51 protein-coding genes and 3 pseudogenes are annotated in these 57,671 nt (G+C 34.8%); 31 read left to right on the top strand and 23 right to left on the bottom strand.

The annotated features are described in order from the left end of the window. Positions 1-171: 171 nt before the first annotated feature. The 3 genes from MKX78_RS23970 to MKX78_RS23960 form a co-directional block, all read right to left on the bottom strand. Positions 172-663: a hypothetical protein gene (locus MKX78_RS23970; RefSeq protein ID WP_095373730.1), complete on the bottom strand. Its 492-nt coding sequence runs from the start codon at positions 661-663 to the stop codon at positions 172-174. Positions 664-792: 129 nt separating this feature from the next. Next, positions 793-1,236 (bottom strand): JAB domain-containing protein, encoded by a 444-nt coding sequence (locus tag MKX78_RS23965; protein ID WP_095373818.1) that lies wholly within the window; start codon positions 1,234-1,236, stop codon positions 793-795. 581 nt (positions 1,237-1,817) lie between these two features. Next, positions 1,818-2,084, bottom strand: a complete 267-nt coding sequence (locus MKX78_RS23960) for a hypothetical protein (RefSeq protein ID WP_095373729.1) — start codon at positions 2,082-2,084, stop codon at positions 1,818-1,820. Between the two features lie 120 nt (positions 2,085-2,204). Between MKX78_RS23960 and MKX78_RS23955 the strand changes: the two genes are divergently transcribed. Next, positions 2,205-2,486, top strand: a complete 282-nt coding sequence (locus tag MKX78_RS23955; protein ID WP_095373728.1) for an AbrB/MazE/SpoVT family DNA-binding domain-containing protein — start codon at positions 2,205-2,207, stop codon at positions 2,484-2,486. Between the two features lie 162 nt (positions 2,487-2,648). On the opposite strand, the gene MKX78_RS23950 is transcribed toward MKX78_RS23955, so the two are convergent. The 3 genes from MKX78_RS23950 to MKX78_RS23940 are packed head-to-tail and all read right to left on the bottom strand — an operon-like array spanning position 2,649 to position 4,810. Continuing rightward, positions 2,649-3,302: a competence protein CoiA family protein gene (locus MKX78_RS23950; protein ID WP_095373727.1), complete on the bottom strand. Its 654-nt coding sequence runs from the start codon at positions 3,300-3,302 to the stop codon at positions 2,649-2,651. Beyond that, positions 3,295-4,458 carry an FtsK/SpoIIIE domain-containing protein gene (locus tag MKX78_RS23945; RefSeq protein WP_095373726.1) on the bottom strand — a complete coding sequence of 388 codons (1,164 nt, stop codon included), beginning with the start codon at positions 4,456-4,458 and terminating at the stop codon, positions 3,295-3,297. The genes MKX78_RS23950 and MKX78_RS23945 overlap by 8 nt, the downstream gene beginning before the upstream one ends. A 13-nt stretch (positions 4,459-4,471) precedes the next feature. Next, entirely contained in the window at positions 4,472-4,810 is a 339-nt protein-coding gene (locus MKX78_RS23940; protein ID WP_095373725.1) for a hypothetical protein, read from the bottom strand. A 263-nt stretch (positions 4,811-5,073) separates the two neighbouring features. On the opposite strand from MKX78_RS23940, the gene MKX78_RS23935 reads away from it, so the two are divergent. After that, entirely contained in the window at positions 5,074-5,313 is a 240-nt protein-coding gene (locus tag MKX78_RS23935; RefSeq protein WP_095373724.1) for a helix-turn-helix domain-containing protein, read from the top strand. A gap of 89 nt (positions 5,314-5,402) precedes the next feature. Here MKX78_RS23935 and MKX78_RS23930 read toward each other — a convergent pair whose 3' ends face one another. Continuing rightward, a complete protein-coding gene (locus MKX78_RS23930; protein WP_095373723.1) occupies positions 5,403-6,152 on the bottom strand; it encodes a hypothetical protein in 750 nt (249 codons plus the stop codon). A gap of 343 nt (positions 6,153-6,495) precedes the next feature. On the opposite strand from MKX78_RS23930, the gene MKX78_RS23925 reads away from it, so the two are divergent. The 5 genes from MKX78_RS23925 to MKX78_RS23905 all read left to right on the top strand — a co-directional run bounded on the left by MKX78_RS23925 (position 6,496) and on the right by MKX78_RS23905 (position 10,816). Then, complete coding sequence (locus MKX78_RS23925) at positions 6,496-6,930, top strand: hypothetical protein (protein ID WP_095373722.1); 435 nt, start codon at positions 6,496-6,498, stop codon at positions 6,928-6,930. Positions 6,931-7,004: 74 nt separating this feature from the next. Further along, entirely contained in the window at positions 7,005-7,919 is a 915-nt protein-coding gene (locus MKX78_RS23920) for a hypothetical protein (RefSeq protein WP_095373721.1), read from the top strand. A gap of 594 nt (positions 7,920-8,513) precedes the next feature. Beyond that, positions 8,514-9,146 carry a hypothetical protein gene (locus MKX78_RS23915; protein ID WP_233435402.1) on the top strand — a complete coding sequence of 211 codons (633 nt, stop codon included), beginning with the start codon at positions 8,514-8,516 and terminating at the stop codon, positions 9,144-9,146. 141 nt (positions 9,147-9,287) lie between these two features. Beyond that, on the top strand, positions 9,288-9,803 hold the full coding sequence (locus tag MKX78_RS23910; RefSeq protein ID WP_095373802.1) for a sigma-70 family RNA polymerase sigma factor: 516 nt from the start codon (positions 9,288-9,290) through the stop codon (positions 9,801-9,803). Then, positions 9,803-10,816: a DUF4030 domain-containing protein gene (locus MKX78_RS23905; protein WP_095373803.1), complete on the top strand. Its 1,014-nt coding sequence runs from the start codon at positions 9,803-9,805 to the stop codon at positions 10,814-10,816. The genes MKX78_RS23910 and MKX78_RS23905 overlap by 1 nt, the downstream gene beginning before the upstream one ends. A 74-nt stretch (positions 10,817-10,890) precedes the next feature. Here the strand turns inward: MKX78_RS23905 and MKX78_RS23900 are convergent, their stop codons facing one another. Beyond that, complete coding sequence (locus MKX78_RS23900; RefSeq protein WP_095373804.1) at positions 10,891-11,652, bottom strand: hypothetical protein; 762 nt, start codon at positions 11,650-11,652, stop codon at positions 10,891-10,893. 258 nt (positions 11,653-11,910) lie between these two features. On the opposite strand from MKX78_RS23900, the pseudogene MKX78_RS23895 reads away from it, so the two are divergent. Both MKX78_RS23895 and MKX78_RS24540 read left to right on the top strand, forming a co-directional pair. Beyond that, positions 11,911-14,906 (top strand): annotated as a pseudogene (locus MKX78_RS23895) (Tn3 family transposase). A 56-nt stretch (positions 14,907-14,962) separates the two neighbouring features. Then, positions 14,963-15,079, top strand: a pseudogene (locus MKX78_RS24540) (tyrosine-type recombinase/integrase); the annotation flags it as partial. A 144-nt stretch (positions 15,080-15,223) separates the two neighbouring features. Here MKX78_RS24540 and MKX78_RS23890 read toward each other — a convergent pair. The 7 genes from MKX78_RS23890 to MKX78_RS23860 form a co-directional block, all read right to left on the bottom strand. Continuing rightward, positions 15,224-16,294: a GerAB/ArcD/ProY family transporter gene (locus MKX78_RS23890; protein ID WP_341052907.1), complete on the bottom strand. Its 1,071-nt coding sequence runs from the start codon at positions 16,292-16,294 to the stop codon at positions 15,224-15,226. A gap of 33 nt (positions 16,295-16,327) precedes the next feature. Continuing rightward, positions 16,328-17,518, bottom strand: a complete 1,191-nt coding sequence (locus tag MKX78_RS23885) for a Ger(x)C family spore germination protein (RefSeq protein WP_341052905.1) — start codon at positions 17,516-17,518, stop codon at positions 16,328-16,330. Further along, the gene (locus tag MKX78_RS23880; protein WP_009336473.1) at positions 17,518-19,083 is read right to left on the bottom strand and encodes a spore germination protein; all 1,566 of its coding nucleotides are present in this window, start codon (positions 19,081-19,083) and stop codon (positions 17,518-17,520) included. The genes MKX78_RS23885 and MKX78_RS23880 overlap by 1 nt, the downstream gene beginning before the upstream one ends. 712 nt (positions 19,084-19,795) lie before the next feature. After that, entirely contained in the window at positions 19,796-20,056 is a 261-nt protein-coding gene (locus tag MKX78_RS23875) for a hypothetical protein (RefSeq protein WP_251162689.1), read from the bottom strand. Between the two features lie 39 nt (positions 20,057-20,095). Continuing rightward, positions 20,096-20,440, bottom strand: coding sequence for a zinc ribbon domain-containing protein YjdM (locus MKX78_RS23870; protein ID WP_251162688.1), 345 nt, complete (start codon positions 20,438-20,440; stop codon positions 20,096-20,098). Positions 20,441-20,642: 202 nt separating this feature from the next. After that, a complete protein-coding gene (locus MKX78_RS23865; RefSeq protein ID WP_251162687.1) occupies positions 20,643-20,981 on the bottom strand; it encodes an ArsR/SmtB family transcription factor in 339 nt (112 codons plus the stop codon). 27 nt (positions 20,982-21,008) lie between these two features. After that, a complete protein-coding gene (locus tag MKX78_RS23860; protein WP_251162686.1) occupies positions 21,009-22,769 on the bottom strand; it encodes a SulP family inorganic anion transporter in 1,761 nt (586 codons plus the stop codon). Positions 22,770-23,347: 578 nt separating this feature from the next. Between MKX78_RS23860 and MKX78_RS23855 the strand changes: the two genes are divergently transcribed. The 8 genes from MKX78_RS23855 to MKX78_RS23820 all read left to right on the top strand — a co-directional run bounded on the left by MKX78_RS23855 (position 23,348) and on the right by MKX78_RS23820 (position 30,999). After that, complete coding sequence (locus MKX78_RS23855) at positions 23,348-23,551, top strand: hypothetical protein (RefSeq protein WP_251162685.1); 204 nt, start codon at positions 23,348-23,350, stop codon at positions 23,549-23,551. Positions 23,552-23,699: 148 nt separating this feature from the next. Further along, positions 23,700-24,158, top strand: a complete 459-nt coding sequence (locus MKX78_RS23850) for a DNA mismatch repair protein (RefSeq protein WP_251162684.1) — start codon at positions 23,700-23,702, stop codon at positions 24,156-24,158. A gap of 73 nt (positions 24,159-24,231) precedes the next feature. Next, complete coding sequence (gene ytzI, locus MKX78_RS23845) at positions 24,232-24,399, top strand: YtzI protein (RefSeq protein WP_251162683.1); 168 nt, start codon at positions 24,232-24,234, stop codon at positions 24,397-24,399. Positions 24,400-25,205: 806 nt separating this feature from the next. After that, positions 25,206-25,871 (top strand): recombinase family protein, encoded by a 666-nt coding sequence (locus MKX78_RS23840; RefSeq protein WP_251162682.1) that lies wholly within the window; start codon positions 25,206-25,208, stop codon positions 25,869-25,871. Next, the gene (locus MKX78_RS23835; protein WP_370873369.1) at positions 25,823-28,768 is read left to right on the top strand and encodes a Tn3 family transposase; all 2,946 of its coding nucleotides are present in this window, start codon (positions 25,823-25,825) and stop codon (positions 28,766-28,768) included. The genes MKX78_RS23840 and MKX78_RS23835 overlap by 49 nt, the downstream gene beginning before the upstream one ends. A gap of 773 nt (positions 28,769-29,541) precedes the next feature. Beyond that, the gene (locus MKX78_RS23830) at positions 29,542-30,111 is read left to right on the top strand and encodes a recombinase family protein (protein ID WP_095373808.1); all 570 of its coding nucleotides are present in this window, start codon (positions 29,542-29,544) and stop codon (positions 30,109-30,111) included. A gap of 229 nt (positions 30,112-30,340) precedes the next feature. After that, complete coding sequence (locus tag MKX78_RS23825) at positions 30,341-30,502, top strand: hypothetical protein (protein ID WP_180317085.1); 162 nt, start codon at positions 30,341-30,343, stop codon at positions 30,500-30,502. Positions 30,503-30,789: 287 nt separating this feature from the next. Next, on the top strand, positions 30,790-30,999 hold the full coding sequence (locus MKX78_RS23820; protein WP_095373810.1) for a hypothetical protein: 210 nt from the start codon (positions 30,790-30,792) through the stop codon (positions 30,997-30,999). 699 nt (positions 31,000-31,698) lie between these two features. On the opposite strand, the gene MKX78_RS23815 is transcribed toward MKX78_RS23820, so the two are convergent. From MKX78_RS23815 to fdhF, 4 genes are all read right to left on the bottom strand, one after another. After that, positions 31,699-32,070: a DUF2294 domain-containing protein gene (locus MKX78_RS23815; RefSeq protein ID WP_095373811.1), complete on the bottom strand. Its 372-nt coding sequence runs from the start codon at positions 32,068-32,070 to the stop codon at positions 31,699-31,701. A 22-nt stretch (positions 32,071-32,092) separates the two neighbouring features. Beyond that, complete coding sequence (locus MKX78_RS23810) at positions 32,093-32,497, bottom strand: phosphate-starvation-inducible protein PsiE (protein WP_095373812.1); 405 nt, start codon at positions 32,495-32,497, stop codon at positions 32,093-32,095. A gap of 69 nt (positions 32,498-32,566) precedes the next feature. Beyond that, entirely contained in the window at positions 32,567-33,052 is a 486-nt protein-coding gene (locus MKX78_RS23805) for a DUF1641 domain-containing protein (RefSeq protein ID WP_095373813.1), read from the bottom strand. Continuing rightward, positions 33,052-36,009: a formate dehydrogenase subunit alpha gene (gene fdhF, locus MKX78_RS23800; protein WP_307317452.1), complete on the bottom strand. Its 2,958-nt coding sequence runs from the start codon at positions 36,007-36,009 to the stop codon at positions 33,052-33,054. The genes MKX78_RS23805 and fdhF overlap by 1 nt, the downstream gene beginning before the upstream one ends. A 1,264-nt stretch (positions 36,010-37,273) precedes the next feature. Here fdhF and MKX78_RS23795 point away from each other — a divergent pair. The 3 genes from MKX78_RS23795 (at position 37,274) to hepT (ending at position 38,906) form a co-directional block, all read left to right on the top strand. Further along, the gene (locus MKX78_RS23795) at positions 37,274-37,624 is read left to right on the top strand and encodes a VOC family protein (RefSeq protein WP_095373700.1); all 351 of its coding nucleotides are present in this window, start codon (positions 37,274-37,276) and stop codon (positions 37,622-37,624) included. Positions 37,625-38,101: 477 nt separating this feature from the next. Next, a complete protein-coding gene (gene mntA / locus MKX78_RS23790) occupies positions 38,102-38,512 on the top strand; it encodes a type VII toxin-antitoxin system MntA family adenylyltransferase antitoxin (protein ID WP_095373701.1) in 411 nt (136 codons plus the stop codon). Then, the gene (hepT, locus tag MKX78_RS23785) at positions 38,502-38,906 is read left to right on the top strand and encodes a type VII toxin-antitoxin system HepT family RNase toxin (protein ID WP_095373702.1); all 405 of its coding nucleotides are present in this window, start codon (positions 38,502-38,504) and stop codon (positions 38,904-38,906) included. Before mntA ends, hepT begins: the two co-directional genes overlap by 11 nt. A 32-nt stretch (positions 38,907-38,938) precedes the next feature. Here hepT and MKX78_RS23780 read toward each other — a convergent pair whose 3' ends face one another. From MKX78_RS23780 to MKX78_RS23765, 4 genes are all read right to left on the bottom strand, one after another. After that, entirely contained in the window at positions 38,939-39,619 is a 681-nt protein-coding gene (locus MKX78_RS23780) for a MerR family transcriptional regulator (RefSeq protein WP_095373703.1), read from the bottom strand. 472 nt (positions 39,620-40,091) lie between these two features. Continuing rightward, entirely contained in the window at positions 40,092-40,526 is a 435-nt protein-coding gene (locus MKX78_RS23775; protein WP_233435404.1) for a hypothetical protein, read from the bottom strand. Between the two features lie 8 nt (positions 40,527-40,534). Then, on the bottom strand, positions 40,535-41,674 hold the full coding sequence (locus MKX78_RS23770; protein ID WP_095373704.1) for a ParM/StbA family protein: 1,140 nt from the start codon (positions 41,672-41,674) through the stop codon (positions 40,535-40,537). 174 nt (positions 41,675-41,848) lie between these two features. Further along, positions 41,849-43,624 carry a helix-turn-helix domain-containing protein gene (locus MKX78_RS23765; protein WP_095373705.1) on the bottom strand — a complete coding sequence of 592 codons (1,776 nt, stop codon included), beginning with the start codon at positions 43,622-43,624 and terminating at the stop codon, positions 41,849-41,851. An 840-nt stretch (positions 43,625-44,464) separates the two neighbouring features. Between MKX78_RS23765 and MKX78_RS23760 the strand changes: the two genes are divergently transcribed. The 11 genes and pseudogenes from MKX78_RS23760 to MKX78_RS23710 all read left to right on the top strand — a co-directional run. Continuing rightward, positions 44,465-45,988 (top strand): primase C-terminal domain-containing protein, encoded by a 1,524-nt coding sequence (locus MKX78_RS23760; RefSeq protein ID WP_095373706.1) that lies wholly within the window; start codon positions 44,465-44,467, stop codon positions 45,986-45,988. A 1,152-nt stretch (positions 45,989-47,140) separates the two neighbouring features. Further along, the gene (locus MKX78_RS23755; protein WP_233435405.1) at positions 47,141-47,626 is read left to right on the top strand and encodes a hypothetical protein; all 486 of its coding nucleotides are present in this window, start codon (positions 47,141-47,143) and stop codon (positions 47,624-47,626) included. Continuing rightward, on the top strand, positions 47,613-49,565 hold the full coding sequence (locus MKX78_RS23750) for a type IV secretory system conjugative DNA transfer family protein (protein WP_095373708.1): 1,953 nt from the start codon (positions 47,613-47,615) through the stop codon (positions 49,563-49,565). Before MKX78_RS23755 ends, MKX78_RS23750 begins: the two co-directional genes overlap by 14 nt. Then, positions 49,562-50,602 (top strand): conjugal transfer protein, encoded by a 1,041-nt coding sequence (locus MKX78_RS23745; RefSeq protein WP_095373709.1) that lies wholly within the window; start codon positions 49,562-49,564, stop codon positions 50,600-50,602. Before MKX78_RS23750 ends, MKX78_RS23745 begins: the two co-directional genes overlap by 4 nt. A 17-nt stretch (positions 50,603-50,619) precedes the next feature. Next, positions 50,620-50,841: a hypothetical protein gene (locus MKX78_RS23740; protein WP_095373710.1), complete on the top strand. Its 222-nt coding sequence runs from the start codon at positions 50,620-50,622 to the stop codon at positions 50,839-50,841. A gap of 41 nt (positions 50,842-50,882) precedes the next feature. Further along, positions 50,883-51,296, top strand: coding sequence for a conjugal transfer protein (locus tag MKX78_RS23735; protein WP_341052880.1), 414 nt, complete (start codon positions 50,883-50,885; stop codon positions 51,294-51,296). Beyond that, positions 51,297-53,753, top strand: a complete 2,457-nt coding sequence (locus tag MKX78_RS23730; protein ID WP_307317438.1) for an ATP-binding protein — start codon at positions 51,297-51,299, stop codon at positions 53,751-53,753. It begins immediately after the preceding gene. 15 nt (positions 53,754-53,768) lie between these two features. Beyond that, positions 53,769-54,131: a hypothetical protein gene (locus MKX78_RS23725; RefSeq protein WP_307317436.1), complete on the top strand. Its 363-nt coding sequence runs from the start codon at positions 53,769-53,771 to the stop codon at positions 54,129-54,131. A gap of 25 nt (positions 54,132-54,156) precedes the next feature. Then, entirely contained in the window at positions 54,157-56,247 is a 2,091-nt protein-coding gene (locus tag MKX78_RS23720; protein ID WP_307317434.1) for a CD3337/EF1877 family mobilome membrane protein, read from the top strand. A 16-nt stretch (positions 56,248-56,263) separates the two neighbouring features. Continuing rightward, positions 56,264-57,340, top strand: coding sequence for a lysozyme family protein (locus tag MKX78_RS23715; RefSeq protein ID WP_307317432.1), 1,077 nt, complete (start codon positions 56,264-56,266; stop codon positions 57,338-57,340). A gap of 12 nt (positions 57,341-57,352) precedes the next feature. Beyond that, positions 57,353-57,671 (top strand): annotated as a pseudogene (locus MKX78_RS23710) (MerR type regulator); the annotation flags it as partial.

Below are 57,671 nucleotides of genomic sequence, written 5' to 3'. Positions count from 1 at the left end.
CCGTTGTTATCGGATCATTTAGTGCCACAGTGACACGTACAGAATGTTGATTTATGGCTATCTACACGCTTTTTCGTAGATGGCCGTAAATTTACATTCTGTAGTGCTGCCGCCCATCACCTTGTTTTTAAATTTAGCCCTTAGAACTTTCCTTACAAACGGGTCAACCTATCAACTTAACTTGTTTTTCTCTAAAAACTTTTCTGCGGTCTCTATAGACCAATACTTCACACCCGAAATAACCAAATCAGGTTCAACCATTTTCCCTCTTTTATAAGCCATATTTATTCTTTGCTTGGTATATTTAAGTCCATTTTCAGTCAAGTAATCTGCAAACTGACTCATCCCCAAATATTCATCCTCTTCTTTGACAATAGAAAAAGTAGACTTTGTCTGAATTAAATAAGTTTCTTCACGAAAATAGTCAGTCATTAATTCTAATGCTAATTCAAGCCATTCATCAGTAAGATGCAAATAGAGTTTTCTTATATCAAAAGATTGAGATTTAGGTTCTTCAAAGAACCAAATTAATTTTAAAAAAATCTTTTCGACCTCGTTTAACCCTTTCATGGATTCTTCGATTAGAAGCACATTTTCATATGCTGTAATTTTACTTTCTAACATAGGAAAACTTTCAATGACTTTTTCAGTTGCTTTTTTCATAAAAAAACCCCCCCTTCGTTTACTTAGTAAACAAAGTATATCATTTATTGTTTACTAAGTAAACGATAATGCATTATTTTTGTTTTATAAGAAAACAACCAAAAAAAGGGAGATTACTCTCCCTCCTGATTAGATGTACCCTTTTTCTTTCATACTGAAGAATGATGCTTTTTCATTGACTATGACATGATCTAATACTCTAATACCTAAAATCTTGCCACATTCAACTAATCTCTTTGTTACGTCAATATCCTCACTTGAGGCGGTCGTGTCTTGACTCGGATGTTGGTGTGCAACAATGATTGATGCGCTATTATTCAGGATAGCACTCTTAAACACCTCACGTGGCATGACAATAGATGCGTTCAACCCTCCTACGTGGCAGCGATGCACAGCCACTACACGATTCTTGGTGTTTAAGCACATGACAAAGAACACCTCTCTGTCTTCATCACCAATAAACGCTGCGGCTATTCTTGCGGCATCTTCTGGAGAATGAACTGTCATTGATTCCAGCACCTCCACCTCTGTGATTACCTGTTTAATGCTTACGATTTCTAGAATTTTTTCCATTTTCATTTTCCTCTCTCCTTTCTTTGTTCGGAAAGGACTGAACAATTCGCGCAAACAGATGGAAGGGTCGGCTTACGAAGAAGCCGACTTGCCAGAGAAGGGTAGCTTCCTCCCGTGCTTGACGGGAGGGAGCGTTAGAAAAGGAGTGAAGCCCAATGACTTAGGAGCAGTTAGAAAGCGTATTGTGCTTTCTTATTGCTCCTTAGCCTACTTGGCTTGGCCCTTTTCTTTCCCTGATCGCCCGCCCTTCTATCTGTCATAAGCGAAGTTGTTATAATGAGGAGAACGAAGGAAGGAGAAGGCACTACACCCCTGCGGTCTATGCGATCTTTATAGACCGCAAACGACAAGGGCTCGATGCCCGTAGGCGTTTCTTATAAGCAAAAAGCTCCCCATAAGGGAGCTTGAAGCGTACAAATAAGCCATTTCAAGATGGCTTTGCCAGCGAAGGAAATTGCGCTCCGTCTTTTTCTGTAGAAAAGACGTCGATTGGTTAGGCTCGATGCCGTCACCAATCGACCTATTGCATCTTTCGAGAACAGATACAAATATACAAACGAAAACTCTCATACGTTATGGTATCAAAAAGGTAAATCATCCTCTGGCATAATTGGATATATACTTTTAACAACCTCCGTAATATCATTTTCTTCATTCCAAGTCACTTGAATAATTTCCGTTTTTCTTCCTCCATATTCGGCAATTTGTTGTTGAATCCATTCATACGCTTTAATTCCTATATACCAATCAGGATTTTTCTTAAATTCATAGTCGCTAATGAGAAAGCTACCTCGTCTCAAACCCATACTTCCTTCGGTATTTAACTTTGTCATTATTACTACTTTCATTTGAATTCTCCTTTTTATCTTTATGTAAAATAAAGGTATAATTAACCTACCGAAATAATACTATCAATGTTCTTATGATAGTTACCTATTTATCTATAAAATATACGAGGTGAATCCATTTTGAAAAGTACAGGAATTGTAAGAAAAGTAGACGAGCTAGGAAGAGTTGTAATACCAATTGAATTAAGAAGAGTAATGGATATTAATATTAAAGACCCACTAGAAATTTTCGTAGATGAAGATCAGATTATTCTTCGTAAATATTCACATGCACGTGCATGTATGATTACAGGGGAAATAAGCGATAGCAACGTTGAACTTGCTGGTGGAAAAATCGTATTAAGTACCGCCGCACTCTTCCTACTAAAACAAGAACTAGAAGATTATATGTCTGTAAAATAAGGGGTGTATCTAAATAGATACTCCTTTTCTAAAGAAAAGAAACCGCCTTAAGGCGGTAATGTTGTTAAATCAGAAATATAAGTTGCTTCAAATTAGCTCTTAGACGAAATTAACTTCTTTTAGACAAGTTAATATCTTATAATTTAATGATATTTGATTTAGCTAAAGAGACCATTTAATAATACCTTGGTGATTTATTTTTATTGGTTGATTATTCATTTTTTGCTGCCTTATAAAGCTCCCAACATCTTCTGATTGAAACACTTTAAGTAATTGACTATGAATATCATAAGGGATACCCTGACCAATAATCCAAACAAATGGCATAACGGCTTCCCCTTGTTGGAAAGGTAATTGTTTGTATTGATTAGATAAATAGAGTTTCTCATACCTTTTAATCTTGTGTCGCATTTGTTCATTGCTAAAACTCGTATTCTGACACTCAATAAACCAATATGAACCTTTCCAGTGAACAAATAAATCAGGTCTAACATCTACATTGAAATATCTAGGTTCTACTTTAAAATCTTTGATTTTCCCATGTTTTTTGAGCTGCAAATAGATGTCAGCTATATGCAAAAACTGATTGATTTTTTGACTACTATTTTTTATTTTAGAACCTTTGATCACATAGACATAAGGAGTAAATTCTTTCACTTGCTGAAGATATCCTCTGTCTACAAGTTTCTTTAAAACAGCATTCGCATTATTCTTTTTATTTTTCGTATGACTAAAGAACATTTCCTCTATATGCGAGCGTGATAATACTCTAAACTGTTCAACACTCATTACAATATCACGATATTGACTATTCATCTTCGCTCACTATCCCAAAAATTTTTTCTTCTTGCTGCACAACAGCATTATTTTCTTTTTTCGCTTCTTTCTGGCGAAATGGACTAATCAATTCTTTTACTTCTTCAGTTCTGATTAAAGGGGTTTGAATCTTTTTTATTTCACTACCTATATCCATGATCGCCCTTCCTTTTTCTGAGAGTTTTAATTGCTCTACTCCTGGTACTCCCGCAACTTTTGCATTGATTTGATTTGATTGTTTGAAAGAAATTTTTACACCTAAATTATTCTTTGCAATTCCTGAAACAACTGTACTATCAGCCCTCTGTAAGCTAAGGAATACATACACATTGGCAGCTCTAGCGATACTTGTTAAATCTTGAACGACTTTTAAAATCTCCTTATTTTGTGCACACAAACCAAATTCATCAATCATGCAAATAATGATAGGAAAAGTTATTTTCGTTAGGTTAGTTACTTCATCGATATGAGAGACTTCGTGAGCTTCCATTAATTCATATCTTTTTTCTACCTCTTGCTTCAAAAAGAGAAGCATTATTAATAAATCCTCTAAGTTTGTTGCTGTTTGTTTAGTATGCTTGATATTTTTAAATAAAGTTAATTCAGTTCGCTTCATATCACCTAAATAAAAATGGATGTCTTCTGAAGAAAAATACAAGATTAAACTTGTTAAAATTGTCTTTAGATATACGCTTTTTCCTGTGTTTGTTACACCAGTAATCTGAACGTGATGGAACTTTTTTAAATCAAAAGCACGTATTTGATTGCTTTGATCAACCCCCATTAGAATAGGGATTTCATATTTTTTCATTATTTCTTTGAAAGCAGGGAAATTAAAAGAAGTATAAGAAGGTAGCCCTTTATCGTACACCTTTAATGTAAAAGTTTTATCATCGGACTCATTCTCTAAATGAATATGTGGATTAAATACTTGGTGGAATACAAAGGTATTTTTATATACGGTATCAGGATGAATACCTGTTAGAAGAACGAATCGATAAACGGTACAATCTTTGTCAAAACGAACATTTAATATCTTTGGAAATAGACGATAAGTTCTTTCTTCTTTTTTATATTTCAAACAAATATTCCCTTGGCGAAAGCATTTATTTAGCTTACTTTTAGCTTTCTTTTTCATTAAATATTCTTTGAACACATCGATTAACTCCTTATAAAAATTTTAATAATGGGTTTTTTAAAACAAGAAAATAAACAGCTAAAACTATACCTGTAATAAGAAATAAACTATGGCCAATCAAAGAAATTTTTTCGCCTTTCTCATAGTCATCTTCTCTTAGGGCTTTATTCTCTAAAAGTGCGAATGATACACCTAAAACTCCTGAAGCAACAATTAATAACGTACCACCATCAAAGAACAACAATGGAGACATAGATAAATACATATTTTTATTTAAATGTCGTACACTATTACCAGAATCACCTGCTATAACCATCTCTTTATTCCCCTTCATAAATTCCTTGAAGGGGATTTTTTCTGTTCTGCCCATTCTTTCACCTCCTACCTACCTCTTGAAATAGGTTGCAAAAATGCTTTGTTTGTAGTCTTTTTAATGATTAAACTTCATTCACCCAACATCATTACATACTGTTTGTTTTACAGCTGTATCAACTTACTCAATGAATGCTGTTGGTTTTAAATAATATGTAGTACCGTTTGTACAAATTGACACATTTTCATGTCACTTTCGGTATATTTTTTTGTCTATTTGGACATAAATGCTGATAATTAGCGCTCTAAGGGGATGATTTTATGTTTAGCTTATTCGGACTCGGAAAAAACAGATCAAAGCTCGGAGAATTTTTGGATTCTAAAGGAATTAGTCAATCATGGCTAGCTAACAAATCTAATATCAGCAGGAACACAATTAACGATTTATGTGACGGCAAAAGCGACCGGGCACCAACAACCAGAACAATCAAGAAAATTATGTCTGTCATTAATAAAGAAATTGACTCCAATAAGAAACCTAATGATTTTTTTGATCTATAATATTCAAAAACATAAAGGGTCTGCCTTCGTTATTTTTGAAAGCAGACCCTTTTATGATTTGTTGTTATCGGATTATAGATACAATCTAATCAATAGCCGATTACTTCATGCGCCACCTCATCGATAACCTCTTTCGGTACGGCAGCAATATTAAGCCTATAAATCTTATTTAACCTCGGATTAAAAATCCCGATTGAATCAATATTATCGAAATAATCATGGTTAGACTGCTTACCCATCAAATAATATACAAGCAACTGCAATGTATGTTTATTCGTTGGATTTGCTTTCGTTACTTTAAAATCCCATAACGTGTGTTCAGTTAAAAAATCGCCGTCTCCTTTTGTGATGATGTCTGTATAACCGCCTTCAAATGTAAACCCATCTTTGATGATACGATTTTTCTCATTGAATGCCCTGCTACGCTCTACCATCGTTCTAATATTCTCTATTGTTTGTTCATTGGGTTGAATATTCCCCACTGGTTTATATTGAGCAATTCCACTACGAAAAGCTACATCATACCCTACTAACGTACATGCATTCGCTATAGATGTTTCATCTAAACCTATAATGCCCTTCAATAATTCTTCAGCATAATCAAGTTCATTCACCCTTTTAGCTCCACGAATAGAAATTCTGAAAGCATCCTCTAACGATGTCCCGTATGAGAAGCGACTTAAATAATCTACTGCCATACCGATTAATGAACTATGTATATTTTCATCCTCATGCAATATTTTCCCATCATCAAATGATAGTATAGTAAAATCTTTTGGTCTTATATATCCACCTCTTGGTTGTTTAACTTCTTTAACCCTCTTCATAACTGAAACCATCAAAATCCCCCTCAATTAGTTAGTTTTCTATCCCTTCTATAATAAGGTTTAATATCTAAAAATCACATACATATTTTTCAACATTCTAAATAGTACGGGTAATTCTTCTTGACAAATAAATATACACCCTTCATACATTTTAGTAGACATAACTGCTTAAAGGCAGGAAAGACATCAATAAAAACGAAGCTCTTAAAGTAACTGTTTATCAACAACTTACCCTCACTGTAAAATATTTAAAATATTCTGTAATCTAACTTCCAAATAAAGGATTTATGGTTCTTCTTGAAGAATTATTAATAAGTAGTTTTAAACTACATAAATTATTAGAGGAGCTGATAAAATGAAAAAAAGTTTTGCTGCAGCTGTAGTTTTTGGCCTAGGAATATCTTTATTTTCGACAACACAGGCATCCGCGGAATCATCTGAATCTTACAAAGAATACATGTTATCTGCACCTGGGGATACGTCAATACAAGCAGGGACCATGATAGGCATGACAACCGAAGCCTACCTATCAGTTGGTAAAGTTCATGCGTATGGTATGACAACTACAAGTCAGCCAGTGCCTGATATAAGAGCAGCAAACTATCTTTTCGAAAATTCAAAGGCTGTAAAATCTAAGCTAGACCGTAAATCTAACACAGTAACAGCTTATGCTTTTTCCGGTTCTACAAGTTATGTTAGTGGGAGAAGTTATTATTCTGCTACTGACCACTTCGTTATTGACCCATACGGTCAAACATACGGAGATAGAACTTTAGATTCTGATTTGTAATACCTATTATCCAACTGTAACATAGGAAATTCACTGAAAGGTGAATTTCCTATGTTTATATTGAGGTGAAAGATTTGCTAAAACAGAAAAAATTATTACTTTTACTTAGTATATTTTTAATTTTCCTTTCATTGGGATGTCAATCTACATCAGAAAAGCATGTAGAACAAGCAAACGAGCAAATGAACATTGGAACAACTTTGGGTATGCAGGATGAAACTGCTATGACGCAATATAATGCAACATACAACATATCAGCTAATACAATTTTTTCTCCCAAATTATACATTCATAATCGAGATATTAAAAATAATGACTTTAGACTAATATTTTTACTAGACTATAAACAAATTAATATTACTTATAATAATCAGAATGTGAATTATATAGATATCTCTATGAAACCAAATGAACAGAAAAACATCGCCATTGAAGTACCTTCCTTAAAAAACGGATTTCATGATTTTCTCGTTTTATGTATTCGAAAACCTGATACTTTATTATCTCAAGAAAAATTTTATCCACCTGGTCACTTTCATATTTTTAAGCGATCAACATTAATTGTAGGAAATGATAATACGAAACCTAATATTAACTTTAAAGAAAGGTTAGTTACAAATGGAGAAATTGACATTCCTCCAATTGTAACTAAAGAACCAAGGGACAAATTTGAAGGAGATGTAGTAACATTATTAAAACAACCTTATCCGGAAACACTTTGGTTGAATTTTTCCCCGATTAAAAATAATATGAAATATGCTGTTATTGCCTTTTCTGGTGCAAACCAAATTGAATTAGATAATGCATTTTTTAAAACAACATCCACAGGAGTAATAAATTACCCTCTTAAACTAGGTTTAGATAAGAATAATAAAAATTTAATTATAGCTGTAGTGGAAAATCCATTTAGCGAATTAGAGAATAATTCTGGTGAAATTTCTGCAGAACCTTTATGGGTTTCGTTCTTAAACAGAATTTCTTTAGAATAGTTTCTCAGTTGGGGAAGCGTTAACACAAATTAATTTTCAAAAGAAGAGTATTTCTTGACAAATAAATATACAGCGCCCATACATTCTAGTAGACATAACGTCACATTATCGGCAATTGTAAAAAGCCAGAACCCTTGTGGGAACTGGCTTTTCATTTGCGCTTTTGTTGACCAAGTATTATACATATTAAGAAACAGTGATAAAGCACGATTTGTTCTTTTTAAAGAATGAATAAAAAGGTGTATAAATCCCTTGCTAATCCGCTCATTGACTGCCTTTTTCTTAAGAAAAAAACCACCTTAAGGTGGCGGTCGTTAACGAAAAGATTCTGCTTCATTTGTCTTTTTTTGTTTTCTTCTTTCTTAATGGAATTCCATGTTTTTTACTATTTTCAATTATTTTCTTCGCCAACTCTTCTGCTTCTTTTTTGGTTAATTCCATTTGGCTTTTCCTCCCCAAATCTCTTTTATCAAAAGTTTGGTCAACAATGAATCTTTTTAAACATACCTCCTCTCTATCTCTCATATACATAAAATAAATCTAGGACACTAGGACACTGTTCTAAAGCAAACCAAGCGAAATGAGGGGATTGTTTTGATAAAAGAAGGGGAGAAAAAGAAAAGACAAACACGTTCAGATAAAAAAAGAGATGTCAAACCGACCATCTCCATTGATTTAAAAAATTGCATTTACCAATTGTCTTATATCACCAATCAACCGGTAAAAGATATTGTAGAAATGCTTTGCGAAAAAGGATTGCAGTCGAGAAAAGTCATGGAATATTTATCGCAATATTTCAGGAGAGATTACCAATTTTTCAATACAACCTTCTTTGGACAACTCGAAAGGGAGTCGCTACAAAGAAAGTATCAATCGCCTAAAAATGAAAGGGTCTCGGTTCGATTCACGCAATTAACATATGAGGACATTCGCAATTTGTCCGATGCCTTAGACGTGACACCATCTAAAGCAACGGCTTTATTACTAGATGCCAGCGTTCGGAATGCGAATTTATTGAATGCCATGGTGAAATTATTTTTGCATGAACAACTCGATCCATCACGTATGGAGGAATTAAAACGTGTCATGAAGTATGTAAATAAAAATAATCCCTACGACGAGGAAATATCATGGTTCAATCTATTATCTTTTATTTTTGACGAGGTAAAAGACACCACCACGAATGTAAAAGTAGCCATTAATAATTGGTTGAGCAAAAAAGAATAGGGTGCTCGGCACGAAGGTAGTACGCCAAATCCGAAAACTTAAAATTTACGATATATCAATAAATGAAATTAGTTTATGAATCTTTGAAACGTTTTTGTCGCTATTATTGTCTAACAGTCAAAGGAAAAGTGAGGTGAGTACATGTCTTTTGAGAAAAAAATAGAGAGAGCTAAACGGGGTAATGGAAGAGCTTTTCAAGAATTAATTGAAGAAGAAAAGAACAAGCTTTTTCGTATGGCTTATTTATACACAAAGAATGAAGATGATGCCCTTGATATAGTTCAAGAAACTGTATACAAATCTTTTGTATCAATCAAACAATTAAAAGATCCTCATTACTTTTCAACTTGGATATCTAGAATTTTAATTAACACTGCTTTAGATTTTATAAAGAAAAATAAACATACCATTCCATTGAGGGATTTTGACATTTCTCAAAAGAGTCACAGTATTGAAGTGGAAGAGAAACTAGACTTATTAGATGCGATTAAACAACTAGACGTCCCATATAAATCAGTAATATTACTTAGATACTATAAAGACCTTTCCGTAAAACAAATCGCCGAAATAATGCAATGTCCTGAAGGTACTGTCAAAACTCGATTACATAGGGCTATTAATCAATTAAAAATTAATTTGAATGAGAGGTGTATTTGATGAGTGTTCATTTATCTAAGAACGTTAAGAAAGAGGTGGACAAAATACATATTCCTAAAGAAAAATTAAATCGAGCAATTGAGAAGGGCTTAAAAAAAGGCAAAAAGGACAGACGAGGATTTGGAGTAAAAATACTTTACACATGTAGCGCAGCCATATTATTCATCAGTCTACTAATAGGCTCGGTTTTTGTCTCTCCTGCTATGGCAAGAGTCGTTTCAAACATACCGTACTTATCAGAAATTTTTCAATCTAAGGACATTGTGATGATTATTACAGAGGAACTAGAGGAGAAAGGTTACCACACTGCTTCTACAGGTATTGGATACAATGATAAAAAAACAGTTGAAATTTCTTTGCAAGGTTCAGATGAGTATTACAACGAAGTAAAAGACGAGGTTGCACATGTTGTAAATCAAATTTTAAAATCAAGAGGATATGATGCATATTCTGTCAATGTCAATAAATCATATAGTGGCGATTATGTGCTTAATGACGAAGAGGAGCAAGAAAAGAGTTTGCTAACAGAATCGGTTACGGACAAATTAAATCACTCAGACTATAAGTTTGATATGGTACAAGTAGACCCTACTGAAAATGTAATGTTTATAAATATTGTAGGTTCTGATAAATACTACGAATCTATTCAAGATACTGTTAAAGAAGAGGCAAAGAATGTAGCAGAAACCAATCATTATAATGGATATGAAATTAAAGTAACCAGAATGACAACAGAAATTAAACCAGCCGATAAGGAGAGTGAACTTATCGCTACTATTACCGAAGGATTAATGTCGAAGAAAGAATTTAGAGTTACTGGAGTAGGTAATAGTGTAGAAAAGATTTTCATAAATACATCAATACAAAGTTCTGATCCCTCTGCAAAAGAACTTGGATTGAATATTGAAGCTAAAATCAATGAGTTTCTAACATCTGAGGATGCGTTATCCATATTAGGAGATAACTCATATGAGATTATTATTTATAGCAAAGATGAAGAGGTAATAAATTAACATAGAAGGGACGTGCAAAATGAAACTCTGCACGTCCCTTCTATAGTTTAATAAATCTGTTGAATCTAGTTCAATTAATCGTAATATTTCACACCTTGTAGTTTACTACTACCATCTTTTTCTTCTGAATAATTGCCCCAATGTGTTGTATAAAATTCTGCTAATTTATTTGAACCATCTGTAAATTTACTAATACCTCTAATAATATAGTCGACATCATAATAAACAGGTTTATAACGCCAAGATGTCACATAGTCATCTGGATTTAATGGATCATTTTCCCAGAGTTCTGCGGTTCCTGTAGCCTTATTATTTAAAACAATTGCGGCGAAATGCCCTGGTAAAGTAAATTTATAATCGCCTCCATGTGAGTGCCATACAGTATCTACTTGTATTTTCCCTGTATATTCCATAATCCAATATTCCGTTCCTACTAAATCCCAACCTGGTGTATCATTATGCTGTGGCTGTATTGATGGAAGGTCTTTCTCAGGATCAACGTACTGCTGTGTTTGTTCAAGTTTACTTTTGTCTTTCATAATTTCTATATGTTCATTATCTGACCATCCATTTACTTGTTTAATCTGTTTGGCTTCTTCTGGATTAGACGCATGAACTTCTACTTGAATGCCTGTTGCTTCTGATTCGTAAATTTTAAGAGGTTTTCCATATTTATAATCACTATCAGTTACAGTTCTGCTACTTTTTACAGACTCAATTTCAATAGGATTATCAGATGCTTCTACGTAATTACCTGTGAATCCTATTGTACCAAACCATATACCTAATGACATAACCCCTACCCCTGCGGATTTAAAAATCCTTTTCTTACTCATTACTACATCCCCTTGCCTGATTATTTTATTTTATAAAATTTTCCAATAAATATATAATTCGTTTTAAAAAAGTAATATCCTTCCTTATTTTTCTATAAAGTGTATTTTTTGTTTATTCATTTTTCAACTCTTATTTTCGCACCCTTAATGGCCTAGTGACAGGGTAGCTGCTCTAGACCGCAAAGTATTGTTTTCATCCTCTAATCAATAGATTACACTCAAAAGAGTGATTATTCTAAAGTTAGGGGAAGGTTATTTATGAAACGAAATTGGAATGAAGATGAGCTACTAGAACATTTTGTAGTACTACCCATTGAAAGAAAGCTAATTGGTAATAAAACAGGGGCAAGTCGTTTAGGATTTGCGATATTATTAAAGTACTTTCAACAAGAGGCTAGATTTCCTTCCAAGAAACAAGATATTCCCAAAGTGGTAGTTGAATTTATAGGGCAGCAATTAGGGTTATCTTCATCACTCTTTGAGGAATATCGTTGGGGAGCAGATGAAAGAAACTTTACTTATCATCGAAAACAAATTAGAGAATTCTTTGATTTTCAAGAACTTACAGCAAAAGATAACGAACTTTTGACAGAGTGGTTAAACGAACAAGTTCAGTTTACACATGATATCGACTATTTAAAAAGTCAGGCATACAGTCTGTTTCGCAAGTGGAAAGTCGAACCTCCTTCAAATGGAAGTTTAAAGCGTATGATCGATTCCTCCATTGACACTTTTGAAAAGGATTTATATCAATCGATTTATCAGCAGCTATCTTCTAGGACTTGTTCGAGATTAGATGCGTTACTGGAATCTTTTACTGATGAAGTAACAGTAGAAGGTTTTGAAGAAGAGTTTCATAAGGAAAAGGAATCAGATATTTTAACTTTTCGGCAACTTTTATCTTCTCCTAGCAAACCAAGTGTAAGTACCATGGAAATGGAAGTTAAAAAATTGTTAGCTATTCGGCACCTACACATTCCTCCAAGATTATTTCATCATTTGACTCCGAAATTAGTAAAGAAATATCGACTCCGTGCAGCTACAGAAACCGTAACAGAATTGCGTGCACACCCTGCACCCATTCGCTATACCCTTCTTGCCATTTTATTTACGCATCGTCATGAAGAAGTCATTGATTATTTAGCTGATTTATTGGATGAAATTACGCATAAATTTGGAAATAAGGCCAAAAATACAACCCGAAAAGAAGCAGTAGAAGAATTAGAAAGAGTCCAAGGAAAAAATAGACATATTGTCAATTTATTAAAAGCAACCGTAGATCACCCAGAAGGGGTCATTCAAGATACTTTATTCCCTATTGTTAGCTCTGATATGATTCGAGATATTATTAAGGACATGACAAAAAATAATCGGGAATACAAAGAAAAAATCTATACAAAAATGCATTCTTCTTACCAAGGGCATTATCGAAAGTCACTTTCTAAAATTTTAAACAACCTTACTTTTCGCTCAAATAATCAATTTCATCAGCCGATTATTAAGGGTATTCAACTCATACGAGAGTATGGAGAAAGTGGGCAACGTTATTTTGCTGCTGGAGATGAAGTTCCCATTGAAGGTGTAATTCAGCCGAAATGGAAAGATGTATTGTCGAGACAGACAGCAAAGGGATAGAAAGAGTAAATCGAATCAACTATGAAATTGCAGTGATCCAATCGCTTCGCACTCGACTTCGGTGTAAAGAAATTTGGATTGAGGGTGCTGATCGATATCGAAACCCAGATGAAGATCTCCCTCAAGATTTTGAAGAGAACAAGGAAGAATATTTTCAAGCACTGAAAGCACCACTTGATGTAGAGCCTTTTATTGAAGATATTCTACAGTTGATGAAAGATAAACTCCATTTATTGAATCAAGGGCTAGGAGATCATAGTAACGAAAAAGTAGCCATTACTACCAGAAATAATAAAGGATGGATTAGAGTCACTCCACTCGAAAAGCAACCAGAACCTCCACATGTGACGATGCTTAAACAGGAGATTAAGAACCGTTGGACCGACATTAACCTATTGGATTTACTAAAAGAAACAGATTTTCATACGGAGTTTACCAAACACTTTAAAACCACCGCCAATCGAGAGATTTTAGATCGAGAAACCGTCCAACGAAGGCTTCTTCTAAGTTTATTTGGATTAGGAACGAATACAGGTTTGAAAACAGTTTCTGCTGGAAACCATCTAGATAGTTATCGAGAACTTCGATATATACGCCAAAAATTTATTCATAAGGATCATTTGCGAAAAGCCAACGCCGAGGTTACCAACCATATCATCTACAATCGAATGAAAGAGGTATGGGGAGAAGCTACCACTGCATGTGCTTCCGATTCAAAACATTTTGGCTCTTTTGATCAGAACTTGCTTTCAGAATGGCATCCTCGTTATAAGAAGCATGGAGTCATGATCTATTGGCATACAGATCGAAAATCAGCTTGTATCTATTCTCAGCTTAAGTCCTGCCTTTCTTCTGAGGTGGCAGCAATGATGGAAGGGGTTCTTCGTCACTGTACGGACATGGAGGTTGACAGAAATTATGTCGATACACACGGACAAAGTGTCGTTGCATTTGCTTTTTGTCATCTACTTGGTTTTAAACTGATGCCACGGTTTAAAAATATTGGATCTCAAAAGCTATATCGTCCAGAATCCGGCATGAATGAGGAATATCCTCACCTACAACAGGTTTTAAGTAGACCGATTAACTGGGATCTTATTCGGCAACAGTATGAACAAATCATTAAGTTTGCAACTGCTCTACGGTTAGGTACTGCTTCTGCCGAATCCATATTAAAGCGATTTACAAGGGATACGAAACATCCAACCTATCAGGCTTTATGTGAATTAGGAAAAGCGATTAAAACGATCTTTTTATGTGATTATTTACACTATGAAGAGATTCGAAGAGAGATCCATGAAGGATTAAATACAGTGGAACAATGGAACTCAGTGAATACTTATATTTTCTATGGGAAAAACAGTGAGATTCGTTCCAATTCGATAGAAGATCAAGAGGTGTCTGCCTTATCACTTCAATTGCTGCAAAATTGCTTAGTCTATATGAATACCTTAATGGTACAAGAGGTTCTTTATGACAACAACCAATATTGGTTGAAGAAAATGACTCCAGAAGATTTTAGGGGATTAACACCTTTATTTTATCATCATGTCAATCCATACGGAACTTTTGAACTCAATATGAATCAGCGAATACCTATTAAGTTGAAGGTGTCGTAGTTTTTTATCATTTTGATCGGTGACAAAAGCCAGCTAATATCCCATCAAGATATTAGCTTGAGGACTTTGAGGTTGATGCGAGAAAAATTCATATACGTGATCGAGGTGAATTGTCCAATCTAGCTGAAATTAAAACGGTATGTAGTCCCCGTAGTATTGATGTATCTGCACAATGATAGGGTGCTTGCCTTGCTTACTTTTTTATCAACTGATAGTTATACTTTTAAAATCATAACTCTGAAAATACCCCCTTATCTAGCAATGATTTTTGCAAAACTTAAGACATAAGGTAAGCATCACTTTTCCCTTTTTGGGAGCTAACTCTGCTTTGTTTTTCCTTTTAAATAAGAGATACCTAGTAACAAAAATGGAATAGGAAACAGGACAATCATATATGCGTAAATATCTAATGTTTTATCTAGCCGAAGATGTTCTTTTGATAAATAGTACGTACCAAGGAATACGAGTAAAACAAACCCCGTAAACCCAAATCGTCTTATCCACTTTGAGGAAACCTTTGATACAGTTATATCATAAGCGATTCGGAAGTATAGACTGCAGCGTATGTATGTCCCTACAGCCATTAATAGTAATCCATAAATATCAAAACGATCAATGAATCCTAAACTAATAATTCGTACTGACTCTAATGCGGGATATACAGAATTATCAGCCTGACCTAATCCGAAAATCGTAATACTACCTATAGTTGTTGAAAACATCATAAGTGCATTTAACAAAATTCCAATACTCCATAGTAAAAACATTCGTTTTTCACGAATGTTTTGAATGGGTAGAAATAAAAGTAGTAATAATTCTACCCATATACTTAAAATTATCAAAGATCCCCATAATATTGGATTCCAACCAAACTCAAATATAGGTTGGAGCTCACTCCAATCTTTCATTGGTCTGTCCAAAATCGTGACTGTATGTCCAGCCGCCATAGCAATTATTGCTAGTATTCCTGCCGTTAATGCAATTCTTTTAATACCTTTTGAAGCTGCATAAACAAAGAATAACAAAAACCAGACCAGTATAGCCAATCGTGGTGTCTCAGGAAAAAAGGCAATGTAGATAAAATCAACTAACAAAGCAAACGAGAAAATTGTTAAAAATAAAAAGTAGATAATGAAAATTATCTTTATCATCACTCCAAAAGGTTTTCCTAATAAATTGTGAAGCATATCAGAAATATTTTGTTTTGGGTATTTAAGTCTCAAACGATAAATGGAGATTGCCAACGTAAATGCTGCCGGAAGTGATATAATTATGGAAATCCAAGCATCTCTCCCAGCAACATCGAGCATTAACGGAAGAATCACGACATGTCCCATGATTGGAAGCGTCATTATTAATAAAAAAAGTGTCTCCCATTTCGTTAACATATCAGTAATCTCCTTCTTCATTGTCCATAGAATCTATCGTTTATAAGGGTTGTTATAAGGCTTTTTGTGATTTTTTTCTACACTTTTATTAATAAGACCTTGATGAGTAATATTTGTATGAACATCAATCATTATATCTGCATTAGAAAAAATCTCATTCCATTCAGATTGGACATTTTTCCATTGTTTAGGATATTTTCTGTAGGTTTCCAGTCCAATTCCTGATATATCAGTCTTTATTACCTTTTGAAGCTTATTCAAAGTTAAACGTACGGATTTTTCAGTCTGATTTGATACTTCTTCTTCAACTTTACTTATCCATTGATCATTTATATTCCTATTCGTAGTATTATCAGCTAAAGTTCCCTCTATCTCGATTTTCAGATATGCTTCAAGCTGATTACCATCTAATGTTGGATTTATTTCCGTTTCTAATTTCTTTATCTCTACAGAGATCTTCTCCTTGTCATTCAGAGATACAGTTTTACTTCGAGATACAGTTTTACTTCCGCCTTTTACCTTGTTTAAAAGGACATTCAGCCCAACAGTTTCATCTGTATTCAGTTTACCGACCATTTTATAAGTGTTAATAACAGCAGTGCCGTCTATTGAAGTAATTGCTTTACCCTTTTCTTTTCTTGTTCGAATTATCGGCAAATAGGCATTAGGAATAGGGCCCTCAATTAACTTATAAAATTCATACATTTTTACGGATGTAAATTCAGCAATATATTGTGTTTGTTCTAAAGCAGAAACTATTTCTGCCGAAGAAAGATCTTCATAAAGTGTAGAAGTACCCAAAATATCAATTGGCTTTTCTTCTGTAATGAAAAGATAACTATTCAAACGAAACATTTGATCGCGTCTGCTTTCATCAAGGTAGTCAATAAAATTATCTTTTGCTAATTCCTCACCAATCACCCATAAACGAGTATGCTCAAAATAAAGCCGACGTTTCGCATCTTTTATGAATTCTCTTGCGCCTTGTATCAATGAGTCCGCGTCTCTTTCTAATAGAATATTTTGGCCATTTCCTCCGCCCCCCTCTCCTCCACCTTGTTCACTTGGTCCAGTTGGTTTTATGATTTCGACGCTAATTCGTAATTGTCCGTTAGATTTATCCAACCCTATCCCATGTACAAGTGCTGATTTATCAAGTTCTTGACTACTCCAACAGCCGGTTAATAAAAATAATAATGGGATGATAGTTAGCATCCTTACCATCATTTATCACCTGTTTTAGGTAAGGATCTAATTCTAGTCTTACGCTGATTCGGTATACTTTTTGGTCGCTGTTTTTTCCACCTCAACGGCAAACGAATCAGTGAATCTTTCCAATCCTGAAAATAAAAAGGTGCAAATGGCGCCATAAATGGAATCCCAAACGATGTTAAAGAGATCATATGTGTTAATAAACCGAGCATGGCGACAATTAGTCCATATCCCCCGAATAAGCTACTAGCAATAAATAATCCTATCCTAAGAAGTGCGGTGACGTCTGCAATTGGGGTGATAACAAAGGCAGCAATGTACGATATGGATACAACAATAATGGTCGGTGCACCAACAAGTCCGGCTGAGACTGAGACTTGTCCCAGAATCAAAGCACCAACAATACTTAACGCTGAGCCAATTTGTTGAGGAAGTCTGACACCAGCCTCACGGACAACTTCAAACATTAAAATCATCATGGCAATTTCCATTGCTAGAGGGAATGGGACCGTCTCTCGCGCTTGAATAATAGGGACAATCATATCAGATGGAATCATCACCTTATGAAAATTAATAGCTGCAATATAAATGCCTGGTAAAGAAATACTGATTACAAATGACACGAAACGCAGCATTCGAATGAAGGAACTATAATAGGGTCGAGAACTGTAATCTTCTATACTTTTTATATTTTCAAGAAATAGGGATGGAACAAACAAACTGACCGAATCCCCATTTACAATGATCACAATTCTTCCTTCCATTAATAAGGCTGAAGCTTTGTCAGGACGTTCTGTATTTCCAATCGTAGGAAAGATTGAAAAGGGATGGTCTTCGATGAATTGTTCGATTTCCCCTGAATTATTTATCTCATCCACTTTAATTTGTTCTAATCTTTGTTTGATCCGTTCAATCAATTTTGGATCCGCAATGTCCTTTACATATCCGATTGTAATATCCGTTTGACTATATTCACCAATTTTAATTGTTTCAAACTGTAAAGAAGGATGTGAGATTCTTCGCCGTAACAATGCAATATTAGTAGGTGATGATTCAATAAATCCGTCATGTGCTCCTCTCACAGCTCGATCAGATTGAGGTTCGGAGATTGCTCGAACCTCGTACCCTGGTGCATTTAGCAGTAATCCTTCACTATACCCATCCAGTAATAGTAACGTATTTCCCTTCAGTATTTGGTATACAGATTTTTCTAGATTATTTTCCTTCTTTGTGTTAAAAATAGAAATTCTTTCTTTTACTTGTTTTAATTCTTCTCCCATAGTGCTATCTAGAGATTCCTTAGTCAGTGGCTCTAATACATTATTGCGAATGGCATCTTCATCAATTAACCCGTCTACTATAACTAGTAGAGCTTTCAATGTGCGACCGTCATGTAATGGAATGATGAAATCATGAAAAATGATATCATCACTTGAATCTAACAGTTGTTTTAGTTTTTCTTCATTTTTATGAACATCCGATGAGAACAAAATTGAATTATTAAATTGTTCTTCCTGTGTCCATTTAGTATTTTGCTTCATTTTTTGCATAATGGATTTAATTTTTAAATAACGCATAGTTTAACCCATCCTAGAAAAGTTTGTTTTTTATACTGTTATTATGGCTTTTATAACTAATAATATGTGCCGTTTTTGGAAATGATATGTTAATGATTTTTGCGCGAATTACATTAATTTACTGGGAATTTATTAATATAGGGGTACCGCCAGCAAAACGCGGATTTACAACGTTAAGGATATTCCAGTATTAAAAATCCCAATCTCTCAGTGATTTAAATGAGAAATTGGGATTTAATTATTCAACGATTGGGTAGTTATCTACAGTATCAGCTCATAAAAGTTGAAAGAATGCACCTTTTATCGTTGATTACATGTAGTCATAGATACACGTATTAAGGACGTGACTTGAGCCCCCAGTGGGTACAATTGATACTTTAGGCTTAGTATGTTTTCCATCAGGCAACGAGCCTATCTATCACACCTACCGCGCTAACGCTTACTGTCCTTGAAGTTTAATCTGGAAGAAGTACACTTCCACACTAAACTTCAAGGTTGTTTCTTTCTCCAGTTACCCAAGTCTATTTCCCCATACCTTTGGATACGTTGAATACTATAAGAAATATCAGTATATAATGTTTCCACATAGATAGAAATCTGGTCGTTTTTGTATCATTACATACGTTAGATACGGTAGAAAAACATACTGTAGATAAGCGCCTGATTATGGAATAGTATAGAAGACTGACTAAAATACCCTTTATTAAAAATTTTAATAAAGGGTATGATCCAAAAAATTTATGCCTTTTTTTGCTTCCCATTCTTTTCTTAGGTCTTGTTTTGATAAATTTATAGCTGTTTTATCATTTTCACTCTCACCAAAACCAATAATTTTTTTATCATCTTTTTGATCATAAGAAGAATACGCGTGAAATAATCCATTTTTAAGCTTAAAAACAGCTGTTCTTATAGTATCCCCGATTTCGTCTTTAGTTTTTATATAGTAGAAGGTTGATGAAATTTGTGTCTCCATTTTTTCACACCTTTTTCAAATGATACCCTTTAGAAACATTTATATCTTTTTAACAAATTCAGATTTTAATTGCATAGCTCCAATACCATCAATTTTACAATCAATATCATGATCTCCGTCAACTAAACGTATATTTTTAACTTTTGTACCTATTTTTACGACTAATGAACTTCCTTTTACTTTAAGGTCTTTGATAACTGTTACAGAATCACCATCATTTAAGACATTTCCATTTGCATCTTTGAAAATCTTTTTATCTTCACTATTATCATTTTCTTTTTCTAATAAAGTCCACTCATGAGCACATTCTGGACAAACAAAAAGACTTCCGTCTTCGTAAGTGTATTCTGAACTACATTTTGGGCAATTTGGCACATTAACCATAATTTCTTTCCTCCATTCATTATTGTTAATTCTATATGAGAGTTAATTTCAATTTCCTTTTTTAAAACTTCGTAAGAATAGCAATTACGAACTTGAAAGCGAGTTCCTTATATGATTATATCCTGTCATGATCTCTTGAATTAGATGAAATTCATTTAAACTCTTTTCAAATTTGAAGAAAAGGTTATCCTTTTCTTTTTTTCTATTCCTCATTATCTGTATCATTGAATTTATCTAACATTGTTATCGTATCAACAAGGTGATTATTAAAAATTTGACGAGCAACACTGAGCAACTCAATAATCATAGGATCTCTTAAGGAATAAACGACCCGATTACCATCTTTGGTACCTGTAACTATATTTTTTGCTCTCAAGACTGTTAATTGCTGCGATACTGCCGAACCTTCACTTCCTACAAGATTTTGAATTTCATTTACATTTTTGTCTCCGTCAGCTAAAAGTTCAAGAATTCTTATTCTAAGTGGATGAGCAAGAGCTTTAAAAAATTCAGCTTTAAACCGTTGCATTTCTAAGTTCAATTTATTTCCCTCTCTTTCTAGATACAATTAAGATGTCGTAACTACTTTTCCTTTTTTTTCAATGTTCTCATGTGCACCCGAAAAGACTGTACATTCCCTAAAAGCAAAATGTTTGCATCCAAGACATTTGTCCTTATTTAGATGTTCAAGTGCAAAATCTATTGCATTTCCAGTACGATCAAAAAAACGCCCTTCTCCTATATATTCAAATAAACCTGTTTTTACTAGAACGCTTTTAGGTTGAGGTTTAATACCAGATATCAATACAACCCCGTGTTTGGAAAAATCCTTTACGATACTTGATAAATAAGATTCACCCGTTGTATCCATAAAAGGGACTTTTCCCATTCTTAAGAGTAAAACTCTCGGTTTGTAGTTGATCGTATTCATTATTGAGTGCTCAAACGCTTGAGCAGTCCCAAAAAATAAAGGACCTTCTACATTATAAATACTAATTTGAGGACAGTCACGAGCATCTGTCACCATTTTAGATTCCATCTTTTCATGTTTATTGTTTGGGTTAGGTAGTGCCTTGACTGTTACCGTAATATCGCTCATTCTTTTTGTAAATAAAACCACTGCTAATAAAAGACCTATTTCAACAGCAACTGTAAGATTAACAAAAACCGTTAATAAAAAAGTAACAACTAGAACAAGTGAATCTTCCGTTTTTGTTTTTAACACGTGATAAAATACATGCCTCTCACTCATGTTCCACGCTACAACCATTAAGATAGGGGCCATACTGGCTAATGGGATACTTGAAGCATAAGGAGCAAGAAGTACTAATACTAACAAAACGACAATTCCATGAATCATTCCGGAAAATGGCGAGAACGCACCATTTTTGATATTTGTCGCTGTTCTGGCTATGGCTCCTGTTGCAGGAATTCCACCAAATAAAGGAGTAATCATATTAGCGATACCTTGACCAATTAATTCTCGATTACTATTATGCTTACTATTTGTCATACCATCAGCGACCACTGCAGATAATAAAGATTCGATACCCCCAAGCAATGCAATTACAAAAGCTGGCCCAATTAATTGTTGCACGCGTTCAAAGGTCATTTCAGGTACCTTAAAATGAGGTAAGGCACTTGGAATCTCACCAAATGTTGAGCCAATTGTGGCTATTTGATTAGGATAAAATATGCTGGCTATCACTGTAGAAAATAATAATCCTATTAGTGGTCCTGGAACCTTCGGGGAAAATTTTGGCGTTAACAAGACCGCAATAAGGCATATTCCAGCAGTTAATACACTATAAAAATTAATAGAATGAATGTGAATGATAATTTCTCTGATATTACTTAAAAAGGTTTCATGTTTTTCTACCCCTGTAAGGCCTAGAAAATTAGCAATCTGACCCACAAAAATAATGACGGCTATTCCTGATGTGAAGCCTATAGTCACTGGCCTTGGAATGAATTTAATTAATGAACCAAGTTTAAAAATCCCCATTAAAAATAGGATAATACCTGCAAAAAATCCAGCAATTAATAAGTTTTCATATCCATAAGTCATGACTATTCCAAATAAAATAGGAATAAAGGCTCCTGTAGGTCCACCAATTTGATACCTTGACCCACCAAATAGTGAAATTAAAATACCTGCAATAATTGTAGTATATATTCCATATTCGGGTTTAACACCAGAAGCAATTGCAAACGCCATACCCAAAGGTATAGCAATGACACCAACGACTAGACCAGACAATAGGTCTTTTTGAAAATTCGGTAAAGAATACCCATTATATCTCCCAGTAAAAAACCATTTATGTTGCATAACCAACCCTTCTTCGTTTATAATATTTGCATATCTCTATATCTGATTATTTGAATATATTATGATATGAATTTACACTGTTTCCTTAATTATGTCAAAAGGAATTTTTGAGGTGAAATACATGAGAATAGGAGCAAGGGTTTTGTTTAATAACACAATATATAAAATTTTATATATTTTATCCAACGGGATATTTTAAACATACTATTAACCCAATTAATCTCAAACGAACAATCGAAAAAGTACAAGAACAAAAAGTAGAACAACGGTAGAGTATGTGTCTTTTCTCTTTTCGTAATATAATTATTGCTTTTCAACATTGGATAAGAGACTACAATACCTGCTCCTACTGCTGAACGCCTATATAATAAACAAAGTAGTTTTTGAAGGTACTTACTGAGTGTTTTGCTTAAGTTAAGGAATATTTTAAATACCTATTGCACTTTTTGGAACTAATTGACTTCCTTTTTACCTGTGCTCTCATTATGTCCAAGCACCAGCCTAAGAACATAATTAATGGAAATAGGAAATATCCCCCTTTATAGAAAGATAGAATTACTAGTAAGGATGGTGGGGAAATGGACATAAAATCTTACAAGGATAAAGACGGGAACAAGGTTGTTATAGGTGATCTAGTTGAGGTCATTTATCATGAACCTAATGTCGAAAAAATAGGTAAGGTAGTAGCTATAGAAAAAATAGGTCACTATGTTTGGATAAACTTAGAGGGGGAAGGACATATTTGGATGCGGGGCACAAGGCATACTAGAAAATTATACTAAATGGGCAGAACTAAGAGGTGGACAATGTGGGCAGAATAACGTTCATAGGTACGTGGATGGATACATAGTTACCTGTTTGCCATGGTCGGATTGGGTAAAAAATTGGTTAATCTAAGGGAGAAATTTAATTGCGGATGGAGCGAATAAGTTGAGTATAGAAATAAAAAGAGAAGACATTATCCAATATGGATTGAAGGTACTTCAATTAGTTGGGTCACATTATATTTGTGAGGTTTGTATAAAAAGTGGGAACTCTTGTTGTCAAGGGTGTGAGCTTTTAAAAGACGGTTTAGGGTGCCAAAAAAGAAATACTAGTTGTACTGCTTGGTTATGTGGTTTACAAAAATTCTTTTTAAATGAAATTGAATTGTTAGATGAGTGGGAAAACTTATGGGAACAGGTCCCTGGACAATGGTTCCGTAGGGATAACACCCCAGAAACAATAAAAATAAAATCATTACTTAATCATGAACAGTTAGATAGTAAAATAGGAAAACTGATGGCTGAAAAGTTAGAATTGTTTGTAAAAGAGGGAGGAAATATAGATAAGTTAGAAAGAAAGTTGAACCTAGATTTTGATCTTAGAAATTCAGAAAACTTTATATAGAAGATAGTAAGGTCATGTAAATTTATAAATAAAATCATTTAGTTATATAAATATTTGAGGAGGAACTATAAAAATGGCGAATTTTTTGATTGTAAGCTTAGTCATTATCTTTATTATCTTAATATTAAGTTTAACCACTACATCGAAAGCATACCAATATAAACATACTATTGACCCAGTTGATCCCCATTCAGCTGCTAACAATTCAAAAAAACAAGAAAATGACAATCAACAACGATAGAACAGTGTATCAAACGGTTGTTCCAATTCAGTTTTTTTGTTTCCTTATAATAAAAAGAGCACAATAATAAAATTCAGAAATTTCCTATTACTCAAGTATTTCCTAATGTTAAGGAAAGGTTACTTTCGTTATTAGTTACTTATAAACATCATTCCTACATCGGCTCTGACAGATTCCGTAAGCCCCGAGTAGCTGTTGTAATTCACTAGGTCTATTAATTCTTAAATTTCTTTTTTAAATTTCATTAAAGGATGTTTGAATGAGACCATTATTAACTTTTCGCTCAACAGCGTTACGGTAAATATCTACTAATAAATCATTCGATACTAACATCTCCAAGGATCTATCATTTATTATAACCTCAAATATATACTCTTTTTTTAATATTATGTGATTTATCGGTTTTATTATGTAACATCCATTAAACGGATATACAAGGTTCTTATTTAAAAATACATCGTTGATAAAATCAACGTTTCAAGCTTCTTCAGAATCCTCTTACTACATAAAAAATTGGTTTTATGCAACCTCTATTTCCTGTATTAATCTTACAAAGGTAACCTAATAACGTTTTTAAACAACGCTAATAATGTATTTATTTACTGGTTTAAATATCTTTATTGTCATTTAACAACAGTAATGTAAGGTATTTTTCATATTATGGTTACTGTCAAAAAGTATACTTTATGACACGTTGGAAAACAGATAATATTCTGTGTGTCAAAAAGTGTGCTTTTTTATTTTGAAACATTTCATTTTGTTGATATACTTTTTGACATAGTTTAATAGTTTAGGAGTTGATATTTTTGAAACTAGGGTACGCTCGCGTTTCTGCTAAGGATCAAAATCCAGAACGGCAGCTTAAAAAATTCCGTGAACTTGGAATTGAAGAACGTTATATCTTTATTGACAAGCAAAGTGGAAAAGATTTTAATCGGCCGCAGTATCAGGCGATGCTTTTAATCATTCGCGAAGGGGATTTGATATATCTTGATGCACTGGACCGATTAGGTCGGGACTATGATGGTATTATTCGAGAGTGGAAGTATATTACACGGCAGCTAAACGCAGATATCGTGGTACTAGAAAATGAGACGCTTTTTGATAGCCGAAAATTCCGAAGAATGGGCGATCTTGGAAAGTTAATGGAGGACCAATTTTTAAGCCTGCTTTCTTATGTAGCCGAGCAAGAACGTAAAAAAAATAAGCAACGGCAAGCCGAAGGAATTGAAGTGGCAAAGAAGAAGGGTGTGAGATTTGGGCGACGTAAGTACGAGATTAATGCAGATTTTATTCGGGTGTATGATGAGTGGAAATCTGGATCAATCACTGCGACGGAAGGAATGAAGCGTCTTGATTTAAAGCCAAATACTTTTTATCGACGTGTAAAGGAGTATGAAAATCAAAGAAAGGAGCAGATACCTTGCGCGGTAAAGAACTTCTTACAACAGACCAGCGACAAGAATGGATGACCCCTCCCAATGGTGAATGGGAGCTTGCTACTTACTATACCTTCTCGCAACATGATTTGGAAATCATAAATCGTCACCGACGAGACTACAACCGGTTAGGCTTTGCTGTCCAATTAGCACTACTCCGTTATCCAGGATGGAGCTTAACTGATATAAAGGAGATCCCCGACTTCTTGCTTGACTATTTGGCAAAACAGTTGGATATTGAGCCAGGAGTATTTTCCTTATATGCCCGAAGGGGAAACACTCTATGGGATCATCTGAAAGAAATCCGTAAGGAATATGGATTTACCACGTTTACAACGAGCGATTATCGACGATTGTTGAAGTACTTATTTAAGCTGGCGCTGGAAAACGGGAATGCTATTCATTTGATTCGAGCAGCATTAGACGAGCTGCGTCGTTCAAAAATAATCCTGCCGGCCATTACAACGATTGAAAGGGTCGTATGGGAAGCACGTCACCGTGCAGAAGAACGGATTTACCGCCAGATCCATGTCTCTCTAACTTCTTACCAAAAACAGAAACTAGACAAGCTTATCGAACCTGTGGTGGGTACTGGAAAAACAAAACTTGGTTGGCTAAAAGAAACGACAGGACAATTCTCTCCTGAAGCCTTTTTAAAGGTTATTGAACGGTTAGATTATATACGGAGCTTGCAACTAAATATCGATACTAAAACGATCCATCCCAACCGATTAAGACAGCTCTCGCGCCTTGGCGCACGATACGAGCCACAATCCTTTCGACGTTTCCATGAAGCAAAACGATATACAATATTGGTGGCGTACCTATTGGATCTTAGTCAAGATTTAGTTGACCAGGCATTTGAGATCCACGATAAGCAAATCTTAACCTTGCAATCAAAAGGACGAAAACAACAAGAGGAGCTTCAGAAACAAAACGGCAAAGCTGTAAATGAAAAAGTTATTCATTATGCTGACTTAGGATCTGCTCTTATTAAAGCACGAGGTGAGGGTATTGATCCTTTTGTTATGCTAGAAACGGTCATGCCGTGGGGAAAGTTTGTTGAATCTGTAGAAGAAGCAAAGAAACTATCACGGCCACTTGACTATGATTATTTGGATCTTTTAGAAAGTCGGTTTAATTATCTTCGAAAATACACACCTACCCTACTAAATGCATTGGAATTTCGTTCTACAAAGTCAGCTGAACCATTGACAAGAGCGCTCAATACCATTCGAGAGATGAACGATACCGGAAAACGAAAAGTACCTGAAGGTGCTCCTTTAGATTTCATATCGAACCGATGGCAAAAGCATGTTTTCGATGAAGACGGAACCATTAACCGGCATTACTACGAAATGGCTGCTCTTACGGAATTACGAAACTATGTGAGATCCGGAGATGTTTCTATTGTCGGAAGCAAACAACATAAAGACTTCGACGAGTACCTAGTACCACAAGACGAATGGAAATCTACTCAGGCAACTGGTACTAGATTAGCCGTTGGTCTAAGTGTTGAAGACTATCTTGAGGAAAGAACTACGTCTCTCCTACGTCGATTGCAATGTATTAGTGACAACATCGATGCACTTGAAGGAGTCAATGTAGAAAAGGGTAGATTGCATGTTCATCGGCTAGAGAAGGACGTACCAGAAGAAGCGAAACAATATAGTTCCACTCTTTACGGCATGCTGCCACGAGTGAAGCTGACAGACCTACTTTTAGAAGTGTCAAGTTGGACAGGGTTTGACGAGCAGTTTATCCATGCTTCGACCAATCGTCAACCTAATGCTGAAGAAAAACAGATTGTTCTGGCATCGCTCATGGCAATGGGTACCAATATTGGCTTAACAAAAATGGCTGATGCAACGCCTGGTATCTCGTATCATCAAATGGCCAATGCTGCTCAATGGCGAATGTACGATGATGCAATGAACAGAGCACAAGCAACACTTGTGAACTTTCATCATCGCCGATCATTAGCATCTTATTGGGGGGATGGAAGCACATCTTCATCCGATGGTATGCGCGTGCAAGTAGGAGTTTCGTCTCTCAGTGCCGATCCTAACCCACATTACGGATCAGGCAGAGGAGCTACTATTTATCGATTCGTCAGCGATCAATATTCATCGTTCTATACGAAAGTTATTAATACAAACGCTCGTGATGCAGTGCATGTCATCGATGGCCTTTTGCATCATGAGTCGGACTTATCAACTGAGGAGCATTATACGGATACAGCTGGTTATACAGATCAGATATTTGGTTTGACTCATTTACTGGGATTTCGATTTGCCCCCCGTCTTCGTGATTTATCAGACTCAAAGCTCTATGTGATCGGAAAACCTAGAGACTTTTCAAAATTGGAGAATCTTCTACGCGGCCAAATAAATATGAAGGTCATACGTGAAAATTACGATGATGTTTTACATCTGGCACATTCTATTAGAGAGGGTAAAGTGTCCGGTGCGCTCATTATGGGTAAGCTTGGCTCCTATGCACGACAGAACAAGGTTGCCCAGGCACTTAGAGAGATGGGACGAATAGAAAAGACCATCTTTATCCTGGACTACATCTCAAGCGAATCGATGCGTCGCCGTATTCAACGCGGTTTAAACAAAGGAGAAGCAATGAATGCTCTGGCACGAGCAATTTTCTTTGGTAAACATGGAGAGCTGAGAGAACGTGCTTTACAGGATCAATTGCAGCGTGCGAGTGCTTTGAACATCCTGATTAATGCGATTAGCGTTTGGAATACAGTTTATCTAGGAAAAGCAACGGATCTATCACGGAGTAAAGGAGCGTTACGAGAGGATTTATTAAAACATGTGTCTCCATTGGGATGGGAGCATATCAACTTTCTTGGCGAGTATCGTTTTGACCCAAAAGGAGTTACTACCTTAGAATCATTACGACCGTTAAACCAATGATAGCTATCAGCCGGTTACACTTTATCGTGGTAAAAACCGGCTATTTTTGTATCCGAATTCCCTTAACGTTGTAAATCCGCGTTTTACTGGTGGTACCCCATATAGAAAGGTGGGGAGTAAGGTGGATCAAACAAAGTTAATAAAATGATGATAGCTCTTAATATGAATTTTTCATGGTTATTGGGTATATTGGCTGGTTTAAATATTATTTTTTTTCCGTATGCAGGGGAAGATTCTCTTTTCCAGGCTTGGGCTAAAATATGTCTTATTACATTTTTTCAATGAAGACGAACAAATAACAAGAACAAAATAGGTTATATAAGCATGGTATACATATGAGTGAAGACATTATTAAAAATGTCCTTGGAACAAAACCAAGAGCTAGACATAAAGAGCAATATATTAATAATTAAGATCAATGCTTTTCAAATCCTATTATACATAGGGAAATCTTAAGCTTCGAATTCACTTTCTAATAATTCCTTCTCTTATTCAAGAAAATAGCCCTTTTCTTGAATAATTAACGTGTTTGAGAGGTAAATTTAATCACACTCAAGCACACATAAATTTTAAACACTAAATTAATAAACTTTTTACTCAACTAGATTACCAAAAACCAGTGTTTTTGTAATGCCCCCCCATCGCCCTGTTACCCTTTGATTTTATTAAGATTAGCAGTTACCAAAAATAATTACCAAAAGTATTATCAAATACCTTTACAATAATTGCCCCTCTAGTAAAATAAAAATATACAAGTTTATTGGAGGTTACAAATGATAATTGGTTATGCTCGGGTATCTACTATTGACCAAAATATAGATCGGCAAATTGGTATGCTTAATGAATATGGTTGTGAAAAAATAGTTGAGGAGAAATTCACTGGTACAGTTAAAGATAGAAAAGGACTTCATCAACTTTTTGATGTCATCCGGAAAGGCGATACAGTTGTAGTGGAGAGCATCTCCCGTTTAGGACGTAAAACATTGGATATCCTCAACATTATTCAACAGTTAGAAGAGATGGGGGTGCAATTCATTTCTTTAAAAGAAAATATGGATACAAGAACCTCTACAGGCAAAGCCATGTTCCAAATGATGTGTGTCATTGCAGAATTAGAAAGAAACCTTATTGCTGAGAGAGTAAAGGAAGGACTTGAAGCAAGTAAAAGGCGTGGGAAAACATTAGGTAGACCCAAGTTGGATAAAGAAAAGCTTGCTGTTGCGCTAAGGATGTATGATAGTGAGGAATATTCCATAAAGGAGATTGTCTCGGCAACTGGAATATCACAAGGTTCCTTATACAGAGCAGTCAATAGAAGAAAGCTTGAAGAACTAAAAAAATAGGATTTTATTACTTCTCCAAAGTTACTTTGCGGTCTACAGCAGGAACCCTGTCACTAGGCCTTTAAGGTTTGTACAATCTTCATTTGACCAAATTGCTGAACTAGCTTTCGCTTTAGATGTCACTCCTTCTTCAGCGACTGCAATCTTATTAGATGCTGCTGTTAGAAATACAGATGTGGTTAATAACTATTTGAAGGAATACGTTGAAGAAACCTTGGATAATAACCGGATGCGCGAATTAAAAGAAGTTCTGGACTATATTAATAAAAATAATCCATATGACGAAGAAATTACTTTATCCAGTCTTGTCAGATATTTATTTGAAGATTTGATGGATGGTACACGCAATATAACGAAAGTTATTGGTAATTGGCTTGATAAATATAAATAAAGGTAACCTTAGAATAAGTCTAGGACAATATAATTGTGTCCTAGACTTATTTATTAATGAGAGTCTTTTTCTTGGTTAGAAGGAGAAAAATCATTTAAGGGTTTTACGTCATTCCCTCTTAAACAAGTTGAGATTTTTTGTATAGGCTGATAAAAGTTATGGAGTATATATGATAGATTCATAAGGGAAATTGTAGTAATATAGACTAGTAACTTATTATGGCGGATAGTGTAGTGGGTAGGTTCACTTTCTTTGTTCCAACTAGGAACGGGAAGGAGGTGAACCAGGTGGAAATAATTGCAGTAATGATTGTAGGAATATTTTTAGAAAATCCTACAGTAGTGAACGCAGGATTAGACACAGCCCATTTCTTTTTGGATGTTTTTAAAGATGTAATCTCTAATGTCCTTTCGGACTTGATTATAGCTTGCATTCCAATGAAAAAGAACCACTCATCTGCCGACCAAAGCGATTGTGGTTCTTCTTCTAACGAATGATTTTGATTTAAAGTTAGTTTGAACGTTTCCCACTTGCTATTCGCTGTAGGGAGTTACGCTTAAAGTCTAGTGCGTCAACACTAGGCTTTTTTGTTGCAAGACGTTTTCGGCTATAGTAAATTTTACTTCGCGCACAAACGTGTGTGTCAAGTGTTGTACACTATCTCTTAGTATGCACTTATTATATCACTAAGTGCACTGTTCTTCTACATTTTTGCACAAAACTAACACAAAGTAGTTGTGGGTACAGTGTATGACTATTATTAGTTTTATCATAAATTAACTCATTTAAACAATTTTATTAAAAGGTATTTACTTCTTCTATATACCCGTTATCCACCCATAAAAAAACGAATGGAGTTTACCTAAAGTGGGGCTTAGCACACAATCTTGAAGGAGAAACTGCCGGAATCTTCGGTTATGGATATCGGGCAACGAGTAGTATCCCGTCTACACCCATTCGGTGTAATTGATTTATAACCATCCATACCGCCGAGTAGGCTTAGAAAACCTCTATTGGACGTTGATTATGTTTCCTTCAATGAATTATTAGAAGCTGGTGATGGTTGTATTTTATTCATTAATTTAAAATCTGAAGCACCTGCGCAGCTTGCAGATACGGCCAACAATCATTCACGACTAAAGTTTCGTTTTATCTTAGATTCCCTTAGAGTTAAGATACAGGATATAGATATAGGATTAATTTTGATTTTTATCTCCCCTATTTACTATAATAGGTTTGTTAAAAACATAAGTAGTCATCGCAATATCTGAATCGATATTTATATCGGCAAAAACACTAACAAGTTTCGCCTGAACCAATTCCTCAAGCTTTTTCACCATTTCAATATCATTATATATTTCTTTGACTAAGCTGGTCCTTGCTTCGTGGACCACCTGATGCCCTTTCTTTGATTCAATCATAAATTTTTCTACTTTCGTCAGATTCCCTTTCATCTCACTAATTGCCCATGGACCTACAAAACGAGTGGTGATTTCCCTCGGTCCACTCCCAACACACTCTTTACGTATTTCACGGACTATCATATTGAATCGATGTTCTAATGTCATTAAGTCTTTCTCCCTCCATAGATTAAACTTTCAACCCTTTGTTTGGTAAAAAATAACTAATCATAAGGACTAACACCACTAAAGATAACCATAAATTTTGTATAGGATGTTCATTGTTAACTATGATAAAACGGATGGTCGCTGTAATTCCAATATAGAGAAGATTTTTTATAGGAAAATGGTAATTCTCCTTAAAATAGTCAACAATCATTGTGATAAATCCAAAATACAAGAAAAACACTAAAACCCTACCGAGAATATCATGTACATCATTATTTTCGTTGAAAGTATCATTTACTATATAAAACAGTTCTCTAAAAAGAAAATACATTAGAACACAACCTAGAATAATTAAAGAGAGGTTTAACATATTTTGATTAAATTTCAATAACCATTTTCCTTTTTTAAATTTATTTATTGTTGACATTGCTCCCCTCCTTCTTTGGTCTGAATTTACCTTTCTAAGCTATTTTTTGTATGGTGATATTAATAAAGTTTACGCCTTTTCCTTCAATCCTTCTCCTAGACCTTTTAAAAAGTCCATTCCAAACCTCATTACCCGATTTATGTCAGGATCCTTTATAAGTTTTAACAAATCAAATAAACCTACTTTTTTATTAAGCTGTAGTCCCTCTTCAGCTTTTTGAATCCCCTTAGTTAAACTTTCCGTCATTTTCTTTGTTGTTTCAGGATTTATTTCTGTTATCATTCCAGCTGCAGCCATTGCATTATTAATCGCATTCGTGACAGGAGGACGTAAACTTTGTCCAACTACAATTTTAGCTATTTGCTCTTTAGCTTCTATCAAACTAGTAACCCCTTCAAGAATTCCACTATCGTGGAGTTCTTGAAGTAATTTAATTGTTTCTTGAATGCCATCAATGTTTTTAGTTATGTCCTGTAATACTTTCTCAAGAGCTTGATTTTGAATTTCGTTTTCGGTCAAAATAGGTTCTGCAACTTTAGATATTGGTTCAGCCACTACTCATCCCCCCTTGTTTTATCATTCTTATTTGCAAGTGGGACATAATCTTTTCGTGCCCATTTACGCTCCACCTGAACACCATGCTGTGGATTTCGCTTTGCATATCGATGATTATATGATGGAAGAGGTTTTTTACCTTTCAGGTTTATTAATTCCATTCTTACTTTAGTTTGTTTATAGGCAGGAGTTTGTGTCCGAACATCACCAACACTACCAGTTAATAGATTAATAGCATTTTCATGACTAACTGAGTGCAGTGGTACATATAATTCCTTGCCACGCACTCGATCAGTTACTACTGCACTGAGTTTAATAGCACCATATGGTGAAACAAGACGTACAAGTGAACCATCCTTAATGCCTCTCTCTTTGGAAAGTTCTATTGAAACTTCTACAAATACTTCAGGTAATTTATACTGAATTCCTTTAGATTTATTAGTCATATTTCCTTCATGGAAATGTTCTAACAGCCTTCCATTATTCAAAATCAAGTCGAATTCATCTGCAAACTCAATAGGCGGAACATATTCCTCTAGAGAAAAACAAGCTTTTCCGTCTGGAAAATTAAAATGTTTAGTATAAAGAAGCGGTTCATCAGTTCCATCTTTTTGTACCGGCCATATTAAGCTATTCCATCCTTCAAGCCGTTCATACGAAACGCCTTCAAAAATAGGAGATAAACTAGCAATCTCATCCATTATTTCGCCTGGGTGACTATAGTTCCATCTAGTACCCATATATTGTGCAATCTGTTGAATAATCCACCAATCTGGTTTAGAATCCCCTAATGGTTCAAGTGCTCGATACAACCGTTGAATACGTCGCTCTGTATTTGTAAAGGTTCCATCCTTTTCAAGTGAAGGTGCTGCTGGTAAGACAACATCTGCAAATTGCGCAGTTTTAGTTAAGAATACATCCTGCACGACAAAGAATTCTAGTTTACTAAGCGTTTCATGCACATGATTGGAATTTGAATCTACCCATGCCATATCCTCACCCATTAAATACATTGCCTTCAATTCGTCTTTCTCCACTGCTTCTAACATTTCGATGTTAGTTAACCCAGGTTTTTCTGACAATTTTACCCCATATGCTTTTTCAAATTTTGCCCGAGCTTTCTCGTCTGATAAACGCTGATTCCCTGGAAGCCATTGTGGAAGGGTACCCATATCACAAGACCCTTGAACATTGTTATGGCCGCGAAGAGGATATGCGCCTGCACCATGACGCCCAAAGTTACCGGTTATTAAGAGAAGATTAGCGATAGCGGCAGATGTATGCGATCCAGCAAGGTTTTGAGTGACACCCATTCCCCACAAAATACATGTTCCATCTGCTTTGTGAATCATTTTCGCTGTTTCGATAAGTTGTTCTTTTGATAGGCCAGTCACTTCTTCAGCATACTCAAGTGTGTACTTATCAAGTAGTTTTAGGTATTCATTATATTTATTTACACGTTTTTCAATAAATTTTTCATCATGCCAGCCTTGATCAATCATATATTTGGCAATTGCAGATATCCATACATAATCAGTCCCCTGTTTTGGATGTAAAAACAAATCAGAACGCTCGGCCATTTCATGTTTTCTAAGGTCGGAAACAATTAATTTTTGGCCATTTAATTTTTTCGCTCGCTTTACTCGGGTCGCCAGAACTGGATGTCCCTCGGTTGGATTGGCTCCGATAATAATAACAAGACCTGCGCTAGCAATATCTTTAATTGTGCCTGAGTCACCACCATGTCCAACAGTCGCAAGCAGCCCATCTGTGGCGGGTGACTGACAATATCGTGAACAGTTGTCAATATTATTAGATTCGAATACTTGACGGGCTAACTTTTGCATTAAATAGGAGTCTTCGTTCGTTGTTTTGGAAGAACTTACAAATCCTATTCGGCTACCTCCATAGTTCTGTTTAATCTTACCCATTTTCTCTGCAATCAATGTTAAGGCTTCATCCCATGTTGCAGGGACAAATGCATCTCCTTTTCGGATTAATGGAGTTGTTAATCGTTGCTCACTATTTACAAAATCCCACCCAAATTTTCCTTTAACACAAGTAGAGACACTATTTACAGGTCCATTTTCAGTTGGTTCAATTTTTAAAATTTCCCGACCTTTTGTCCATACTTCAAATGAACATCCAACTCCACAAAATGTACAAACAGTTTTGGTTTTTTTTGTCCGCGTCTCCCTCATTGCTGCTTCTACTTCAGATAGTGCAAAAATGGTTTTATAATCCGGTTCAACCTCTTTTATTAAATCAACCATTGGGCTTAATAAGTCATTGGGTATTGCGGTCATAAATCCAGCTTCACCAATCATTGATTTCTCCATGAGTGCGTTACATGGACAAACTGTTGCACATTGGCCGCAAGAAACACATGATGATTCATTGATGGATACCCCCTCATCCCACATAACACGTGGAATGTCTCGCTCCCAATCAATTGTTAAGGTCTCATTCACTTGTAAATCTTGGCAAACCTCCACACAACGTCCACAAAGAATACATTGATTCGGGTCGTAGCGATAAAAAGGATGAGACGTATCTACTTCATATCCTTTTTCTCTGAATGGACGTGTTTGATGTTCAATTTCTAAAAACTCCGCTGTATTATGCACACGACAATTCCCGTTATTATTGTCGCACACTGTACAATAAAGTAAGTGATTCTCCAAAATACGGTCCATTGCTTCTGTTTGGGCATCTTTGGATAGTTCTGAGGAAGTCAATATATTCATTCCTTCTTCCATTTCCGTAGAACACGCTCTCATAATTTTTCCATCAATCTCACACATACAAGTATCACACGTTTGTATTGGACCTAATACCTCTGAATAACAGATATGGGGGTGCTCTATTCCTTGACGCAGAAGATAATCGAGAATACGTGTGCCCTTTTTCACTTCGCGTTCTTCTCCATTTAACTTCACTTTTACTAATTCAGACAATTTAAACGCTCCTTTTCCAAAATAAAAAGCCCACCATAAAATAGTGTGCATACTAACTTTACACACACTATTTTATGGTGGGCTAATATCTAAGCAGTTTATTCTACTTGTTATCAATCTCACCATTATAAATATAAAAAGGCATAGAGATAAGCAATTTAACATTACTTATACTTCCATATAATTTAATACAATTAATTATAATAATTTTGTTAGTTAATATCAATAACATTTTTTAATTTCCTCAAAAAGGAAACCCATAACAGGCTTTGTATAGTGATTAACCCTTCATAAAACAAGAAAAAAATGATAAAAGAGTTAATCTGTAACAATAACTCTAGATGAGTTAAATAAAAACAGAAACTATGTAGGAAACGCCTTAATACCTATTTCAAATTCGATAGCTATTTGGATCGTTTGGACCCTAAGAGTAGAATCTATAATTGAGACAATGCCAAACTACCGCCTACTTATTGAAAGTTATCAAACAGCGTACAGCTAAGGACAAACATCTGTCGGAAGCGAAAAAGGCAGTATTTAAAAGGAGCTTGTTTTGATAATTATTTTTTATCTCCTTTACCCTTTTTTGAATGTCTTAACTACAGATACCGTATTATGGAGAAGGCTACTCTTTTTTACCCTCTGTTATCGATATTCATTGTGATTTTTAGTTTTTCCTCAAAATTTGTAATGAAATTTTCTCGAATAAATTCTTCTTTTGAAACCTACCCTTTTCATACGTTGATCTTCAGGTAGTGCATCCCATTGTCTAATAACCTCTTTTGCTAAGGCTATTTTAACCAGGTGTACCTTATGAAACTATAATTAACCCTACCTAAAATGTGTGCTTTGATAGTTTAAAAGTGCGAGCCGTTAAAATATGGAATACTAATTGAACACAGATAGTTAGAAATTGATAATACATCTTTATATCTTGAAAATTTAATTAATAGAGATAAATCTGATTTTAATTGGATGAGTGATGGTGAAAAGGCGATTTTTTTATTATATCTCACATGATCTTATAGCTAAATCTTTAATTTATATTGTACTTGATGAGCCAGATAATCATATTAATTTTAGCTTTGTGTAATTTGATTTGGGATAAATTGGAGGGAGAAAGGAAGGATTGTACATTTGTATATTTAACACATAATGTCAATTTTGCTGTTTCAAGAATCAATGCAGAGATTATAATCCAACAAGAAGGGGATATTTAATATATGACGAATTAAACCTATATAGTTAAATTTGGAGGTAATCTATGAACCCTATTTTAAATCAAGTTGGTACGGTGTTTATTCCCGTAAGCAACATTGAAGAAGCTCGTAAATGGTATTGTAACATATTAGGTTTATCAGCAGATGGGGAAATATTATTTGGTCATTTGTATATAGTACCTATGAACGGAACGGGAATTGTATTAGATAGCAAGATTTATTCAGAGGATAATATTTTCAAAACTCCACCTTTTCATTTGAATACTAATAATATAGAACAAGCATATGAGTATATGAAGGGTAAGAATGTCGAATTAACAACAGAAATTGAGCATAACCAATGGTTTAATTTTAAAGACCCTGATGGGAACCATTTAATGGTTTGCAAATGTTAAAACTGTTGCGGTTAGCATTTGCGGCATAAAGCAAATTGAAATGATCAATCTTTTTTATAAAAAATACATAGAAATTTAAAAGTATTACTCCATTTTGATTCAATCTTTTTTCAAAATGGAGTTTTTTTGTAACTTCATTATTATCAAAGTTTATTCCACTGCTACAACTACTTAGTAAAACATACATGAGACAACTCCTACAAGACCTTATTTTGGTGCAGAATTACTGTTATGGTTGGTTCCTAAAATGATAACCAAAAGTAGATAAAACTAGATATTGAAGAACCGAAAAATGAAGAAATAGAAAAAGAAAATGGTGTGGCTGCTCAATCTAAATTAGTAAGTGTGAAAATTAAATGATTTGCTCAGATAAATGCATATTCCAAAGTCACATCAGAGAAAATATTGATTCGCAGTTTGTTTCCCTCAAAGTCAACTGGTATAATAAAAGTAAATGAGATGAGGGAGTGTTGAAGGATGAATCAAGCGCTTTTTCAACAAATACGTGAATGTTTAATGACTAGATGGAATCCTTCATTTATTATTGTATTTGGCTCTTTTGCGAAAGGAATCAATCGCGCGGACAGTGATATTGATATAGCATTTTTTTGTAATAATGATGACTCCCCCACTTCTTATGAAAAATTTATTGTTGCGCAAGAATTAGCAAGCTTTCTTCAGATGGATGTAGACCTCGTGAATATAAAAGAGGTGTCTACTGTATTTAAAGCACAAATCTTTTCCTCTGGACAGTTGATTTATGCTCAAGATGAAGAACTATATAAAGAGCAACGTATGATTGCTCTGAGCATGTATGCGAAGTTAAATGAAGAAAGAAAAATCGTATTAGATAAAATCGATGAGAGTGGGTCCATATATGAAAAGTGATGTCATTTTAAATAAGGTAAGTACGATTGAACGCTGTATCAATCGTATAAAAGAAGTTTATAATCATGATCCTAGTAATCTACAAGATTATACAAAACAGGATTCCATTATCTTGAATATTCAAAGGGCATGTGAAGCGGCTATTGACTTAGCCATGCATGTTGTTTCAGAGGAGAAATTAGGCTTACCTCAAACAAGTCGAGATGCTTTTGATATGTTGGAAGAACATCAAATGATTGATGAGCCAATTGCTCGACGTTTAAAAGCAATGGTTGGTTTTAGAAATATTGCCGTACATGATTATCAATCGTTGAATTTAGATATTATGAAAGAAATTATTGAACGTCATTTAGATGATTTTACTGAGTTTACAAGACATATTATAAAGGCCTAAAAAGGAAAGAGAAAAAATGGTTCTCTTTCCTTTTATCTGTTTTTTATGTTCATTTCTTTCTGCAGTTGTTCTTCAAAATTTTCATTTATAAAATCTCGAATGAATTCTGCTTTCTTTTCATAGTCAGCTTCTTTTCTAAAGAAGCCTACCCTTCTCATTCGTTGATCTTCAGGTAGTGCTTTCCATTGCTTTAAAGCCTCTTTCTCTAAAGTCATTTCAACCTTCTTATGTAACATGACCACTTCGAAGTTCTGTTGTTTCATTTCCTGTTCTGTTGGTGGTTGGGGTGCTTGGGTTAACAACTTTTCATATTGTTCTCTCAGTTCTTCTGTTTGGGTAGCAGCTATTTCTTCATAAACTTCTTTGACTTCAGCCATTATTTGTTTTTTTAATTCATTAAAGTTAAATTGTGCTGGTGTGGTAGCTTCCTCTGTTAAAGGGAAATCCCTTGTGTCAAAGTGATTAGAAAGATCATTAAAAATGGCAGTAATGGACCACCCTTCTTCTCTTCTAGCTCTAATAAAAAGTGCCATTTTTAAGTCCAGTTCATCGTACACTTTTTCATTTGTCTCTTGGGTTCTTTGTATGGAATGAATTCTATCTTTCTCTAAACGGTTAAACCATCCAATTACAGTATTCATATGAACACTCTTGTCTTTTAAATATGTATTTAATTCATCTACGAATTCACTTATTTTCCAATGTTTTTTCATCTCTATTATATACCTCCCTATATTATTATAAATGTAATCCACATGTATTTTATTAGTTATATGTAAAGCGTCAATTGAACTTTATATGTTGAGTGTATCTTACGTGTGGAATGTGGTTTTTTGTTACATGTATTTCACACATACACTATCGATTGTGTATGAGTTATATATAATCAACATATGAGGCTATGTTTTTCGCTACATGTTGAATATAAAGTACATGTAACTTACAATTTTGTGTATTTTGTTATGTAAACAAGCAGTGGAGCATTATTTATGAGTGTGGATTGAAATTAAATAGACTAATAAATGTATGTGGTGCGGTTCACACCTTATAATCATATTTATTATACATTTAAAGATAAATTTATTAAAGGAATAAGTAAGTTTCATAATAAGGGATTATTGTAGGGAATAAGTAGTCTGTGAGTTACATGTAGTTTATATGTGTTAAAAAACCCCCAAGAGGGGGTTAATCATCATCGTCATCAAAGTCTAAAAATGTCTTTTGGGCAAAACTTTGTATCATATCGTTTGTTTGAAAAGTAACCTTTTCTGGTTCTGGTGTAATCGGAAGTCTTGTAGGTTCCGAATGAATTTCGTAAGGGACACCAGGTTTTGTAATGATTTGATAGAGCATTTGACTAATTAATGACTTCGTATGTGGGCTTTTTAGCCAATTTTCTTGTTCTAGGGTTAATCCATCCGGAAGAGGGATGGATAACTGTTTTTGATCTTCATTATTTAATATTTTGTGAGATAGGGCAGATACAAAGATATGGGCCATATCACTACTGAATTTTCGTCCAAGTTCTTCTTTACGCTCTGATAGATAAGAACTTACATATAAAGGGGTGTCAGCAGGTAAGCGAAACGATATGGTTTTCCCAGGTTTAAAGGGTTCCATAGGGCTAATCACTCTTTAGTTGCTGCTGCTTCAATCTGGATTCCTTTGCTTTGTAAGTACATAAGTAAAATCTTATAATAAGCTCTTGCAATCATCCAAACACTATCATCTGCCGTTACAAAGCGAAGAGGGAAGTTCGTTTCTGATTGATTGATTTCAAGTAAATACGGCTTTAAGACTAGTGAACCACCACCAATTTGATAGGATAGGCGGATTTCTGGTACATTGCGCCACATTTCTTTAATTAATTTATATTCTTCTTTAGCTAAGATGGTTAATTCCTCATCGATAATTTCCTTAATGGATACACGATTTCCATTTACCCAAATGTGATATTGTTGTTCCGGGTCTTCGTTTGTAATGATTTCTACTAGAGTACGGCGGCTTTTAATGGTGTATTTGTGTTTTGAGTACACCTTACGGATAATATCGTCTAAATACGTTGATACACCTTTTTTTATGCCATTACTGTATTCATTATCTACCTCAGCTTCAGCAGTAATGATTGCAGAATCTGTTGAAAGACCACCTATATCGTTAATAAGGATGGTTTTTCCCATTAAGTCTTCATTTTTTGTTGAACCATCATTGTTTGTTGTTAAATCCACAAATGCAGCGAATCCTTCTGTATTTACAAGAACTTGTTCGAACTTAATACGAACAGTTTTCCCTTCAAGAGTAGGGGTTTTTAAGAACTTCACTTCATGTTGAGAGCTTTTTAACTTTTTGCGGAAAGCTTTCGCTTTTCCATGTTTGGTCTCATCTAACGGAAGGCCGGTACTTAAGTAATACGTTGCTTCAATGATTCCTTCATCGTCATTTAGGTTCTGAGCAGCATCATAAGCAAGGGTGGTTAATAACATTACAATTGGTTGATCTGTATCAGATTTGTCCTGTTCAGGCGTTAATTCATCGTTATTAGGATATTTTGAAGCAAGTTTTCCAACAGAAAAACTACCATTTTTCTTTTTAAGTGCTGATGATGTAATTTCTACATGTAAAGCACTTAGAACATTCTTTTCCATTTCTACAATTTCACGGTCTTGTACTTCGGCGATTACATTGGGTATGTATATTCTTGTATCAAAGTCTCCTAGGAATCCTTTTACAGCGTCATTACCAATATCAATGGATGCTAATCTAGCCATTTGGTATTTTCCTCCTCAATTAGATAGTTTATCTATAAAACTATTGTATGCAAAACGCATACAATAGTCAAATAAATGTATGCGTTTTGTATGCAAAAATTAAATTTCACACTAAAAAAGTCGAACTCCTGCATGTTTTAGGAATCGACTTTTTAATTTGGCTGATAAACTTCTTCAATTATGATTTATTTGTAGCCACTTAAGAATCTTTTCATCATTTTTCTTGTTCTGCCTTTTAATTTCCCCACGCAGATATCTAGAAAGAGTAGTATGTGAAATACCAATTTCCTCAGCTGATTGACGTATACTCATTTTACGGTCCTTCATCGCTTTTTTTACAGAATCAGGTGTTAATACTATTTCTTCTACAAATTGCATTTGTTGTTGTTCGAAGTTTAGTGGTTTTGATTGAATCTTTGGTTTGACTATAGGCGTGCTTTCAGTGGTAACGGCCATTTCTTGTGTCGTTAACTCATAGGTGTTTCCATTTGTGTTCATCTGGTAAAAATGTTCAATAATACTTTTTTCCCTTAGTTTTGAGGCGAATTCTGTAATATTTCGATTGTTTTGTAAGAGTTCTTCTGTGGGTAGAATCCTAACTTGTAATTTGCTCCAGTAGCCTTTGAACCAATTGGTCTTTCCAATTCGAGCTTCATCAATGGTTTCTGTATATGTCCAAGTGCCAATAATTTGGTCTCTTTGCAAATCATCTAATACACTCTCAAATAGATCTCTTTTTTGTACCCCGTTATATCTAGAAGAGATATCAAGGATATTTAATAGCGTAGAGATTTTGAATGGTTGTTGTAAATTCTTCTTTGTGATACGTATTTTCCATTGATAGCTTAAATAACGAATCATCCGTTTATGTAACCTCTGGGTGTAATGGTTGTACTGAAACACTTTTAAATCAAGCAATCCAATCGATGGCTTTTCTCTTTCTAAATAAGGTGTGAGAATAGAAGAGGGCCTGATTTCAAGTGCATAGATGCCTTTTGGCTCTCCAGATCTTTTATCATAGGCAACACGCATTTTTCCAACTTCAAACATTCGTTGAAAGTCTTTAAATGTATACAAATCTCTATTATCAAGGTTTTGCATATCTACGACTTTAATCTGTTCATCGTTTAATGACACCCATATACTAGATAGAGCTGCGACGCGCTTCATGATATTAAAGCGATCTTCCTCACGGTAATCAAGTTCATCTTTGCTTGTAGAACGTGCTTTTATATTACGTAATTGCAGCGCATCATTGCTATGGAATTCGATATAACCCTCATTATTTTTGGGGGAAGACATCCATAGATAGGTAATGAGATCAAAAAGATCGGCAGTCATCTCATCTAAGGAACTGAGAGTTGATTCGATTAAGTTGATCCAGAGTTTTTCCTGATCAGTTGTAAGAGAAGGGACTTGATGATTAGCTGGTCGAATCTCTGCAAGTCCTCGAATATTCCCCTTATTATCAATGATTTCAGTAGAAAGTAATCCTGACTCATCAGAAGTAAAGGGTTTGTTCTTGGAAACAATATCTCGCAACAGGTTTAATTCAGCATCCATATTCATTAACAAATACTGATTTTCTTGTACATCTTCAATTGTTTCCTGATTCATACTCTTATTGACTTCTTCATGAGGAAACTCTTGTATGATGTAATTATGTAACATCGTATGAATAATTTTTTCATAATTTTGCACTACTTGTTTAATCATACTCTTATTAAGAGTCTCAGAAGGGAAGAAGCCATTTGTAATGAGCTTGTATAATGCATGAAAACTCAAGCTTTGTTCCTCATTTAGTGTAGTGTGCTCATTATAAGCGACGGATTTCCATTTGGATAGGACATGAGGACGATCATCAAATAATGCTTTCGTTTCCTCAAATATAGCTATTTTTATGTAGGGTAAGGGTAGCATCATGGTATCTGGTATTTGTTGATAATCCATATACATACCTCCAGTCAAATCGATATTTATTGATGCAGATTTACATTTGAGATGTACCAAATTAAATCTATTATAACAAGAGTGGTGCATTTGTGGAGAAAAATGCACCAATTTCTCTATTTCGCGGAGTGTGCCCCCCTTTAACGAACAAATGCACCACTCAATAAAAAACAAATAGGCGTGAAGGGGTGGTGCTTTTATTATGCTGTTTCGCGGAATATGTCCCCCTTTTGATACAGAAATGTAACATGGCATCGACTTTTTTCGCGGAATGTGTGTACCTATATAAATACCTCACATAAATATTGGTAAATAATATAAAAGTTAGATAAATAGCCAATAAATCAGTATTGATTTCTTTAATTTCTATATTAAAATACTTAAATTTCCAGTGTGCTCTCTTAATACTTCGACATGATTCTTATTATTTAATAGAATATGCACCACATTTTCGCGGGATGTGTCCCCCGAAAATGCACCATGGTGCAAAAAAGAGTTCGGGATGTGCCCCCCTGCAATTTTAACAATATACAAAGAAATCGTTGATTTAAATAGGTTTAGATGAAATTTAAATAGGACCCCCATTATGTATTTGGTGCATTTTCATCACATTTTTGATGCGAAAAGTTCGCGGAATGTGCATAATAAAAAAAATCTAATTTTTTTTTAAACCCTTGTAGCTCTAAGGCTCAAGGGTTTTTGTATTTTGGTGCATTTTCTCTTAGAGAAGGCCATTTTCAACAGTGTCACTTTTGTATACTTAATTCAACAAATTTCGCATTACTTTTGGTGTCTGTTTATTCAAATGGTGCGTATGGACGAAGGAAGGTGAAATGTGTCGTGTTTAACGAGCAAGTGCAACATAAATATAATGTGATGGACATATTACATATGATGACTCACCATGATTTACGTGTGTATAGGAAAAAAGGTTCCAAAGAAATGCACCATGTCCAAGAAGGTTATGAACAATCGTTAAAAAATGCACCATTTCAAAAGGGCATGGTTTTTGTCTCCCCTACAAAGGAAGATTTAACCCAAGGAAAGGGCTACATTATTACTTCTTATGAAATGCTGGCGGATCGTTATCAACATGTGACACATTGGACACCAAATACCTATAGAGGTGGGACGTATTACGATTTTAAGAGACGGATTATTAAAGGGCATGAACGCACTAATTTAAAGCAAGTTCATGTGTTTGGCATGGATATTGATAGTAAAGAGATTGATTTATATGGTTTATACATGGGTTGTGAAGAACAAGGATTACCAAGACCCAATTTATTATTAGAAACACCACGAGGGTATCAATTATTCTTTATTTTAGATACACCGTTTTATATCCATCACCAACAAAATTATAAATCTTTACGTATTGCAGAAAGAATCTCTGAAAATATGAGACAAGCTTTAAAAGCATATGCACCTATAGATACAGCCTGTGTTCCTTTTGGGTTTTATCGTATGCCAAAGGAAGATAATATTATAGATTTTTATCCTGAAGCTACATCAACGAAAGCATTGATTCAGTGGTCAGTAAACTATGAAAAGAAGCAAAAAAAGGCACAATTCCATGTGATTTACCCAGAACAAACAACACATTCTTTGATTATTGAGAGCGATTGGTATCGAGGACTCATTCAATCACGGCATATTGATAAGGGATATACAGCAGCTAGTCGTAATAATGCAATTATGACCCTAGCTTTAGCTAACTATGCCAGTGGACGTAAATATGAAGTTGCTTATGATGAATTAGATCAATTCAATAGTAATCTAGTGAAACCATTATCACACCATGAATTCCAACGTATACTTAATAGTGCTTATTCAGGGAAATACCAGGGTCCAAAACGTTCATACGTTGAGGGTCTATTAGAGTTGTGGACGCGAGGTGTGCAATATGAAGGGAGAGAAGGCTGGTATAAGTTTAAAAAGCCGAGGGAAGAGAGAGTACGCTCTCATTATCATGAATGGGAAGAAGACATTGTAGAAATACTGGAAGAGCGGACATCATCGGAAAAACCTTTTTTAACCGGTTCTTTGAAAGAGCTGGCCAATCTATTTGGTCTGGCTTTGTCTTCCTTAAAAGAATTAATAAAGAAATCGAGAAAGATTGTTAAAAGAACAGTGGGGAAGGGCCGCGCTGCATATACACAAATAACAACGCAATCTATGTTAATGAAACACATATTGCTACTTAGGAAGAATAATAAAAAACAAGAACACTATTTTGATGAATTGTCGCCAGATATAACAAGAGCAAAACCATCTATTCAATTGTTACAAAAAGAAAAATGGTTAAAGGAGGTAGAAAGCTTAGATCTCTCGGGAGCTTCGCCCCCAGAACTCATTTCTTAAATTAATAAGCCAGTCTGCCATTACATATCTATATTCTCCTTTCTTTACTTTTTAGTGAGAAGTTATTTAAAGGTTTAATTTTGCTTTAATTTTTTTTAGTATTTTATTCTCTATTTTACTATTTTTTATTAGTCTGATCTTTTTATGTTTTAGGTTTATTGGAGGTTTTGGGAAATTTCAGCTGGGGATTTTTGATTATGAACAAGCTTTCGTTAATGACAGTGAATTTTAGTGTGATTTTAAGTTATACAGAATTTTTTAATAGTTCGGTATGATTATCTATATTTCATTTTTGGTTGAGGCTAGATGATTGTATAATTCTATAGATAGTCTACATACTTTATTTGAAATAAGAGTGGGTAATATTTTAAAAAAACTTTAATTACGATTAAATTAAGGTTTAAAAACGGATTTTGTGAAATTAAAGTACAATATTTGAATATTTTCCTAAAACCATGCCCGCCTGCTCAATTTTTAATCCGCTATCGCTACTTAAATCTCCTGACCTCACACAAGCAACATCTTTTTGTGTGAGGTCAGGAGAACATTGGGCAGGCGGGCTGGAAAAAATAGTAATTAAGTATGATAGATGTAAGAATATTGGGTATGATATGGTAATTATAGGATTATTTAATTAAATTATTTTTAAAGATAACAGCTTATAGTCAATTGCATAAAAAGAAAAAGAGAAAGTCTAAGAAAAGATCTAGGATTAGGGAAAACCGTAAGAGAGTTGAAAATAGGAACATGATATTAAAAGTATAGAGGGTGGTGTAAATTTTGAAATATTGAAGTATCGTTTTATGAAAATTACTATACTTTATATAGTTGCGAAAGTTTTTAAAATAGGAAATATGGTGTGTATTGTTTTAATGAAAGTATCAGTGTTTTCTACTAAAATAGTAAGGAGATGATATTTAGGGGGAGTTTGAGATTAGTAAATTACTAGGAGAAAAACAGCTTCAGGTATTACAGGCAATTGATCGTTTTGGTGTTATTACTTCGGCACAGCTTAGCGAATATTTAATTGGGAGTATCAGTCATGTAACAATTTATAATACTAAACCAAAACTTCTTAAGTTAGGTCTTATTGGTGAAGAAAAGATTGGAAGAACTCTTATTCTACATATGAAACCATCTGGTGTAGAATTTTTGGGGAGTCAATTAACACCTTTCACGAAAATTAGTTATGGTAATTTGAATCATCAGTTAATGATGAATGATTGTTTGTTGGCATTAAAATATATAGCTGCTAAACAAAATAAGTATTTTGAGTTTATTACAGAAAGAGAATTAAGAAGTTTGTATTTAGAGCAAAATTTTAGCAAAGCGGATAGACAAAATACGACAAAGTTAAAAAGTATTCCTGATCGTATTCCTGATTTTGTTGTGATCGAAAATGGTCAAAAAATTGCTCATGAAGTGGAACTTACACAAAAATCTAGAAAACGATATATTAAAAAGTTTGCGATGTATACGAACGAAATTTTGTCTGGGAGGTATGTCAAAGTTCGTTATTTATGTGAATCACAGCATATTAAAGAGGTTGTTACAGAAGTAGCGAAACAGGAAAATTTCAGACCAGACTCATTGCAATTAGAACTGATTGAAAGGTTGATGTCTGTTGCAAAAAAATAAGGAGAATGATATTGGAAAGGATTTAGGACTAGGTGTTGCGCTAATAGTAGCGATTGTATGTGTTTTTCCATTAGTTGTTTTCTCTATACCGATTTATATTTTGTTTAGGATTTTAAAAAGACCTAAAATACATTTGGCTTTATCTATTTTGGGTTTAGGGATATTGATTTTAGGATTTGTTTCTAATCCTGGTGTTTATCTTGGTTTGTATGGCGTTTTGCCAGTTGACATGAGTTTTATAGGAGAATTATTTAGTAATCCCTTAGAACTGTCTAGAGCGTCTTATATCATGTATATAAGCGGTGGTTTACCAATCTCCTATGGTTTATATTTGTACAGTGAAATCTTTCGTAAAAAGAAAGTTACATCTAAGGAAGATCGGAGAGATAAATTCAAAGTATCTGGACAATATCAGAAAGTTAAAAAGAACCGCAATAAGATTAACGCGAAGGTTCAAGAACAATGGCGAAAAGATGGCACATTTGAAGAAGTATTATTGGGTATTACAGAAAGCGGAAAACCGTATAGATTAGGATTTTCTGAAATTAATCAGCATCATTTCGTAGTAGCAACAACTGGTGGAGGTAAAACAATTTATCTTCTCAATTATGTAGAGTATGCACTAGCAAAGAACTATCCAATGATTTTTATTGATGGAAAAGGTTCCTTAGAAACAATCGAAGAAGTAAAAGGTGTTTGTAAAGCGTACAGGAAAGACCTCAAAGTATTCAGCGATCAAGAAACCCTCACATATAATCCTCTTAGGTACGGAAATGCCACAGTCATCACAGATAAATTGAAAGAACTAGTTGAAACAGAAAGTAAATATTATAGTGAAATATCTACATCTTTAGTTCAAGCGATTATTCAGTTTATTGATGATTATGGTTTTAAAAGAGACCTTCAAACATTTGCTTATTATTTAAATCCGAAAAATATACAAAATGTCTTAGTAAATGATGTTGTCGAGGTGGAGGTTCAATCTGAACCAGTAGACGAATCAAAAGAAGAGATATCCTTTGGGGGTTTTTTAGATGATTCAGAGGTTGCGGTGGCTTCGGAAGATACAGAAGCTGGACCCAAGAAACTGAATCAATCTAAAAAAACTGTTAAAGAGCCCAGTAAGCGGGCTAAAAAGCACACCGAGCGCATTTTTGGGCGATACGAATCATCAGAAGAAGGTGAAATGTATCTCTTTGAAAACGCCGCATCTGTAAGAACACAAATACATTTATTGTTGGATAGCGAACTAGGACATTTATTTGAGGAAAAAGAGGATGCTTTAGACCTTATTTCTCTTAGTGATCATAAAGAAGCTTTATTCGTCTCCTTTGATGGCACTATATATGATTCTTATATTAAGAAGATTGCTCGCTTTTTAATATTAGACCTCAATTATTTGGTTTCCTATCGAAATCGAACAAAGCAAAAAGACCAACCATTATTAGCAATTTATGATGAATTTAGTGTTTACGCAAATGACAAGATTGTAGATACCGTCAATAAATCGAGGTCAGCAGGGTTTCATTGTTGTATAGCTACCCAACTAGTAGCTGATTTAGATGATGTGAGTCCTACACTAGCAAAACGGATTACTGGTAATACCAATACCTTTGCAGTTGGTCATACAAACTTGCCTGATGAAATTGAAAGTTGGGCAAATGTACTTGGTACTTTTAAAGATAACGATATGACAACTACCACGGAAGGAAAGGGCCCACTGAATCGTAAAGAGATGATGAGAGAAGCCGGTACAGTTCGTAAGGTTAATAAATTCAAAATAAGCCCTGATGAAATAAGAGATTTGCGCTCTGGCCAGTTTCTGATTGCTAGAAAAGCAGCCAAAGATAAAAATGGATTATCGATGGTAGTAGAACCGGAAATTGTCTATGTTCGACATCCTCTTGTTGGACTAAAAAAGGATGGTGAGTCTCGGTGAAAAAGTTAATTAAAGCAATGAAAGAAAAGAAGGATAAAGGAGATAAACCTTCTTCAATAAAGGATAAAAGAGCGTTGTCTTTTTCTAAGAAAAAAACTCGGAAAATTGCAAGTATTCTTGTTTTTGGTGTTATGGGTATATCACTTCTTTTCAACGTTATTCACTTCACGAAGGTTCAGAGCATCAGAAATACGGTTCAGGCTTCTTACAACGAGATAGATGAGCAAATGAAGGGAGTGGAGAAAGGAAGCCTTATAGAGTCTCAAAGATTAGTTGTCTATGGTGATGAATTTGTTCGGAAGTATATTAACCTTCCAGCAGAAGAAGAAGGAAGAGAACAAAGAACTGATGATTTGAAAGGGTACTTTGTAGCTGGGTTTGATGTTAATAACCTCGAAGATACTTCTGAATTTATCGGAAGTCGTACAACTAAATCTATTACTTTTCTAGATATGGAACGCAGAAGTAGCCATGAAGCAGTTGTCTTTTATAGGATTGCTTATGATATTACACAAGTAAAAGAGGTGGAGAAAGAAGTCAAGAAAACCAAGGGGAAAGGAAAGGACAAAAAAGAAGTAATTGAAAAAGTGAAGGAAAATCAAGACCATGTTACAAATCACCAAGTTGAAATGGCTGTTCCTGTTATTACAGATGGCGAGGGTTTTGCAGTAACAAATAACCCTAGTCTCACTAGTAGTAACGTCAAATCAAGCATTCAACATGAAGTAACTGAGCTAGATGGGGAAGAAGTTACTTCTAAAGAAATAGGAGCATTCAATCCGTTTCTTACCGATTTCTTTACTTCATTTGGTATATCTGATGAAAAGTTAGCCTTCATGGGTGACTTGAATAAAGGACTAACCAATAAAGTTTACGAGGAACACAAGATCTCAGAAGCTGTAAAAAACCATGATATTTATACAGTTCGTGTGAATGTCACCTTTCGAGAACAAGAAACAGCTTTATCTAATAGATACTTTTACGAACTGACAATTCATGAGGAAAATGGGCGTTTATTCGTTCAATCCATTCATTAAAAAGGAGCGTGTCAAATATGGATTTTAACTTTCAAGAGGTAACGAGGAATCTTATTTCGCAGATTGGGTTTATTATTTTGCTGATTATGGTTGTTCGAGCGCTTATCGCTTATACAAGAGAAGATTGGGGTCAATTTTTCTCGGGGTTAGTTTTAGGGTTGTTCTGTCTGATTGTTGTATTCTTTGGTCCACAATTTGAGGAATTGGCTAAAGCATTAGGCAACACGATTTTTAGTTAAATCGTCAAGAGGGTTTTCCCCTCTTGATGGGAGGTGAAAGAATGAAGGGTGAAAATTTCACGAAAGAATATAAGTACCCTATTAAAATATACAACATTGGCAAGATAGAATTTGCTAACGGTATTGAAGTAAGAAAGATGGTTGTCGCAGGTGTAGTTATCCTGTTAATGATTTTAATGTTTTCTGTTTTTGGTGCTTCCTTTCAATCTGGTACTCTTCGTTTTCTCATGAGTAATTGGCTAGTTATTCTCGTTTGTGTACCAGCTGTTATCAGTTTCGTGGTTTTCAGTATGAAATATGATTATAAACCAGTGATACCTTTCATTAAGGATAGAATGAATTTTTATCAAACCAAAAATAAAGCGTTCGAGCACTTTGAAGAAGTGCCATTGAATCAATATGATACAGATTTAGAGTTTGAGCCTTTAGAAAGAATAACAAAGGAGGTGCAGTGATTGGGAGCGTTGAAAAAGCCTATGAAACAGTTACAAAACCCAATTGCCTACCGTCATAAAAATATGATTTTCAACACCAGTAAACAAGTGTATTCCGTTTATCGTTTAAAAGCCCAATCATTACGATTGAATAGCGACAGCGAATATCGTCAATATGTGGATAGTACAGCCGATTTTCTTTCAAATGAAGAATATGAGTATCATTTAATGATTATCCCGAAACGATTCGATTTCATGAAATTTACGGAAGTAATCAAGAGAGACATTGTAAGTGGGGAATTCTCTGATATTGGTGAGAAGTATTTTACAAGAGCAGCGGACATTTTGAATGATGAAGTGTTTTTACATGAATATGATGTTTACGTTCTTGTACAGATCAATAAGTCAGATAAAGTCGTAACTACTGATGTAGCAGACCTATTTAAAAAGTTCATGAAAAGATTACAAGAAGATATATCAAAAGTGATGAACGCTGAAACAGATATTGAAAATGACTTAGAACATTACGAGAAGCAAGAACAATCGTTTATTGATAGAGTCTCTTATGCAAAAGAAATTGAACGTGTAGAAGGGGAGGAATTAGATCGGTTAATTTACTATATGTTTCACCGTACATCTGATGGGTTCGAAATACCCGATGGTCAATATAACCTCACAGAAGGAATTATTCGGAACACACACAGTTATATGACAGTAAGCCACGAAGGCTATACCGAGTACCTTTGTTTTCTCCCTTTTCAAGAAATGCCTGCAAGTATTGAAGGTTTTCGTTTTATACAAAGCATCTACGAACAATTAGACTTTCCTCTAGAAATGCAAATTCGATACGATTTCAAACAAAATGAACAAAATATCCGACAGGTTCGGAAGTTGAAGAGACGATTCAAGAACTTTGATTCGGAGATTGCTTCTACAAGAACAGTTGATGAAGATGTAGTGGTTGAACTGGCATCAGGTCGCTTAGAGAATTTATTAGATGATGTGAAAGACAATAGTCGTAAAATTTTATTTATGACCTTTACATTGGTTGTGGCTGACCGGTCAAAAGAAGGATTAGAAACCAAAATAGAAGCTTTAAATAATCTTTTTAAGAATACAGGATTTAAAATTGTTCGCCCTGTTGTTGACCAAATGACTTTATTCGCTCAGTCGCTTCCAGCATCTGAATTAGATTATCGCTATTTTGAACAGGTAGTAGATGAAACATATTTAGCCCAATCAGGAATGGAACTGACAAACAAAATAGGTAATCGCTATGGAATGTATTTAGGTAAAGTGACCACCAACCGAAAGCTTTCAAATGTTCAGCAAGCAAGAGAGATTAATAACAACATTGTTATATTCAATCCCCTACTCACAAAGAAAGCTTTAAAAGGCGCTGCTCATACAAATGGTAATATTCTTATCACTGGACCACCAGGAAGCGGTAAGTCGATGCTTGTCAAAAATTTCTTTACATGGTCCACTTTTTTCGGAACTAAGGTGTTATATATTGACCCGAAAAATGAGTTCCAACGTTATTACAAAGAATCCTTAAAGAAGAATGGCCATATTCCTGAATTTCGTGAACTGTATGAGCGAATCAATTTCATTCATTTATCAGAGGAAGAAGAATTTCATGGTGCACTGGATCCACTTGTTTTTTTAGATGGTGATAAAGCGATACAGACAGCGACAATGATATTTAATACTTTAGCTGGTAGTATCAGTGGTCGTGATGAAAGTGTTTCAATATTTGATGCTGTTATTGATGAAGTGAACGAAGAAAAGAAACCTAGTATGTCAGGCGCACTTGAACGCCTTAAGAAAAGCAACCCTACGTTAGCCAAAGATATTGGTCGTTACAAATTTGGAATGGGTAGAATGTTATTCGGTGATAAGACTAGCAAGGGGCTGGATTTCAAAAGACAGGTTAATGTTTTAGGTATGCAGGGTTTAAGCCTTCCAGAAGCAGAGGAAATGACAGATGAACAGCGAATAGGACTTTGCTTGATGATGTCCATATCTAAATATGTAAACACGTTTAGTCGTAATCCAGAAGAAGAAGCAATGATTATCTTTGATGAAGCGTGGACATTAACAAAGTCTAAAAATGGTGAATCACTTATCAATGAAATGTTGCGTACTGGTCGGTCGCTTCGTACCGATATTGTATTAGTTACACAGGCTTACAATGATGTGAATACAGAGGAAATTAAAGAACAAATAGGCGTGAAATTTGCATTCAGACCAAAATCAGATGATTCCATCATCCCTATTCTTAGATTCTTTGATCTAGAGGAAAATCAACAAAACATCAACATTGTAAATTACCTAAAATCAGGCATGTGTCTCTTTCAAGATTATTTAGGTCGAACACAAGCGATTGCTCATGATGTGTTGTTTGAGGAATGGTTTGACGCCTTTAAAACCACCAATAAAGATTCAGAAGCTGTACAACTAGAAGAAAGCAGATAATCAGGAGGGGATAAAATGAAACGTTTAACAGCAAGTATTTTAAGTCTAGGGTTGATTCTAACAGCTTGTGGGGGCAGTAACAGCCCTTTGGGGTTAGATGGCGAAAAAATTCAAAAAGGTGTTAATGAAAAAGCGCAAGAAATAGCAAATATTAAAAATGGTGGATATAAGGAAGAAGATATTGAATTAGTTCAACTTTGTGCAGTTGTTCAAAATGGAAAAGAGGAGTTTGGCCATACTGATTTATACACCGTTTCTTGGCAAACTAGCGATGGGGAACATCAATATAAACACCGAATGAGTTCAGATGATTATGTAGTTGATGGAGCTACTAAAAGATATACGGTTTATGAAGATATTGGGTGTTATGAGTATTAAAAGATAAGGGAGGGAGGACAGCGTTTTGAAAAAATTTATTACAGTATTTTTAGTAATAATGACTTTATTCGGAGCTTCTTCCTATGTGGCTTATGCAGAAACGAATACAGAAGAAAGAGAATCTGAAAAGCATGATGAATCGGCTTATGAATTAATGAGTTATTCTGATGACAGTTGGTATGAGTTTGGAGAGGGAACTGTCAATTCTATCGCTTCAACCATTAAAGGGTTTGTTTGGATGATAAATCTCGTCTTATCCAAGGTGGTATTAATGGTTGTTTTTCAAATGTTTAGCTTGGATATAGTAGAAATTACGATTGATGCGGTTCGAGGGATAACGTCGGCAGTTGCTAACGGTTTGCTTTCTACATTCGGAACATTTGCGTTAGCAATATTCTCAATTGGCATCATAATTAAGGCTTACATTCAGCAAAGTTGGCAAGCATTTATCAAACTTACCTCACTAGTAGTAATCAGTTTAGCCCTATTGTTTTCTATTTCCTCAGAACGCTTTGATTATATTAGTTTAGCTAATGGGCTTTCTATAGAAGTTGAAAATATGGTTATGAATGTAAACCCATCTCTTACAGGTGATGATGATTTTGACGCTGATAACATGAACAGCACAGCTGTAGCTTTAGAAAATAAGGTGTTTGACGCTCTGATCTATAAGCCATACCTTCTCTTGCAATACGGTACAACTGATGAATCAACTATTCTTGCAGAAGATGAACAACGAATCAGCGCTTATTTAGAAGCAAACCCACAAACAGAAGATGGGATAGCTGAAAGAGAAGATATCGCACAAAACGAATATGAAGAATATAACAATTTAAATATATTTGCTGGCAATGGATTCAAGCAGTCTGGTTACATTTTAGTCATGTTACTGTCAACGATTATTCAGGGAGTTGTATTCTTCTTTATCGCATTATTAAGAATCATGTTGCAATTCGGCTTTGTGGTCATGTTGTTACTAGCGCCATTTGCCATTTTTATGTCAATCTTTCCTTCCTTTGAAACAGTAGTAGGAAAATATGCCAGAGCATTAGGGTTACTCATTTTGTTTAAGGGAGTTGTTATGTTCTTTGCTCTAGTCGCTGTAAGCTTCATTTCGCTTGGATATGACATGACCAATTCAACAGATGACCTTTACTATCGTATCTTTATTCAAATCATCATGAGCGTGGCTACCATTTTCTTATATACTAAACGCCAAGCTGTCATGAACATTATTGAAGGTGCTAGCCTAAGTGTTGATGATATGGGTGGCGGTCATTTGCCAAGAATGAATAGAAAACCTAAATTGTCGACATCAAATAAGAGAATGAATCAATTAAATAAAGGCAGAGCTTTAAGAGACAAAATGAAACAGGGTGCAGGAGCTTCTATCAGTGCAATGAAGAAGGCTGGCACGAATCTAAGTGAGAAGTCTAAGAATGTTGCTTCAACGGCTGGGAGTAATCTAAGAAACATTAATGAGGGTGCTAAAACAGCGACTAAAGAAGCGACAAATCGCTTTAAAGAGCAACAACTTGGCGAATCATCTGAAAGAAATATTTACGAAGGAAATTCAGGGGAGCGTGCAGCGGAAAAAGAAGTTGCAACAGCTAGTGAAAAACAACCATCAAATTCAAAATTAAGCCAAGCGAGAAGTGCGGTAGTTACTCACCTTAGAGGTGAATCGCCTTCAGGCGGTAATCATGCTTCAGCAAATAATGAAAAGACAGCAAACAGCCATAAAACAAACGCAGTACATTCTAGCCCTAAACGTAAAGCGTCATCAGTTAATGCTATTAATCAAAAAGGAAATAGCCATTCATCAGGAAAGAAATCAAGTGAAAAGCCAGTAAATAGCTCTAATAGGAAGGTAGAAAATAAACCTTCAAATCCATCAAATAAGAAATCAGGCAATTCAACTGGGAAAGTCAACGGAAGAAATCAATCGGTAAATTCATCAAGATCACAACAAAACTATCAACCTCCTAAACAATCAAAAACAGAACAACCTGAAAGAAGAAATCAAGAATCATCAAAAAGAGTGGCACCGAAAGAAAATCAGGAATCAGGAGGTCGCTTGAATCAATCAACACGACTGAATCAGAGAGCGAAATAAACAAGGAGGGGTGGAATTGCTGAAAGAAGCTGTAGAACTAAAAGCTAAGGCAACAGCCTTAGCTTTATTTCTTAAATACGGTCTCCCTGTTCTATTAATCTTAGGTGCATTATTTGCGTTAGTATTTCTCATTATGGTTGTTGCCGATTCAGTTTTTAATACAAAAACCCCTGATAATATAGGTGAAGGAATTGTTACTAACGTAAGTGCAGAGGTAATGCAATATCAAGGTTTAGTAGAAAGTCTAGCCAGAGAATATGATATTGCTGAATATAGCGGTATTATCCTTGCAATGATGATGCAAGAAAGTGGAGGTCGCGGAAATGACCCTATGCAGTCATCAGAGAGCTTGTGTGGCTCTATAGGATGTATACAGACGCCAGAGGAATCAATAGAGCAAGGTGTTAAATATTTCGCAGAGACACTAAAAAAAGCCGAGGGAGACGTCAAATTAGCGGTTCAATCATATAATTTCGGTTTAGGGTTTATCCCTTACGCATTAGATCGTGGCGGATACAGTAAAGAAGTTGCTATTGAATTTTCACGCATGCAATATCAAAAGGTTAAACATACAGGAAACTATTCGTGTATTCGCCCTGAATCAGCAGCGACAGGTGCCTGTTATGGTGATATTGGCTATGTGGATGCTGTTTTCTCTTATTATAATTATGGCGGTTCAACGGTCGTTATAGGCGGTAATTTTGTTTCACCAGTAGACGGTATGAACATGACTTCGGATTTTGGCACAAGGTACCACCCGATTACAGGTGAACAGCATTCACATAAAGGGATTGATTTTGCTTGCATTAACCATGTTACACCAATAAATGCGGTGGCAGATGGTAGCGTAGTGTTTTCAGGAGTGCAAAACGGATACGGAAATATTGTTATTTTACAGCATGCACCTGATTTATTTACAGCTTATGCCCATAGTAGCTCCAACAGTGTAAAACAAGGTCAAAACGTAAAGGCAGGACAACAAATAGCGGTGTGTGGCTCTACGGGAGACAGTACAGGACCTCATTTGCACCTTGAATTTAGAACCGAGCAATACGGCGGTTTCCAAGACCCTAAATCATATCTAGGTCTATAAGGAGGAAAAACATTGAAAAGTGATCTAATTTTAAAAACGGCCGTTCTTTTAATAGGGATTGTGGTTGTTGTAGGGGTGTTTGTGGGCTTTCGTGTGTATGATAACCAGTTAGAGCAGATAGACAAATTACAAGCAACTATTAAGCAAAAAGACAATCAAATAGCCCTTTTAGAGACGTCTAATCAAGGGTTAGATGAGGAACATCAAGAAAATGAGTTTGAACAAATCACCGATGCAGTTAATACGTTTATTTACTCCATTTATGATGTAAGAGACGATAACAGAGAAGAACGTCAAAAAGATGCTGAATTAGTCGTAACGAAAGATATGA

The organism is Cytobacillus sp. FSL R5-0569, from assembly GCF_038007265.1.
In the GTDB taxonomy this organism is placed as follows: domain Bacteria; phylum Bacillota; class Bacilli; order Bacillales; family Cytobacillaceae; genus Cytobacillus; species Cytobacillus kochii.
This window is presented reverse-complemented; position numbering and strand designations above follow the sequence as displayed.

Coding starts and splice junctions, on each gene's coding strand:
- MKX78_RS23875 (WP_251162689.1), bottom strand. CDS start 20,056: ATGGAGACACAAATTTCATCAACCTTCTACTATATAAAAACTAAAGAC.
- MKX78_RS23830 (WP_095373808.1), top strand. CDS start 29,542: ATGATAATTGGTTATGCTCGGGTATCTACTATTGACCAAAATATAGAT.
- MKX78_RS23735 (WP_341052880.1), top strand. CDS start 50,883: ATGAAGGGTGAAAATTTCACGAAAGAATATAAGTACCCTATTAAAATA.
- MKX78_RS23890 (WP_341052907.1), bottom strand. CDS start 16,294: ATGTTAACGAAATGGGAGACACTTTTTTTATTAATAATGACGCTTCCA.
- MKX78_RS23910 (WP_095373802.1), top strand. CDS start 9,288: ATGTCTTTTGAGAAAAAAATAGAGAGAGCTAAACGGGGTAATGGAAGA.
- MKX78_RS23825 (WP_180317085.1), top strand. CDS start 30,341: ATGCGCGAATTAAAAGAAGTTCTGGACTATATTAATAAAAATAATCCA.
- MKX78_RS23810 (WP_095373812.1), bottom strand. CDS start 32,497: ATGTCAACAATAAATAAATTTAAAAAAGGAAAATGGTTATTGAAATTT.
- MKX78_RS23970 (WP_095373730.1), bottom strand. CDS start 663: ATGAAAAAAGCAACTGAAAAAGTCATTGAAAGTTTTCCTATGTTAGAA.
- MKX78_RS23770 (WP_095373704.1), bottom strand. CDS start 41,674: ATGGCTAGATTAGCATCCATTGATATTGGTAATGACGCTGTAAAAGGA.
- MKX78_RS23965 (WP_095373818.1), bottom strand. CDS start 1,236: ATGGAAAAAATTCTAGAAATCGTAAGCATTAAACAGGTAATCACAGAG.
- MKX78_RS23725 (WP_307317436.1), top strand. CDS start 53,769: ATGAAACGTTTAACAGCAAGTATTTTAAGTCTAGGGTTGATTCTAACA.
- mntA (WP_095373701.1), top strand. CDS start 38,102: ATGAATCAAGCGCTTTTTCAACAAATACGTGAATGTTTAATGACTAGA.
- MKX78_RS23885 (WP_341052905.1), bottom strand. CDS start 17,518: ATGGTAAGGATGCTAACTATCATCCCATTATTATTTTTATTAACCGGC.
- MKX78_RS23960 (WP_095373729.1), bottom strand. CDS start 2,084: ATGAAAGTAGTAATAATGACAAAGTTAAATACCGAAGGAAGTATGGGT.
- MKX78_RS23880 (WP_009336473.1), bottom strand. CDS start 19,083: ATGCGTTATTTAAAAATTAAATCCATTATGCAAAAAATGAAGCAAAAT.
- MKX78_RS23925 (WP_095373722.1), top strand. CDS start 6,496: ATGAAAAAAAGTTTTGCTGCAGCTGTAGTTTTTGGCCTAGGAATATCT.
- MKX78_RS23900 (WP_095373804.1), bottom strand. CDS start 11,652: ATGAGTAAGAAAAGGATTTTTAAATCCGCAGGGGTAGGGGTTATGTCA.
- MKX78_RS23870 (WP_251162688.1), bottom strand. CDS start 20,440: ATGGTTAATGTGCCAAATTGCCCAAAATGTAGTTCAGAATACACTTAC.
- MKX78_RS23935 (WP_095373724.1), top strand. CDS start 5,074: ATGTTTAGCTTATTCGGACTCGGAAAAAACAGATCAAAGCTCGGAGAA.
- MKX78_RS23930 (WP_095373723.1), bottom strand. CDS start 6,152: ATGGTTTCAGTTATGAAGAGGGTTAAAGAAGTTAAACAACCAAGAGGT.
- MKX78_RS23815 (WP_095373811.1), bottom strand. CDS start 32,070: ATGACATTAGAACATCGATTCAATATGATAGTCCGTGAAATACGTAAA.
- MKX78_RS23780 (WP_095373703.1), bottom strand. CDS start 39,619: ATGAAAAAACATTGGAAAATAAGTGAATTCGTAGATGAATTAAATACA.
- MKX78_RS23905 (WP_095373803.1), top strand. CDS start 9,803: ATGAGTGTTCATTTATCTAAGAACGTTAAGAAAGAGGTGGACAAAATA.
- MKX78_RS23950 (WP_095373727.1), bottom strand. CDS start 3,302: ATGAATAGTCAATATCGTGATATTGTAATGAGTGTTGAACAGTTTAGA.
- MKX78_RS23740 (WP_095373710.1), top strand. CDS start 50,620: ATGGATTTTAACTTTCAAGAGGTAACGAGGAATCTTATTTCGCAGATT.
- hepT (WP_095373702.1), top strand. CDS start 38,502: ATGAAAAGTGATGTCATTTTAAATAAGGTAAGTACGATTGAACGCTGT.
- MKX78_RS23855 (WP_251162685.1), top strand. CDS start 23,348: ATGGACATAAAATCTTACAAGGATAAAGACGGGAACAAGGTTGTTATA.
- MKX78_RS23940 (WP_095373725.1), bottom strand. CDS start 4,810: ATGGGCAGAACAGAAAAAATCCCCTTCAAGGAATTTATGAAGGGGAAT.
- MKX78_RS23860 (WP_251162686.1), bottom strand. CDS start 22,769: ATGCAACATAAATGGTTTTTTACTGGGAGATATAATGGGTATTCTTTA.
- MKX78_RS23765 (WP_095373705.1), bottom strand. CDS start 43,624: ATGGATTATCAACAAATACCAGATACCATGATGCTACCCTTACCCTAC.
- ytzI (WP_251162683.1), top strand. CDS start 24,232: ATGGCGAATTTTTTGATTGTAAGCTTAGTCATTATCTTTATTATCTTA.
- MKX78_RS23795 (WP_095373700.1), top strand. CDS start 37,274: ATGAACCCTATTTTAAATCAAGTTGGTACGGTGTTTATTCCCGTAAGC.
- MKX78_RS23775 (WP_233435404.1), bottom strand. CDS start 40,526: ATGGAACCCTTTAAACCTGGGAAAACCATATCGTTTCGCTTACCTGCT.